General features: G+C 65.3%; 28 protein-coding genes and 2 pseudogenes (1 of these 30 running past the window's edge). 9 read left to right on the top strand and 21 right to left on the bottom strand.

Translation table 11 applies throughout. The annotated features are described in order from the left end of the window. The 4 genes and pseudogenes from IAE38_RS15435 to IAE38_RS15430 form a co-directional block, all read right to left on the bottom strand. Window positions 1–14,742, bottom strand: partial view of an amino acid adenylation domain-containing protein gene (locus tag IAE38_RS15435; RefSeq protein WP_442968300.1) — the 5' portion only. Its footprint begins 2,907 nt before the window's first position; only the first 14,742 of its 17,649 coding nucleotides appear in the window; it begins with the start codon at window positions 14,740–14,742; its stop codon lies off the left edge, out of view. Continuing rightward, window positions 14,725–16,020: pseudogene (locus tag IAE38_RS24355) on the bottom strand (condensation domain-containing protein); the annotation flags it as partial. The pseudogene IAE38_RS24355 and the gene IAE38_RS15435, both read right to left, overlap by 18 nt. A gap of 144 nt (window positions 16,021–16,164) precedes the next feature. Then, window positions 16,165–19,224, bottom strand: a pseudogene (locus tag IAE38_RS24350) (non-ribosomal peptide synthetase); the annotation flags it as partial. A 487-nt stretch (window positions 19,225–19,711) separates the two neighbouring features. Then, window positions 19,712–26,050 (bottom strand): non-ribosomal peptide synthetase, encoded by a 6,339-nt coding sequence (locus IAE38_RS15430; RefSeq protein WP_201218208.1) that lies wholly within the window; start codon window positions 26,048–26,050, stop codon window positions 19,712–19,714. Between the two features lie 414 nt (window positions 26,051–26,464). Between IAE38_RS15430 and IAE38_RS15425 the strand changes: the two genes are divergently transcribed. Both IAE38_RS15425 and IAE38_RS15420 read left to right on the top strand, forming a co-directional pair. Continuing rightward, a complete protein-coding gene (locus tag IAE38_RS15425; protein ID WP_201164150.1) occupies window positions 26,465–27,244 on the top strand; it encodes a helix-turn-helix transcriptional regulator in 780 nt (259 codons plus the stop codon). A gap of 111 nt (window positions 27,245–27,355) precedes the next feature. Next, the gene (locus tag IAE38_RS15420) at window positions 27,356–29,494 is read left to right on the top strand and encodes a TonB-dependent siderophore receptor (protein ID WP_201218207.1); all 2,139 of its coding nucleotides are present in this window, start codon (window positions 27,356–27,358) and stop codon (window positions 29,492–29,494) included. Window positions 29,495–29,542: 48 nt separating this feature from the next. On the opposite strand, the gene IAE38_RS15415 is transcribed toward IAE38_RS15420, so the two are convergent. Both IAE38_RS15415 and ptrR read right to left on the bottom strand, forming a co-directional pair. Next, a complete protein-coding gene (locus IAE38_RS15415; RefSeq protein WP_028634057.1) occupies window positions 29,543–30,064 on the bottom strand; it encodes an acyloxyacyl hydrolase in 522 nt (173 codons plus the stop codon). 225 nt (window positions 30,065–30,289) lie between these two features. Continuing rightward, complete coding sequence (gene ptrR, locus IAE38_RS15410; protein WP_201164152.1) at window positions 30,290–31,159, bottom strand: putrescine utilization regulator PtrR; 870 nt, start codon at window positions 31,157–31,159, stop codon at window positions 30,290–30,292. A 106-nt stretch (window positions 31,160–31,265) separates the two neighbouring features. Between ptrR and IAE38_RS15405 the strand changes: the two genes are divergently transcribed. Further along, window positions 31,266–32,651: an aldehyde dehydrogenase family protein gene (locus IAE38_RS15405; protein WP_201164153.1), complete on the top strand. Its 1,386-nt coding sequence runs from the start codon at window positions 31,266–31,268 to the stop codon at window positions 32,649–32,651. 36 nt (window positions 32,652–32,687) lie between these two features. Here the strand turns inward: IAE38_RS15405 and IAE38_RS15400 are convergent, their stop codons facing one another. Together IAE38_RS15400 and IAE38_RS15395 are read right to left on the bottom strand one after the other, a co-directional pair. Further along, window positions 32,688–34,598 (bottom strand): AAA family ATPase, encoded by a 1,911-nt coding sequence (locus IAE38_RS15400; protein WP_201218206.1) that lies wholly within the window; start codon window positions 34,596–34,598, stop codon window positions 32,688–32,690. Between the two features lie 62 nt (window positions 34,599–34,660). Beyond that, window positions 34,661–35,569, bottom strand: a complete 909-nt coding sequence (locus IAE38_RS15395) for a helix-turn-helix domain-containing protein (RefSeq protein ID WP_201218205.1) — start codon at window positions 35,567–35,569, stop codon at window positions 34,661–34,663. Between the two features lie 152 nt (window positions 35,570–35,721). Between IAE38_RS15395 and IAE38_RS15390 the strand changes: the two genes are divergently transcribed. The 4 genes from IAE38_RS15390 (at window position 35,722) to IAE38_RS15375 (ending at window position 41,558) form a co-directional block, all read left to right on the top strand. Continuing rightward, on the top strand, window positions 35,722–37,080 hold the full coding sequence (locus IAE38_RS15390) for a glutamine synthetase family protein (RefSeq protein WP_201213019.1): 1,359 nt from the start codon (window positions 35,722–35,724) through the stop codon (window positions 37,078–37,080). A gap of 66 nt (window positions 37,081–37,146) precedes the next feature. After that, window positions 37,147–38,235, top strand: a complete 1,089-nt coding sequence (locus IAE38_RS15385; protein ID WP_201218203.1) for a polyamine ABC transporter substrate-binding protein — start codon at window positions 37,147–37,149, stop codon at window positions 38,233–38,235. Window positions 38,236–38,248: 13 nt separating this feature from the next. Further along, window positions 38,249–39,544 carry an NAD(P)/FAD-dependent oxidoreductase gene (locus IAE38_RS15380; protein ID WP_201218202.1) on the top strand — a complete coding sequence of 432 codons (1,296 nt, stop codon included), beginning with the start codon at window positions 38,249–38,251 and terminating at the stop codon, window positions 39,542–39,544. Window positions 39,545–39,662: 118 nt separating this feature from the next. Continuing rightward, a complete protein-coding gene (locus IAE38_RS15375) occupies window positions 39,663–41,558 on the top strand; it encodes an acyltransferase family protein (protein WP_201218201.1) in 1,896 nt (631 codons plus the stop codon). Between the two features lie 14 nt (window positions 41,559–41,572). Here IAE38_RS15375 and IAE38_RS15370 read toward each other — a convergent pair whose 3' ends face one another. Next, window positions 41,573–42,949 (bottom strand): L-serine ammonia-lyase, encoded by a 1,377-nt coding sequence (locus tag IAE38_RS15370; protein ID WP_201218200.1) that lies wholly within the window; start codon window positions 42,947–42,949, stop codon window positions 41,573–41,575. Window positions 42,950–43,095: 146 nt separating this feature from the next. Here IAE38_RS15370 and IAE38_RS15365 point away from each other — a divergent pair, with 146 nt between their 5' ends. Next, window positions 43,096–44,052, top strand: a complete 957-nt coding sequence (locus IAE38_RS15365; RefSeq protein WP_201218199.1) for a LysR substrate-binding domain-containing protein — start codon at window positions 43,096–43,098, stop codon at window positions 44,050–44,052. On the opposite strand, the gene IAE38_RS15360 is transcribed toward IAE38_RS15365, so the two are convergent. The 12 genes from IAE38_RS15360 to IAE38_RS15305 form a co-directional block, all read right to left on the bottom strand. Further along, window positions 44,046–45,467 carry an undecaprenyl-phosphate glucose phosphotransferase gene (locus tag IAE38_RS15360; RefSeq protein ID WP_201164162.1) on the bottom strand — a complete coding sequence of 474 codons (1,422 nt, stop codon included), beginning with the start codon at window positions 45,465–45,467 and terminating at the stop codon, window positions 44,046–44,048. The two genes, IAE38_RS15365 and IAE38_RS15360, sit on opposite strands and share 7 nt — an antisense overlap. A gap of 109 nt (window positions 45,468–45,576) precedes the next feature. Then, window positions 45,577–46,317 (bottom strand): WecB/TagA/CpsF family glycosyltransferase, encoded by a 741-nt coding sequence (locus IAE38_RS15355; RefSeq protein WP_201213009.1) that lies wholly within the window; start codon window positions 46,315–46,317, stop codon window positions 45,577–45,579. Continuing rightward, complete coding sequence (locus tag IAE38_RS15350; protein WP_201218198.1) at window positions 46,317–47,507, bottom strand: glycosyltransferase family 2 protein; 1,191 nt, start codon at window positions 47,505–47,507, stop codon at window positions 46,317–46,319. The genes IAE38_RS15355 and IAE38_RS15350 overlap by 1 nt, the downstream gene beginning before the upstream one ends. Beyond that, window positions 47,504–48,706 (bottom strand): glycosyltransferase family 4 protein, encoded by a 1,203-nt coding sequence (locus tag IAE38_RS15345; protein ID WP_201218197.1) that lies wholly within the window; start codon window positions 48,704–48,706, stop codon window positions 47,504–47,506. The genes IAE38_RS15350 and IAE38_RS15345 overlap by 4 nt, the downstream gene beginning before the upstream one ends. 42 nt (window positions 48,707–48,748) lie before the next feature. Further along, window positions 48,749–49,759 (bottom strand): DUF535 family protein, encoded by a 1,011-nt coding sequence (locus IAE38_RS15340; RefSeq protein ID WP_201218196.1) that lies wholly within the window; start codon window positions 49,757–49,759, stop codon window positions 48,749–48,751. A gap of 10 nt (window positions 49,760–49,769) precedes the next feature. Continuing rightward, a complete protein-coding gene (locus tag IAE38_RS15335; protein ID WP_328822894.1) occupies window positions 49,770–50,753 on the bottom strand; it encodes a glycosyltransferase family 2 protein in 984 nt (327 codons plus the stop codon). Then, window positions 50,750–51,274 (bottom strand): serine O-acetyltransferase, encoded by a 525-nt coding sequence (locus tag IAE38_RS15330; RefSeq protein ID WP_201218195.1) that lies wholly within the window; start codon window positions 51,272–51,274, stop codon window positions 50,750–50,752. The genes IAE38_RS15335 and IAE38_RS15330 overlap by 4 nt, the downstream gene beginning before the upstream one ends. Window positions 51,275–51,282: 8 nt before the next feature. Further along, a complete protein-coding gene (locus IAE38_RS15325; protein ID WP_201218194.1) occupies window positions 51,283–52,236 on the bottom strand; it encodes a glycosyltransferase family 2 protein in 954 nt (317 codons plus the stop codon). Next, complete coding sequence (locus IAE38_RS15320) at window positions 52,229–52,846, bottom strand: acyltransferase (protein ID WP_028634076.1); 618 nt, start codon at window positions 52,844–52,846, stop codon at window positions 52,229–52,231. The genes IAE38_RS15325 and IAE38_RS15320 overlap by 8 nt, the downstream gene beginning before the upstream one ends. A 102-nt stretch (window positions 52,847–52,948) precedes the next feature. Beyond that, window positions 52,949–54,415: an FAD-dependent oxidoreductase gene (locus tag IAE38_RS15315; protein ID WP_201218193.1), complete on the bottom strand. Its 1,467-nt coding sequence runs from the start codon at window positions 54,413–54,415 to the stop codon at window positions 52,949–52,951. Next, complete coding sequence (locus IAE38_RS15310; protein WP_060482023.1) at window positions 54,412–54,606, bottom strand: hypothetical protein; 195 nt, start codon at window positions 54,604–54,606, stop codon at window positions 54,412–54,414. Before IAE38_RS15310 ends, IAE38_RS15315 begins: the two co-directional genes overlap by 4 nt. A gap of 44 nt (window positions 54,607–54,650) precedes the next feature. Continuing rightward, window positions 54,651–56,027 carry an oligosaccharide flippase family protein gene (locus IAE38_RS15305; protein WP_201218192.1) on the bottom strand — a complete coding sequence of 459 codons (1,377 nt, stop codon included), beginning with the start codon at window positions 56,025–56,027 and terminating at the stop codon, window positions 54,651–54,653. A gap of 95 nt (window positions 56,028–56,122) precedes the next feature. On the opposite strand from IAE38_RS15305, the gene IAE38_RS15300 reads away from it, so the two are divergent. Continuing rightward, window positions 56,123–57,671: O-antigen ligase family protein (locus IAE38_RS15300; RefSeq protein WP_201218190.1), on the top strand; the 1,549-nt coding region annotated here is incomplete at its 3' end.

Raw genomic sequence — 57,671 nt, 5'->3', positions numbered from 1 at the left:
CGCGAACCTGTCCAGGTGGCCGCGGCTGTCGAACACGAACCGTGTCTGCAACACATACGGGTCGTGCCCCGCTGCGCTGAGATGGTGGTACAGGATGCCCTCCTGCAGCGGAGCCAGGGGGTAGATGTCCTGCACATTGCCGGCCCCACCTGGCACCTGGGCAACGATGCGTTCGATGGCCGCCTGCTGCAGTGTTATCAGGGGCAGCATCGCCGGGGTGATCTGCTCGCAGCCTGCTGGGATCAGGTTGGGCGGTACCTCCACGGTGCCAGCCTGGCCAAGGGTGCTGGCCAGCGCGGCGATGGTTGGCTGGCCGAACAGCGTGCGCACATCCACCTGCAGGCCGTCGCGGCGCAAACGTGCCGTCAGGTTTACAGCCAGCAGCGAATGGCCACCCAGTTCGAAGAAGTTGTCATGCCGGCCCACCTGCTCGACACCCAGCAGCTCAGCCCAAACCTGTGCCAGCGCAACCTCCACTGGGCCGCGCGGCGCCTCGTAGGTGCGGCTTGCCAGCTGCGCCAGGTCCGGGGCCGGCAGGGCCTTGCGGTCCAGCTTGCCGTGGCTGGTCAGGGGCAGTGCAGCCATCGGGGTGAAGGCCTGCGGCACCAGGTGTGCGGGCAGGCTCGCCTGCAACGCCTGGCGCAGGGTGGCCACGGCCGCAGACCCGGTGTACCAGGCCAGCAGCCGGTCTTCGCGTACCAGCACCACGGCATTGTCCACGTCAGGCTGTGCGGCCAGTGTGGCCTCGATTTCGCCCAACTCCACGCGCACGCCGCGCACCTTCACCTGGTCATCGTTGCGGCCCAGGTAGTCCAGGGTGCCCTCCGGGTTCCAACGCACCAGGTCGCCCGTGCGGTACATGCGTGCCCCGACCACGTCACTGAACGGGTCGGCCAGGAAGCGCTCGGTACTCAAGGCCTCGCGCTGGAAGTAGCCACGGGCCACACCGGCGCCACCGATGTACAGCTCACCCACCGCGCCCACCGGCACCAGTTGCCGGTGGGCATCCAGCACGTAGGCCCGGGTATTGGCGATGGGCTTGCCAATATGCAGCAGGCCACCCGCCATCAAGCGCCCGGCCGTGGCGACCACCGTCGTTTCGGTGGGGCCGTAGTTGTTGACCAGCGCAAAGCCCGGGTCGCGCTCGAACTGGCGCAGGCGGTCGCCACCGACCAGCAAGGTACGCAAGGTCGGGTGCTGACGCTCCCGGCGCAGGGCCTGCTCGGCCACCGGGGTGGGCAGGAAGCTCACCGCCAGCGGTTGTTCCAGCCACCAGTCCAGCAGTTCGTCCACGTGCTCGCCCGCAATACACGCCGGCGGCAGGTGCAACGCGGACCCGGCACACAATGCAGGCCACACTTCCCAGGCCACGGCGTCGAAGCCAAACCCGGCCACCGTGCTGGTGTGGGTGCCTGCACCCACGGCAAACGCCTCGCAGTGCCAGTGCACCAGGTTGGCCAGGGTCGCGTGCTCCACCATCACGCCCTTGGGCTGCCCGGTAGAGCCGGAGGTGTAGATGATATAGGCCAGTTGCCCGGCATCCAGGCCGTTTACCTGCGGGTTGTGGTCGGCCATGCCTTGCCAGCGCTCGCAGTCGAGCACCGTGCAGGCCGCGCCGCCCACCCGATCGCGGGTGGTGGAATCCACCAGCACCCGTGCCGGGGCGCTGTCTGCCAGCAGGTAGGCGATGCGTTCGGCCGGGTACGCCGGGTCGACAGGCACATAGGCCGCACCGGTTTTGAGAACAGCCAGCAAGGCGATCAGCCGCTGCGGGTTGCGTGGCAGGCACAGGGCGACCCGGTCACCCACCCCTACACCGCCGTCGATCAAATGATGGGCAAGGCGGTTGGCGCAGCGGTTGAGTTCGCCGTAGCTCAGCACTTGACCATCCTGCACCAAGGCAGCCGCTTGCGGGCTGCGCGCCGCCCGGGCCTCGACCAGGGCATGCACGGTGTGCCCGGCGGGGTAAGCCCGGGCAGTGGCGTTGAAGCCTTCGAGTACCTGCTGGCGGGCGCCGGCGTCGAGCACCGGCAACTCGGCTGCCACGCTATCGCCCGGACGTTGCAAGGCATCTGCCAGGGCACCGAGTGCCTGGTTCATCAACTTGGCAACCTGCGTGGCTTCGATCCCTCGCTGGGCCAACACGCTCAGGCTCAGGCCTTCGCCATGGTCATCGACGCTGAGGGTCAGCGGGTAGTTGCTGCGCTCCTCGCCGCCCAGCAAGCGCATGCCTTGCAGCGCACCCGCGGCGTCGCTGTGCACCAGGCTGCTGTGACGGTAGTTGAACAGCGCACTGAACAGCGGTAGCGACGGGGATACCCCGCTGCAGCGTTGGGCCAATGCCAGTGAAGCATGTTCGTGCATCAGCAGCGCCGAAAGCCGCTGGTGGGCCATGCTGACTGCCTGGGCTACCGGCACGGCCAGGTCGATGCGCAGGGGCAAGGTGTTGATGAACACCCCCAGCGCCCGGTCAGCCCCTGCGCCGCCCTGCAACCTGCCCATCAGCACCGTACCGAACACCACATCCGTACGGTTGGCCAGGGCGCCCAGTACCCGCGCCCAAGCCAGGTGGGCGAGGCTGGCCAGGCTTACCCCAAGGTGCCGGGCCTGTTCGCGCAGGCGCAGGGCCAGTTGCGTGTCGATACCCAGGTGAGCTTCTTCGATGGCATGCCCTTCACCCTGCACATCGGCCAGGCCGTACGGCAGCGTCGGCTCGTCCAGGTCGCCCAGCATGTCGCGGAAAAACGCCTCGTGCGCAGCCTCATCTGCGGCCAGCCGCGCCTGAGCCACATAGTTGCGATAGGGCACCGGTGCTGCCAGTTGGCCTGCCCGGCCCGTCAACAGCGCCTGCATCTCGCCGGCGATCACCTCCATGGCCGTGTGGTCCAGGGCCAGGTGGTGGAACTGCAAAATGGCCACCACGCGCTGGTTGACAGGGTCGGCTGCGTGCACCAGGCGCATCATCGGTGCCTGGGTCAGGTCCAGCCGCTGCTGACGCGCGTCGAAACGTGCTTGCAAGGCGGCCAGCACGCCCTGCTCACCCAGGCCAGAGATGGCGGTCACGCTCATGCGGGCGGTACGCCACACCACCTGCACCGGCTGGTCTAGCCCTTCGCTGACCACTGCCGTGCGCAGGATGTCATGCCGCTCGATCACAACTTGCAGGGCATCGGCCCAGCGCTGCAGGTGCGCCAGGCTGTCGAACGCCAGGCGGGACTGCAGCAGGTAGGGGTCGCCGTGCTCGGCGCTCAGGTGGTGGAACAGGATGCCCGCCTGCAAGGGTGCCAGGGGGTAGATTTCCTGAACATTCGCCGCCCCGCCCGGCACAGTTGCGATGATGCGGTCGATGCTGGCCTGGTCGAGGTCGATCAGGCTGAGCATGGCCGGGGTAATGCTGCAGGCATCGGCGGGCACTGCGTTGGCCGGCACCTGTACCTCGCGGCCTTCGCCAACCGCCGCGGCCAGTGCCGCCAGGGTCGGTTGGGCGAATAGCACGCGCACATCAGCGCTCAAGCCAACCTGGCGCATGCGCTCGACCAGGGTCACAGCCAGCAGTGAGTGGCCACCCAGCTCGAAGAAGTGGTCGTGGCGCCCCACTTGCTCCACGTTCAGCACCTGGGCCCAGATGCCTGCAAGGGTGGTTTCCACCTCGCCCTGGGGGGCCTCGAACCCACGGCTCACCACGGCATCGCGGCCCGGTAGCGGCAGGCTGCGGCGGTCGAGCTTGCCATTGGCCGTGAGCGGCAGTGCGTCGAGGTGCACGTAGGCAGCCGGCAGCATGTAGTCGGGCAACTGCGCCTGCAAGCGGGTATGCAGTTCGGCAATGTCAGGTACGGTGGCAGCGGCGGTGAAATACGCCACCAGCCGCTTGCCACCCGGCGGGTCTTCACGCAGCACCACGGCGACGTCGCGCACACCGTCGCACAGCGCCAGCCGCGCCTCGATCTCACCCAGTTCGATGCGGAACCCACGCAGCTTGATCTGCTGATCGGCCCGGCCCAGGTAGCGCAAGGTGCCGTCGCCCTGCCAGCTGGCCAGGTCGCCACTGCGGTACATGCGCGCTGCCGGGTTGCTGCTGAAGGGGTCGGCGCTGAAACGCTCGGCGGTGAGCTCGGGTTGGCCCAGGTAGCCCAGGGCCACGCCGTCGCCGCCCAAGTACAACTCGCCCACCGCCCCCACAGGCAGCGGTTGCTGGTGGGCATCGAGCACATAGCAGCGGCTGTTGCCGATGGGTTTGCCGATCGGAATGCTGCCGCTATCGACTGCGGTTATGGCATGGGTGGTGCTGAACGTGGTCGCTTCGGTCGGCCCGTAGCCATTGAGCAGATGCGCCGGGGCGCCGCCTTGCAGCACACGCTGCACCACCTGCGGGTCCAGCACATCACCGCCCACCATCAGGTAACGCAGTTGGGCAAAGGCTGGCAGCAGGGTATCGGCGAACTGATGGAACAGGCCAGCGGTGAGCCACAGCACGCTGACGGCCTGCTCCATCAGCACCTCGCGCAACGCCTCGCGCGACAGCACCTGATGCTGGTCTACCACCACAACGGCACCCCCGTTGAGAAGCGGCGCCCACACTTCCAGGGTGCTGGCATCGAACGCCGGGTTGGAGGCGAAGGCCACCCGGTCCTGGGCGTTGAAGGTGGCGAAGCCGTTGTTGATCACCAGGCGGGCAATGGCCTGGTGCGTCACCAGCACGCCTTTGGCCTCACCCGTGGAGCCGGAGGTATACATGACATAGGCCGGGCCCTGTGCACTGACGGTGATGCCTGGGGCGTTAGCCGCGTAGCCCGCCAGCGGGCAGCGGTCCAGTTCTACACGTACGGTGCATGCTACCTGCGGCTCGCTGGCCAGGGTGAGCAATACCCGGGCGCCGCAGTCGCCGACCATATAGGCCAGGCGCTCGATGGGTGCGTTGTTGTCCAGCGGCACATACACCGCGCCGCAGGTGCTGGCGGCCAGTTGCGCGGCCAGCAGGTCGAACCCGCGTGGCAGCAGCAGGGCCACCGCATCGCCAGGTGCCACACCCAGGCCGAGCAGGTGATGGGCCAGCTGATTGACGTGCTGCTGCAGCTGGCCGTAGGTCCACTGCTGTTGGCCGTGAACCACCGCGCAGGCCTCGGGCGCTCGCGCGGCCTGGGCCGCGAACAGCTGATGCACCGGCTGCGTGGCTGGGTAATCGCGGGTGGTGGCGTTAAAGCGCTCCAGCACCTGCTCACGGTCGCTTGCGCACAACTGCCGCAGCTGCCACAGCGGTGTGCCGGGCGCGTGGTGCAGCGCCTCGGCCAATTGCGCCAGGGCAAGGCTGAGCAGGTGGCAGACCTGTTCGCCGTTGACTTGTGGCACGGCCTGTACGGTAAGGGTGAAGCCGTCGCCGGTGTCGTCCACGTTGACCACCAGCGGGTAATTGCTGCGCTCGATGGCCGCGACCTGCTCGATGCCGCGCCAGGCGTCGCTGAGCGCGGCCTTGGGCGCTGCACTGTGGCGGACGTTCAGCAGGCTGGTGAACAGTGCCTGCCCAGGCGCAACACCGCTGCAGCGCTGGGCCAGTGCCAGCGAGGCCTGCTCGTGGGCCAGCAACCGGGCCAGGCGCTGGTGGGTCAGGCGCACGCCGTCGGCCACTGCTGCCCCGCCTGCGCTGACCCGCAGCGGCAAGGTGTTGATGAACATGCCCAGCGCCCGTTCGGCCCCTGCACCGCCCTGCAGGCGGCCCAACAGCACGGTGCCGAACACCACTTCTTCGCGCCCGCTCAGTTGTGCCAGTACCTGTGCCCAGGCCTGATGCACCAGGCTGGCGACACTGACGCCCAACTGCCGGGCCTGCGCGCGCAGTTGCGCCGACACCTGCGGTTGCAGCGAATGGCGCGTTTCCAGCACCTCGCGGGTACTGGCCAGGGCATCCGTGAGGCCGAACACCACTGTGGGTTCGTCGATGTCTCCCAGCAGTTCGCTGAACAGCGCTTCGTCCGCTGCCGCGTCCGCGCCCAACCGTGCCTGGGCCACGTAGTTGCGGTACGGCACGCTGGCAAATGCCAGCGGTTGGTGTTGCAGCACGGCAGTGATTTCAGCCACCAGCTGCTCGACGGCGGCGTGGTCCAGCAGGATGTGGTGGATCAGCAGGGTTGCCTGCAGCCCCGCGTCGCTTTGCTCGGGCACCAGCCGCAGCAGCGGCGCCTGGTTCAGGTTCAGCCCCTGGTCTGCCTGGGCGCCGCCGTGTGCGGTTTGCAGTGCCGGCACCTCGCGCCATACCACCTGTACCGGCTCTTCCAGCGCGTGCCAGTGAATGCTGGTACGCAACACGTCATGCCGCGCGATGACCTGGTCAAGTGCTGCGGCGAAAGCGTCCAGCTCGGCCTGGGTCGGGAAGCTGAAACGGGCCTGCAGCACGTAGGGGTCCACGCCCTCGCTGGCCAGGTGGTGGTACAGAATGCCCTGTTGCAGGGGCGCCAGGCCATAAATGTCCTGAATGTTCGCGACGCCGCCCGGGATCTGCCTGACCAGGCCGTCGATAGCAGCTTGCGAAAGGCTGGCCAGTGGCAGCAGCGCCGGGGTGATGCGAGTGCAGCCCGGTACGATGCGGTTGGCCGGCACCACCACGGCACACTCGCTGCCCAAGGCAGCTGCCAGGGCCGCCAGCGTTGGCTGGCCGAACAGCACCCGGATGTCGGCCTGCAAGCCCTGCTCGCGCAGGCGTGCAGTAAGGGTTACCGCCAGCAGCGAGTGGCCGCCCAGTTCGAAGAAGTTGTCGTGGCGCCCTACCCGTTCCACGTCCAGCAACTCGCACCAGAGTGCCGCCAGCAGGGTTTCGGTGTCGCCCTCGGGCGCTTCATAGGGGCGATCAGCCACGGCGCCGGGCTCTGGCAGGGCCTTGCGGTCCAGCTTGCCATTGGGGCTCAGCGGCAATGCCGGCAGGTGCATGAACTGCGCCGGCACCATGAATTCCGGCAGGTGCAGCAGCAAGGCACTACGCAGGTCATCGACCGCTTGCGGCTCGCCCGTGTAGTAGGCCACCAGACGCTGATCGCGGGCGATGACCACCGCTTCATTGACGCCCTCGATGCGGGTCAGCCCCGCCTGGATCTCACCCAGTTCGATACGCAGGCCGCGCAGCTTCACCTGGTCGTCGTTGCGGCCCAGGTACTCCAGGTTGCCATCCGGCAAGTGCCGTGCAAGGTCCCCGGTGCGGTACAGGCGTGAACCGGGTTGCGTACTGAACGGGTCATCGATGAAGCGCTCAGCGGTGAGCTCTGGGCGGTTCAGGTAGCCCCGGGCCACCTGGATACCCCCGATGTACAGCTCCCCGGCGACGCCGTGTGGTACCGGTTGCCGTTGTGCGTCCAGCACGTACAGCGTGGTGTTGGCGATGGGTGTGCCGATTGGGGTGTTATCCGGGGCCGTCACACAGTGCCAGGCGCTGACGTCTACCGCTGCTTCGGTCGGGCCGTACAGGTTGTGCAGCTCCACCTGCGGCAGTTGCGCGTGGAACCGCCGTACCAGGCTGCCCGCCAGCGCTTCACCGCTGCACACCACGCGTTTCAACCCAGGGGCCTGCCAGCCTGCGGCAAGCGCAGACAGGAACACTTCCAGCATCGACGGCACGAAGTGCAGCGTGCTGACGCGCTCCTGTTCGAGAGTGTGTTGCAGGTACTGCGGATCACGATGCCCGCCCGGACGCGCCATCACCAGCTTGGCACCCGTTTGCAGTGGCCACAGCAATTCCCACACGGACACGTCGAAGCTGAACGGCGTTTTTTGCAGGACGACGTCCTCGGCACCCAGGCCGTACGCATCCTGCATCCACAGCAGGCGGTTGACCACGGCGCGGTGTTCGTTCATCACGCCTTTGGGCAAGCCGGTCGAGCCTGAGGTGTAGATCACGTAGGCCAGATGCTGCGGCGTGAGCCCTGCAACCTGTGGGTTGGTATCAGGAAGCCCACGGTCCAGGGGGGCGTCAAGGTCAATTCGCACACCCTGTTCAAGCACGTGACGCGTTGCACCCTGTACCAGGATGGCGACGGGCGCACTGTCGCTGACCATATGGCGGATACGTTCTGCTGGATAGTCCGGGTCCACCGGTACATACGCGGCGCCTGCCTTGAGAATGCCCAGCAGGCCTACCACCATCGCCAGCCCGCGTTCCACGCAGATCACCACCCGGTCATCGGGTTTGACACCAAGGCTGATCAAATGGTGAGCAAGGCGGTTGGCCTGGGCGTTGAGCTGGGCGTAGGTCAGCGTGCCCTCCTCGGCCTGTACCGCGATGGCCTCTGGTGTACGTTGTACCTGCGCCTCCATCAAGCCGTGCAGCGTGTGCTCCAGGTCGTAATTCACGGCAGTGTCATTGAAGCCGGTGAGTACCCGGTTGCACTCTTCGGCTTCGAGCACAGGCAGTTGCTGCACCGGCAGGTCCGGCGCCTGCTGCAGTGCGTCAACCAGCGCCTCCAGCACCTGGTGCACCTGGCCACAGATGCGCAGTGCGCCTACCTCGGCAGGCGCCGTGGCCACCAGGCGGAAGGCCTGCCCCAGGTCATCCACATTGAGGCTCAACGGGTAATTGGTCCGTTCCTGCCCGTCCAGTACCTCGATGCCTGCCCAAGCCGCCCCGCGGTCGGCGCCCGGCGGGGTACCATGGCGGTAGTTGAGCATGGCGCTGAACAGCGGCAACGGCGCGGCCACAGCGCTGCACCGTTGCGCCAGGGCCAGCGAGGCGTGTTCGTGGGCCAGCAGCCCGCTCAGGCGCTGATGCACATCACGGGCCGCATCGCGCACGCCGTGGCCGGCCAGTTCCACACGCAGCGGCAGCGTGTTGATGAACATCCCAAGGGCACGCTCGGCCCCTTCACCGCCTTGCAGGCGGCCCAGCAGTACGGTGCCGAACACCACCGGTGCCTTGCCACTGGCAGCCGCCAGAACCCTGGCGAACGCCAGGTGGAACAGGCTGGCAACGCTGATACCCAGCAGGCGCGCCTGTTGCCGCAGCCCGCTGGCGAGCGCCTGCGCAAGTGTGAGGCTGGCCTCGTCCAGGTGGCGACCATCGCCTTGCACGTCGCTCAGGCCAAACGGCAGTGTCGGCTCATCGATATCCGCCAGTTGCCCGGTGAAGAACGCTTCGTGCTCGCCCTGGCTGACACCCAGGCGAGCCTGGGCCACGTAGTTGCGGTATGGCACCGAGGCCTTTACCGGAGCCGGCGCGCCACCCAGGTACGCCGTCAGTTCTTCGCCCACCACTTCCAGGGCCGTATGGTCGAGCACGATATGGTGGAACTGGAGGGTGGCTTGGACCTCGCCATCACGCTCGCCGTACAACAGGCGAATCAACGGCGCCTGGGCGATGCCCAGCAGCGGGGCTTCATTCGCAGCATTCCACGGGTCGCTACAGGCCATGCGCGCCAGGCTGGCCTGGCGCACCACCACCTGCACCGGCTGCGGCAGGCCTTCCCACAAGATGCCGGTACGCAGCACATCATGCCGGGCGATCACCTTGTCCAGGGCGCTGGCAAAGGCATCCAGGCGGTCCAGGTTGGCGAAACGCAGGCGTGAGTAGAGCACGTATGGGTCGTGCTCGGCGGACAGGTGGTGATAAAGAATGCCTTCCTGGAGCGGTGCCAGGGGGTAGATGTCCTGAATGTTTGCCACGCCGCCGGGTACCTGGGCAACGATGCGTGCAATGGCTGCAGCGTCCAGGTTGATCAGGCTCAGCATGTCGGGCGTGATGTGGGCGCAATCAGGCGGGATGCGGTTCTCGGGCACCTGCACCTGCTCACTGCGGCTGAGCGTGGCCGCAAGCGCGGCGACGGTCGGCTGGCCGAACAGGGTGCGCACGTCCACCTGCAGGCCTTCCAGCCGCAGCCGCGCCGTCAGGCTCACTGCCAGCAGCGAGTGGCCGCCCAGTTCGAAGAAGTTGTCATGCCGGCCAACCTGCGCCACTCCCAGCAGCTCGGCCCAGCGTTGTGCCAGCAACGTCTCGGTTGCGCCTACTGGCGCCTCGTAGCGTCGCCCCTGCACTGCAACGTCCGGCGCCGGCAGTGCCTGGCGGTCGAGTTTGCCGTTGGGGGTCAATGGCAGCCGCTCGAGCGGGATGTATACGGCTGGCACCATGTGCTCGGGCAACTGCGCCGCCAACGCCTGGCGCAGGGTGTCTGCGGGCAGTGCCGTGCCGGTGTACCAGGCCACCAGGCGTGTGCCGTCTACAGCCAGTACCACCGCCTCGCGCACGCCCTGCACCTGCAACAGGCACGCCTCGATTTCGCCCGGCTCGATGCGCAGGCCGCGCAGTTTGATCTGCTGGTCCAGGCGGCCGAGGAACACCAGGTTGCCGTCGGCGTCCAGGCGCGCGAGGTCGCCGCTGCGGTACAGCCCCTCACCGGCCACGAACGGGTTGGCGATGAACCGCTCGGCCTGCTGCTCGGGCAGGCCCAGGTAACCGCGGGTGACCCCGGCCCCACCAATGTGCAGGTGCCCGGCCACGCCAGCGGGCACGGGCTGGTCGTAGGCATCGAGCACGTAGAGGCGGGTATTGTCGATGGGTTTGCCGATGGGCAGTGCACCACTGGGTACTGGCGCATCTGGCTTCAGTGTCCACAGGCTGCAATCCACCGTGGTTTCGGTGGGCCCGTACACGTTATGCAGGCGAACCTGGGGCAGGCACTGCCGTACCTGCGCAGCCAGGGCGGCGGTCAACTCCCCGCCGCCGCACAGAATATCGGTGAGCGATGAGCAGTGGCGGCTTTCGGGCTGTTCAACGAATTGCTGGAGCAATGCGGGCACGAACTGCACCGCACTCACCTGCTGGGCCTGGATCAACTGCGCCAGGTAGGCCGGGTCGCGTTCACCTTCAGGGCGCGCCAGTACCAGGCGCAGGCCACTGCACAGCGGCCAGAACAGCTCCCACACCGAGGCATCGAAGCTGATCGGCGTTTTGTGCATGACCGCCCGCTCACCCGACGCCGGCCACAGGCGACGGCTCCAGTGCACCAGGTTGACCACGTTGCGGTGCTCCACCATGACCCCTTTGGGCAGGCCGGTTGAGCCAGAGGTGTAGATCACGTACGCCAAGTGCCGGGCATTCAGGCCGGGTACCTGCGGGGCTGTGGTGGGCAGCTGCGCCAGGGACGGGTGATCCAGGTCGACCACAGGTGCCTGGGCGGCAAGCGGCACCGTCACCGTTGCCCCCTGCACCAGCACGGCCCGCGGTGCACTGTCGCACAGCATGTGGCGCAGGCGCGCAGCTGGATAACCAGGGTCTACCGGCACATAGGCGGCACCTGCCTTGAGAATGCCCAGCAGGCCGACCACCAGGGGCGCGCTACGCTCGACGCAAATGGCCACGCGGTCATCCGGCTGCACACCCAGGGCGATCAGGTGATGGGCCAGGGTATTCGCCCGCCCGTCGAGCTGGCTGTAGGTGAGCTGTTGGTTACCCTCCACCACGGCGATGGCGTTTGGTGTGCTGCGCACCTGGGCCTCGAACAGGCCATGCAGCGTCTGCTCCAGGTCATGTGGGTACGCGGCGTGGTTGCCGAGCAACGGCGCACGCGCCTGCGCATCCAGCAACGGCAGCTGTTGCACGGGCAGCGAAGGCTGCTGTTCGAGCGCGTCGAGCAGGCCTGCCAGCACCTGCAGCAATTGCTCGCAGACCTGCCCGGCCTGCACCGGCTCACACACCTGTGCGGTAATGCGCAGGCCGTCGCCCAGGTCATCGGCGTTGACACTGATGGGGTAGTGGCCGTGCCCGGCGGCAGCGTGCACAGCCACCCCGGCAAGGGCTTGGTCCCATGCCTGGCGCTCTTCGGCGTTGGCGCCATGGCGGTAGTTGAGCAGCGCGCCAAACAGGGGCGTGGGCGCCGCCACGGCGCTGCAGCGCTGGGCCAGGGCCAAGGGGGCGTGCTCGTGCCTCAGCAGGCCGGCAAGGCGCTGATGGGCCAGTTGCACGCCGGCCTGCACACTCACGCCGTCCAGGTTCAGGCGCAACGGCAAGGTGTTGATGAACATGCCCAAGGCGCCGCCGGCACCTTCGCCGCCTTGCAGGCGCCCCAGCAGCACGGTGCCAAGCACTACGTCAGCCTTGCCGCTGGTGGCTGCCACCCAGCGCGCCCAGGCCAGGTGTACCAGGCTCGCGGCGCTCACCCCCAGTTGGCGGGCCAGGTGGCGCAAGCGCTGGTACTGCTCAGGCAGCAGCGCCGCCTGGGCCAGGTGGAACTCGCTGGCGCCGTTGTGCACGCCGGCCAGCCCGTAAGGCAGGGTGGGCTCGTCGATATCGGCCAGCTCGGCGCGGAAGAACGCTTCGTGCTCCGCCTCGCTGATGCCCAGGCGGGCCTGGGCCACGTAGTTGCGGTAGGGCACCGGGGCCTGGGCGGGCACGGTGCCTTGCAGGTGGTCGCGGATCTCCTGCAAGACCACCTTCATCGCGGTGTGATCGAGCACGATATGGTGGAATTGCAGCATCGCCTCAACGGCCCCCTCACCTGCCTGATGCAACAGGCGGATCAAGGGTGCTGCCGCCAGGTCGAACGGCAGGCGGCCTGCGTCATCGAGCGAATCGACCTGCACTACGACGCTGCGCGCCTTGCGCAGCACCACCTGCACAGGCTGCGCCAGGCCATCCCACAGCACCGCGGTGCGCAGCACGTCATGGCGGGCGATCACCTGGTCCAGGGCGCCGGCAAAGGCCTGCAACCTTGGCAGGCTGTCGAAGGTGATGCGCCATTGCAGCAGGTAGGGGTCTTCGTCGGCCGCGCTCAGGTGGTGATAGAGGATGCCTTCCTGCAGCGGCGCCAGGGGGTAGATGTCCTGCACGTTGGAAGCACCACCGGGGATCGCGCCGACGATGCGGTCGATACTTGCCTGGTCCAGCTCCAGCAGCGCCAGCATGTGGCCGGTGATCTGGGTACAGCCTGCAGGGATGCCCGGTTCGGGGATGACCACCTGCCGCGCGCCGCCCAGCTCGGCCGCCAGTGCGGCCACGGTCGGCTGGCCAAACAGCACCCGCACATCGGTGGGCAAACCGGCCTCGCGCAGGCGCTCGATCAGGCTGACGGCCAGCAGCGAGTGGCCGCCCAGCTCGAAGAAGTTGTCGTGCCGCCCTACCCGCTCTACGCCCAGCACCTGCGCCCATACCTGGGCCATGGCTGTTTCTGTTGGCCCAAGCGGCGCCTCATAGCCCTGTTGGGCCAGGTCGCCTGCTTGTGGCTCGGGCAAGGCCGCGCGGTCGAGCTTGCCATGGCTGGTCAGCGGCAGCGTGCCCAGCCGCATCAGTGCCTGCGGCAGCAGATGGCCCGGCAGGCAAGCCTGCAAGGCCAGGCGCAGGTGCTCTACGGCCACGGGTGCGGTTTCCGTGAACCAGCCCAACAGGCGCTCGCCACGCACCAGCACCACGGCATCCTTGATGCCCGGCTGCGCCTTGAGCGCGGCTTCGATCTCGCCCAGCTCCACGCGCATGCCGCGCACTTTCACCTGGTCATCGTTGCGGCCCAGGTAGTCCAGGGTACCGTCGGGGTTCCAGCGCACCAGGTCGCCGGAGCGGTACATGCGCGCCCCTGGCAGGCGACTGAAGGGGTCTGCCAGGAAGCGCTCCTCGGTCAGCTCGGGGCGGTTGAAATAACCACGAGCTACCTGGCTGCCGCCGATGTACAGCTCGCCAGTGACGCCAACCGGTACCGGCTGACGCTGTTCGTCCAGCACGTAGACCCGGGTATTGGCGATGGGCTGGCCGATATGCAGCGCGCCCCCTGGCAGCAGGGTGCCCGAGGTGGCCACCACCGTGGTTTCGGTGGGGCCGTAGTTGTTGACCACGGCAAACCCTGGGTCGCGGTCGAAATGCCGCAGGCGGTCACCGCCCACCAGCAGGGTGCGCAAGGTGGCATGCTGGCGTGGCCGGCGCAGCGCGTGTTCGGCCACCGGGGTGGGCAGGAAGCTGACGGTGAGCGGTTGTTCGAGCCACCAGTCCAGCAAGGCCTCGACGTGCTCGTTGGCCAGGTAGGCAGGCGGCAGGTGCAGCGTGGCACCTGCACACAGGGCTGGCCACACCTCCCAGGCCATGGCGTCGAAACCAAAACCGGCCACGCTGGACGTGCGGGTGCCGGCCTGCACGGCAAACGCCTGGCAGTGCCAGTGCACCAGGTTGGCCAGGGCGTGGTGTTCGATCATCACGCCCTTGGGTTGGCCCGTGGAGCCCGAGGTGTAGACCAGGTAAGCCAGTGAGCGCGGTGTCAAGTCGGGCACCTGCGGGTTATCGGCGCGGCTGAAGCAAGTATCGGGGTTGTCCAGGTCCAGCCGCGGCAACTGGGCAGGCAGGCCGCCGATGCCCGACTGGGTGAGCACCAGCACCGGTGCGCTGTCGGCCAGCAGGTAGGCGATACGCGCTGGCGGGTAGGCCGGGTCGACCGGCACATAGGCGGCGCCGGCCTTGAGCACGGCCAGCAGGGCAACGATGCGCTCCACGGTGCGGTTCAGGCACAAGGCGACGCGGTCGCCACAGCGCACACCGTCCGCAATCAGGCGGTGGGCCAGCTGGTTGGCACGCTGGTTGAGCTCGCCATACGTCAGCACCTCATCACCCTGGCACACCGCGGTGGCCTCCGGGGAGGCCACGGCGCGGGCTTCGACCAGGCCATGCACGGTCTGGCCCTGTGGGTACAGCTGCGCGGTGGCATTGAACGCACCCAGCACCTGGCGACGGGCGTCGTCATCGAGGATCGACAAGCCATCGACGCGCGCCAGCGGCTGCTGTGCGAGCGCACGCACCAACTGTTGCACCGCGGTGACCATCCAGTTGGCCACCCGCTGCGCACCAATGCCAGGCACGGCCAGCACGTTGAAGGTGAACCCGGTGCCAAGGTCGTTGACGCTCAGGGTGAGCGGGTAGTTGCTACGCTCCTCACCGCCCAACAGGCGCACGCCCTCCCACAAACCCTCCGACGCCGCGCCGCCGTCGCTGCTGTGCCGGTAGTTGAGCAGCGCGCTGAACAAAGGCACCCCTGCCGCCACGCCACTGCAGCGCTGGGCCAGCGCCAGGGGCGCATGTTCGTGGGCCAGCAGCGCTGACAGGTTGCGGTGGGTGGCCAGTACCCCGTTGCTTGCACCCAGCGTGGTGTCGATGCGCAGGGGCAAGGTGTTGATGAACATGCCCAATGCCCGGTCGGCGCCCTCGCCGCCCTGCAGGCGCCCCATCAGCACCGTGCCGAACACCACGTCGCTGCGGTTGGCCAGCACGCCCAGCACCCGTGCCCAGGCCAGGTGCATCAGGCTTGCAGCGCTGACACCCAGGCGCCGGGCCTGGCTGCGCACGTCAACGGCCAAGGCAGCGTCCAGTGCCAATGCCGCGTGCTCGATTCCGCCGCCGTCGCCCTGCACGTCGGCATACCCCAGCGGCAGGGTCGGCTCGCTCACATCGTTGAGCATGGCGTCGAAGAAGGTTTCATGGGCCTGTTGGTCGCCCAGGCAGGCCTGGGCCACGTAGTTGCGGTAAGGCACGGGTGGCGGCAAGGTCTGCCCCTGGCCGAACAGCAGCGCCCGCATCTCGTGGGTGACCACGTCCATGGCGGTGTGGTCCAGGGCCAGGTGGTGGAACAGCAGCACCGCGACCACCTGGTGATTGTCTGGGTCCAGGGCGTAATACAAACGGGCCAGTGGCGCCTGGGCCAGGTCCAGGCGGTGGTGGCGCGCGTCGAAGCGGGCATGCAGTTGCTCGATGCGGGCCATGCCGGGCTGGTGGGGCAGGTCCGTCACTTCGCACACACTCAGCTCAGCCTTGCGCCACACCACCTGTACCGGCTGCGGCAGCCCCTGGCTGAGCACGGCGGTGCGTAGGATGTCATGGCGGTCGATGACCTGTTGCAGGGCGCCGGCCCAGGCCAGCAGGCGCTCGATGCTGTCGAATGCCAGGCGGGTTTGCAGCAGGTAGGGGTCGCCCTGCTCGGCGCTCAGGTGGTGGTACAGCACACCCTGCTGCAACGGCGCCAGGGGGTAGATCTCCTGCACGTTGCTGGCTCCACCGGGCACAACCGTGACGATGCGGTCGATGGCCGCCTGGTCCAGCTGGATCAGGCTGAGCATGTCCGGGGTGATGTGGGTGGCGTGCTCGGGTACGCGGTTGGGCGGCACCTGGGCTTCCTGGCTTGCCCCCACCACTGCCGCCAGCGCTGCCACGGTGGGCTGGGCGAACAGCACACGCACGTCTATGGCCATGCCTGCACGGCGCAGCCGTTCGACCAGGGTTACAGCCAGCAGCGAGTGGCCGCCCAGCTCGAAGAAATTGTCATGCCGCCCTACCCGTTCCACGCCCAGCACCTGGGCCCATACCTGAGCCATCGCGACTTCGGTTGGGGTAAGCGGCGCGGTGAAGGCGGCACTGGCCAGGCTTGTTGTGTCGGGGTCCGGCAGCGCCCGGCGGTCGAGTTTGCCATGGCTGGTCAGCGGCAGTTCATCCAGGCCGATGAAGGCCTGCGGCACCATGTGCCCAGGCAGGCAAGCCTGCAAGGCGTCGCGTAGCAGCGCAGGGTCAAGCGGTTGTGCCTGGGTGTACCAGGCCAGCAGGCGCCCGTCGCGCACCAGCACCACGGCCTGGCTCACGCCGGGTTGCGCATTCAAGGTTGCTTCAATTTCGCCCAGCTCGACACGCACGCCACGGACCTTGACCTGGTCGTCATTGCGGCCCACGTAGTCCAGCGTGCCATCCGCGTTCCAGCGTACCAGGTCGCCCGTGCGGTATAGACGGGCATTGGCCTGTTCGCTGAACGGGTCGGCCATGAACCGCTCCTGCGTCAGGGCCTGGCGGTTGAAGTAGCCACGCGCTACCTGGGCACCGCCCAGGTACAGCTCGCCCACCACCCCAACGGGCACCGGTTGCAGGCCAGTGTCCAGCACGTAGGCACGGGTGTTGGCGATGGGCGTACCCATATGCAGCGCGCCGCCTGGTTGCACCTGGCCGGAGGTAGCCACCACGGTGACCTCGGTTGGGCCGTAGTTGTTGACCAGGGCAAAGCCTGGGTCGCGGTCGAACTGGCGCAGCCGGTCACCGCCTACCAGCAGGGTGCGCAAGGTGGCGTGCTGCTGCTCGCGGCCAAGCGCCTGCTCGGCCACGGGAGTGGGCAGAAAGCTGACGGTAAGGGGTTGCTGCAGCCACCAGTCGAGCAGTTCTTCCACGTGCTCGTTGCCGATGTGCGCCGGCGGCAGGTGCAAGGTGGCGCCGGCACACAGGGCCGGCCAGGCTTCCCAGGCAAAGGCATCGAAGCCGAAACCGGCAACGCTCGAGACCTGGGCGCCTGCGCCTACGGCGAATGCCTGGCAATGCCAATGCACCAGGTTGGCCAGGGCCTGATGTTCGATCATTACGCCCTTGGGTTGGCCGGTGGAGCCTGAGGTGTACACCAGGTAAGCCAGTTGCTGGGCGTCCAGCCCGGGCACCTGTGGGTTGGCCACGTTGGCCGCGTAGGTGTCGGCGTGGTCCATGTTCAGGCGCGGCACATCTGCCGGCAGGCCTGCCAGTTTGGACTCCGCCAGCACCCACGCCGGCGCGCTGTCTGCCAGCAGGTAGGCGATGCGGTCGGCAGGGTAGCCGGGGTCTACCGGCACGTAGGCAGCGCCGGCCTTGAGTACACCCAGCACGCCGACCAGCCTGTTGCAATTGCGCGGCAGGCACAGGGCGACACGGTCACCAACGGTTACACCCAACGCCATCAAGCGGTGGGCCAGCTGGTTGGCCTGCTGGTTGAGCTGCGCGTAGGTAAGCGCATGTTCGCCCTGCACCACCGCCAGGGCGGCCGGCACCTGGGCTGCGCGGGCTTCGACCAGCGCGTGCACCGTATTGCCCTGGGGATACACGCTGACCGTGTCGTTGAACCGGCGCAACACCTGCTCACGCTCGCCGTGCGGCAGTACCGGCAGGCACTGCAGTTGTGCATCTGGCGCCTGCTCCAGGGCGTCCACCAGGCTGGTCAGTACCTGCTGGAACTGCCCGCACAGACGGTGCGCGCCCCACTCGGGCAGGCTCTGCACGGTCAGGCGCAGGTCTTCGCCCAGGTCATCCACGCTAACGGTCAGCGGGTAGTCGGTACGTTCCTCGGCGCCGACGATGTCGATGCCTGGCGCTACGGGGATGATCTCGTCAGCATCACCGGCGTCGCTGTGGCGATAGTTGAGCATGCTGTTGAACAGCGGGGCCGGTGCGGGCACGCCGCTGCAACGCTGGGCCAGTGCCAGCGAGGCCTGTTCATGGGCCAGCAGGCCGCACAGACGCTTATGGGTAGCCAGCAGCCCGTCGCGCACGCCCAGTGCCCCCAGGTCGATGCGCAATGGCAGGGTATTGATGAACATGCCCAGCGCTTGCTCGCCGCCCTCGCCGGTGGTCATGCGCCCGAGCAGGACGCTACCGAACACCACGGCCTGGCGGCCAGACAGCTGGCCAACCAGCCGGGCAAAGCCCAGGTGCAGCACGCTGGCAGGGCTGACACCCAACTGCCGGGCCTGGCTGCGCAGGCGTTGCGCCAAGGTGGCTGGCAGGGTCAGGCGCGCCTGCTGCAGAGGTTCATCGGTTCTGGCCTGCACGCCGAATGCAAGGGTGGGCTCGTCGATATCACCCAGCATGGCTTCGAAGAACCCGGCATGAGCCTGCTCATCCAGCGCCTGGCGCGAAGCCGCCAGCACGTTGCGAAACGGCATGGGCGGCGCTAGCTGGGCCTCGGCCCCCGCCAGGTGGGCCTGGATTTCCCGGCGTACGATGTCCAGCGCGGTGTGGTCCATGATCACGTGATGGAACATCAGCAGGCCAACCCATTGCTCACCTTCACCCTGGGCATGGGCCAGTTGCATCAAGGGCGCCTGGCGCAGGTCGAGGCGGTAACGGCGTGGGTTGAAGCGCTCGCACAGGCTTGCCAGGGCATCGGGCCCCTTCAGCGGCAACGCTTCGCGCACCAGCGCGGCTTCGCGCCATACCACCTGGACGGGCGCGTCCAGGTATTCCCAGTGCAGCGCGGTGCGCAGTATGTCGTGGCGCTGGATGACCCACTGCAGGGCGTGGGCGAATGCGTCCAGGTGGGCCTTGCTGGCAAAGCGCAGTTGCACCTGTGACAGGTAGGGGTCGCCATCGGTGGCAGACAGGTAGTGGTACAGCATGCCCTGCTGCAGGGGAGCCAGCGGGTAGATGTCCTGCACATTGGCAGCACCGCCCGGCACACTGTCGACGATGCGGTCGATGGCCGATTGCTCCAGCGTGACCAGCGGCAGCATGTCGGGGGTGATGCGCAAGGCCGGGCTGAGCCAGTCGTCATCCTGTGACGCAAGCATCTCCAGCAACGCGGGCTTGTGCCGCGACAGCGCCTCCCACAGCTGGTCGTCCAGGGTTTCGTCGTCGCCCAGGACGATCAGGTCCTGGTCTTCACGCTGGAGTCGGATCGCACGGGTGGAAAGAGCAGCCATCAGTTCGCTGAAGTGCATCGGTAAGCATCCTGCTTTGCCTGGAATGGGTAGTGGCCGACACGCTAATGGATCGTGACTGGGCGGTCTGACATGGGAAGCGGGGACAAGGGGGATATGCCTGATGGGATGGGCGCTGAGAGGTGTTCGCTGAGAGGTGTGCGTCGTGGCGGGTGCGGCGCTTGTAAGATCGAGCGCCGCCCGCGCGGCGCATCGCGAGCTGCGCTCGCTCCTACGTTTGTTTCGGGCCAGTAACGCCCGTGACCGGTGCGCGTGTACGCCTGGTTTGCCTAAGCAGATGTCACAGGCGCCTGCGCTTGCCCAGGCTGGGGATGGTGGTCGCCGGGATCACGACCTGCTCCTGTTCCGGCCGGGTGCTGGCTGCCAGGCCCGACAAGGTAGGTTGGCTGAACAAGGTCCTGGCATCGACGTGCAGGCCGGCCTGGCGCATGCGTGCGACCAGGCCGACCGCCAGCAGTGAGTGCCCGCCCAACTCGAAGAAGTTGTCATCCCGGCCGACCTGCTCGATTTTCAGCACCTCGGCCCAGATCGCTGCAAGCGCTGCTTCCACCTCCCCCTGCGGCGCGTGGTAGGCGCGGCTGATCACCGCGTGTGCATCCGGTTCTGGCAATGCAGCGCGGTCCAGCTTGCCGTTGGCACTCAGTGGCAGGTGCGCCAACGCCACGAACGCCTGGGGCACCATGTACTCGGGCATGCACCCCAGCAGGTGGCTGCGCAGTACTGCCAGGGCGGGTGCCGACGTACCGGGGCGGCAGGTGAAATACGCCACCAGGCGCTCGTCGCGCATCAGCACCACCGCCTGGTCCACCGCGGGGTGGGCCGCCAGGGAGGCTTCGATTTCACCCAGCTCCACGCGCAAGCCACGCAACTTGACCTGGAAATCATTGCGCCCGATGAAATCCAGCTGGCCATCGGCCCGGTAGCGCACCAGGTCACCCGTGCGGTACAGCCGGTCGCCGTCGACGAACGGGCTGGCGATGAAGCGCTCGGCCTGCAACTGCGCCAGCCCCAGGTAGCCGCGCGCCACGCCAACCCCGCCAATGTGCAGCTGCCCCACCGCCCCCACCGGCACCGGGCGATCATGTTGATCGAGCACGTACAAACGGGTATTGGCAATCGCCCTGCCGATCGGCGGCGCCTGCTCGGGTACGGGTTCGTGGGGCTGCAAGGTCCAAGCGGTGCTGTCCACCGTTGCCTCGGTGGGGCCGTACACGTTGTGCACCCGCACCTTGGGCAGGCGTTGGCGCACGCTGCGCAGCAAGGCCACGGTCAGGTCGCCGCCACCACAGAAAATGTCGGTCAGGCTGGTGCAACGCTCCACGCCGGGCTGTTCCAGAAACGAGTGCAGCAACGCGGGTACGAACTTGACCACCGTCACCTGCCGGGCCTGCACCAGCGCTACCAGGTAAGCCGGGTCACGATGGCCATCCGGGCGGGCCAGTACCAGGCGCAACCCGGCGGTGAGCGGCCAGAACAGTTCCCACACCGAGCCGTCGAAGGTGCACGGCGCCCTTTGCAGCAACGCGTCACCCGGCCGTGGTGGGCGAATGTGCGAGCCCCAGTGCATGAGGTTGCACAGGCCGCGGTGTTCGATCATCACGCCCTTGGGTATGCCGGTCGAGCCTGAGGTGTACATCACATAGGCCAAGTGCCTGGGCCCCAGGCCCCCCACCTGCGGGTTGCCGACTGCGCTGGCTTGCCAGCCATCAGTGTCCAGGTCGAGCACGGGGCACGGCGCATTACCGAACAAGCCACGGGTAGCGCCCTGTACCAGCACGGCCAGCGGTTCACTGTCCTGCAGCATGAAGCGCAGGCGCTCTTCAGGGTATTCCGGGTCCAGCGGCACATAGGCGCCGCCCGCCTTCATCACCCCGAGCAAGGCCACCATCAGGCAGATGCCACGCTCTATACACACCCCCACCCGGCGGTCCGGGCCCACACCCAATGCGATCAGATGATGGGCCAGCCGGTTGGCCTGTTCATTCAGGCATTGGTAGCTCAGGCTGCCTTGCTCGTCCTGTACGGCGATGGCATCGGGGGTACGGTGTACCTGTGCCTCGAACAATGCAGGCAGGGTCTGGCCATAAGGGCTGCTGCGGTCCTCGCTGTCGTTGAAACCGTGCAGCAGCAGTTGCAGTTCGCCCTCCGGGATCGGGCACAGCGTGTGCAGCCCGGCGGTGTTCTGGGACGCCAGGGCGTGGTTGAGCTGGCCCAAGGCCTCGAGCAGAAAGCCCAGTACCCGCTGTGCACCCAGGGCACAGGGCGCCCGCACGGCCAGTTGCAACGCATCACCAAGGTCATCCACGGTCAGCACCAAACCGTGGCTGTGCACTTCGCTGGCCTCCACCAGTTCCACCCCGGGCAGCACCTGGCCAAAGCCCACGCCGCCCTGGCGGTAGTTCACCAGGCTGTCGAACAGCGGCGTGCCCGCGGGCTGGCCACTGCATTGCTGGGCGAGGATCAACGGTGCATCTTCATGGGCAAGCAACGCCGCTAACCCCGCGTGGGTATCGCTCAGCGCCTGCTGGGGCGAGCAGTCGGCCAGCTGGACGCACAGCGGCAGGCTGTTGATGAACATACCCATGGCACGGTCGGCGCCGGGCCCGGCCATGCTGCGCCCCAGCAACACCGTGCCGAGCACCACCTGGTCGCGGCCGCCGAGGCTACCCAGCACCTGGGCCCAGGCCAGGTGCAGCAGGCTGGCGAGGCTGGCACCGTGCCTACGGGATTGCAGGCGCAGCCCAGTGATCAGTTCAGGCTGCAGGTCGAGGGTGCGGCTTTCCACGTCCTGTTCGTCCAGCGTTGCCCCGCCCCACCCTTGCAAAGGTGGCTGCGGCTGGCGCTCGGCAAGCTGATTGCGGAAAAACGCCTCATGGGCGGCCTGGCGCTCGGGGCGTGTGCTGACGGCCACGTAGTCGCGATAGGGTACCGGCACCGGTAACTGCTGCGCCTGCCCGGCCATGCAGGCGCGCAGCTCGCCCAGCAGCACCTGGAGCGAAACCGCGTCGTTGACCAGGTGATGGAAGCGCAGCAGGCCTCGCCAACGGCCTTGCGCAGCGTCCTGGGTATACACCAGGGCCATCATGGGCGCTGCCAGCAACGACAACGGCTGTAGCTGTGGGTCAAAGTGGCTGCGCAACTGCTCGGCCGGGCCGTGCCAGTGCTGTACCGGCAAGCGGGCGTTTCGCCACACGACCTGCTGGGGTGCCTGCAGGCCTTCCCAGACAAGGCTGGTGCGCAGGATGTCGTGGCGATCGATGATCTGCTGCAGCGCCTCGGCGAACGCCTGCAACTGCTCGGCCGTGGTGAAGGCAAACAGCGCCTGCTGCTGGTACGGGTCCCGCGCATCGGTCACATGGTGGTACAGCAGCCCCTGCTGCAAGGGCGCCAGGGGGTAGATTTCCTGCACATTGGCGGCGCCGCCCGGCACGGTGCCCACGATGTGGTCGATGGTGGCCTGGCCCAGGGAGGTGAGCGGCAACATCGGCGGGGTAATGCACTGGCAGCCCGGGGGGACGGCGCGCGCCGGCGTGGCCACGGTGTCGATGGGGCGAGCGCTGGCCGCCAGCGCGGCCAGGGTGGATTGCCCAAACAGCACCTGCACATCGGCTTGCAGGCCTTGCTGACGCATGCGCTCGATCAATTGCACCGCAAGCAGCGAGTGGCCGCCCAGCTCGAAGAAGTGGTCACGCCGGCCCACACGTTCAACCTGCAACAGCTCGGCCCATAACTGTGCCAGGCAGCACTCAACCTCGCCCTGCGGCGGCTCATGCTCACGCCGTACGCTGGCCGCTTCGTCTGCTGCCGGCAAGGCGCGCCGGTCCAGCTTGCCGTTGGCTGTCAACGGCCAGCGAGCAACGCGTACGTAGGCCGCCGGTAGCAACGCGACGGGCAGGCGGTCACGCAGATGATCATGCAGTTCGCGGGGCGCGACCGTCTGGTCTGCCATGAACCAGGCCTGCAACTGCCCTTCACGCAGCATGACCACTGCTTCGCCCACTGCCGCGTGGCTGCACAGCGCCGCCTCGATTTCGGCCAACTCTACCCGTACCCCGCGGATCTTCACCTGGTCGTCGTTGCGCCCCAGGTACTGCAATGCACCATCTGGCTGCCAGCGCACCCAGTCGCCGGTGCGGTACATACGCGCCCCCGGCTGCGGGCTGAACGGGTCGTGCAGAAAGTGCTCGGCGGTCATCTGCGGCTGGTTCAGGTAGCCACGGGCAACGCCTTCGCCACCGATGTACAACTCACCGGCCGCGCCAACCGGCAGCTGGCTGCGCTGCGCATCCAGCACGTACAGCCGGGTGTTGGCCACCGGGCCGCCAATGTGCAACGGGCCGCCGGGTACCACCAGGCCCGACGTCGCCACCACCGTGGTTTCTGTGGGGCCGTAGTTGTTGATCACCTGGTAGCCGCGCTCGCGGCCAAGACGGCGCAAGCGGTCGCCCCCCACCAGCAGGGTGCGCAAGGTCGGGTGCTGGTGGCCTTGGGCAAAGGCGTGCTCGGCCACAGGGGTTGGCAGAAAACTCACGTCCAGTGGCTGGGCACGCCACCAGGCCAGCAATGCATCGATGTCTTCGGCGCCGTCGCGCACAGGCGCCAAGTGCAAGGTCGCCCCGCAGCACAGTGCCGGCCAGGTTTCCCAGGCCATGGCGTCGAAGCCAAAGCCGGCGACGCTGGACTGATGGCGACCTGGGCCGAGGTCGAAGCGGCTGCAATGCCAATCGACCAGGTTGGCCAGCATGCGTTGCTCCACCATCACGCCTTTGGGTTGCCCGGTCGAGCCGGAGGTATAAATGACGTAGGCCAGGTGCTCGGGTGACTGCGGCAGGAACCTGAAGCCGGCGGCGGGCTGGCCCTGCCATGCAAACCGGTCCAACTCGATCTGCGGCCGGCCATGGGCAGGCAGGCGCTCACTGAAGCGCGACAAGGTCAGCACCACCTGCGGCGCGCTGTCGCGCAGCAGGTAGGCAATACGCTCTGTGGGGTGGGTGGCGTCGATCGGTACGTAGGCAGCCCCGCTTTTGAGCACCGCCAGCAGCCCTGCCAAGGTGTCCAGCCCGCGCTGGCCCACCACCGCCACCCGCTGCTCGGGGGTGACGCCCAGGCTTGCCAGGTGCTGGGCCAGCAAGGTCGCCCGGCGGTCCAGTTCGCCATAGCTCAGTTGGTGTTCACCGAAGCGCGCAGCAATGGTATGCGGGCGGGTGTTGGCCTGCCACTCGATGCGCCGCTGGATCAACGCCGCGTCGCCTGCGGCCAGCGTGCGCCCCGTGTCGTTCCAGCGCCGCAGGCTGTGTTGATCTGCCTCGGTCAGCACCACGAACGCAGCCACCGCCAGCTGCGGCTGGGCCAGGCCCTGCTCCAGCACATGCAGCAGACGCGCCGCCAGGGCCTGCACTTCGTCGTCCGCCAGCCATGCGCGATCATGCACCAGGTGCAGGCGCGCGGCGCCGGTGTGGGTGTTGCAGCGCAGGTGAATACTCAGCGGTGCAGGTTCATGGCCGTTGCTGATCATCACGGTATGGCTGGCGGTGTCACCGATGCACAGGGCGTTGGTGTCCTCCTCAAACGACACCAGCACTTCGAACAGCCGTGCTCGCCCGCCAGGTTGAACTGCCAGTTCGCGCTGCAACGCGCTAAGGGCGTAGCGTTGATGGCGAAAGTCCTGTTTCAGCGCCTCGGCAATGCCCTGGACCAACGGCGCAAACGCCAACGCGCGACCGAAGCCCATGCGCAATGCACTCACTTGCGTGAACAGCCCAAGCGTGGCCTTGAACTGTGCATTGCTGCGGTTGCGCACAGGTAAGCCCACCACCCATTCATCGCGTTGCCAAGTGCGGCTCACACACACGTGCAGCGCGGCCAGCAATACGTGGAATGGCGAGGCGTTCAGCGGCGCGGCCAGCCCGCGCATGCGTGCCAGCAGGCTTGGGGCAAACGCCAGTTCCAGCGCGCCACTCGGCGAGGGGGCGTGCTCAGGTTGTTGGCGGGGTTGCAACAGCGGGTCGGGTAGGCTTGCATACCGGGCCAGCCAGTAGGCACGGTCCTTGGCGTGGCGCGCAGAGGCCTGATAGCGGGCATCGTCTTCGATGAAGGTTGTGTAGGACGGTGCGCTGCCCGGCAGGGGCTGGCCCAGTTCAAGCTGCCGGTACAGGTGGGCAAGCTGCTTGAACCATTGATCGACACCCCAGCCGTCCAGCACCAGGTGGTGAGCCTTGAGCGCCAACAGGTGTTGATGCTCGTCGATGCGCACCAGCATCACCCCCCATAGAGGCGCTGTGCTCAGTTCGAAAGGCGTTTGCATCCAGCCCTGTAGCAGGGCGCGTGCTGCCTGTAGCGGGTCTTGACTGGCCTGCACGTCATCCACTGCAAAGCGCACAGGCGTGGCGCCGGCAAAGCACTGGCGCGCGATGCCCTGGTCGGTGACCAGCGCAGCCCGCAGCCCATCGTGCAGCCGCGCCAAGTGCGCAATGGCCTGCTCCAGCCGTGCCTGGTCCACCGGGCCGTGCACATGCAGGTAGGCGCCAATGTTATACAGCGGCGAAGGCCCGTGGCTGAGCTGGTCCAGCCAGATGTCCTGCTGGGCAACGGTCAGGTCGAAAGTGTCGGCGACGGGCATGATTCGGCAGGTCCTTCTGATTGATCATCCGCCGATTCAACCACTGGCCCTGCGCGCTGTATGGCCTGTTAAACCCGGACATCCCGCCAGTTGCAGCCGTTGGCTTAATGTTGTGTAGGACATTGGCTATAAGCCTGCGCGTGTGATGGCGCACGGCATACCGTATGCGTCGCGATCCGGTCGCAACCGTCGCAGTTCTGACGTCAAAATGCTGGCATCCTGCAATCTCACCGGTCGCCGCACGCTCGGCCCGGCCTTTCCACAGCGGCAGACCATGGCATTTTCTGTCCCCGATTCCCATTACAGACGCCCAGGCCCTGGCGGGCTTGAATAGGTGCCAACCACATCCGCCCCAACGTCGAGGAACGCCTGAGCGCGCACCTGCCGCAAACCTTTGGCTACAGGAAAACAGACATGATGCTGAGCAGCCCCCGCGAACACCGCCCCGACCCGCAACTGTACCTGCAGTTGGGCGAACTCATCGCCGGCACCGGTGGCGCAGGCTTTGCCGGGCAGATGCTGCGGCTGGTGCAGGCCCAGGTGTTCGTGCATTGGCTGGAGCTCAGTGAATGGACACTCGACCTGCCCCAGGCCGAGCCCAGCACTATCCAGGTACTGGGCAGCGCCGGGCTGGATCCTGTGCAGCACAGTGGCCGCTGCTTGCGTCAGCCGCTGCTGCAACGCATCCGGCAGATGCACGACCCGCTGCTGATCGAGTTCAAGGCTTCTCACGGCAGTTGCCAGCAGCACAACAGCCACCAGTGCCATGTGGTGTCCTGCAGCGGGAGCAAGCGCTGGGTCATCAGCTTTCACCGGCAGCCCAGCCAGCCGGCCTTCTCCCTCGGCGACCTGTCACAGCTCAAGAACCTGTGCGAAACCTTGCTGCCCTTGGTGGAACACCACGGCCAGTTACTGGACCACAGTATTCGCCCTCCTGGTAGCGCACCGAACGATTCGGAACCCACTGCGCTGCGCCAGGCCTTTGCCGAGCGCTTGAGCAAGGAGGCGGTGAGGCTGTCGGTGCGGGAACAGGAAGTGTGCCTGGGCCTGCTCACCGGGGGCACCGTTCCAGAAATGGCCCAGCGCCTGAATGTGAAGAACAGCTCGGTGGAGACCTACCTCAAGCGCGCCACCGCCAAGCTCGGTGTGAGTGGCCGACATGGCCTGGCCAAGTGGATGGCCGGGGCCTCCTAACCTGAAAGCGGCATCGTGTAACTAAATAATGCATTTGATAATGATTCGTAGTACTTTCGCGGCGCAGTTATAACTTCCACTTCACTGCCCTCTTTCAGGACCGTACTGTCGATGCGTCGCACGTTCGTTTCGCTTTGTGTTCTTCATGCTATTTCCCCCCTGGCTTTTGCCGCACCGGGTGCCCCAGGTGACGCGGCCCAGATCGAACTCCAGGCCTTGAGCATCACCGGTAGCGCCGACAGCGAGCGGGCTGATGGCCCGGTGGACGGCTACAAGGCCAGCCGCTCAGCCAGCGCCACCCGCACCGACACCGCCTTGCACGACACGCCCCAGTCGCTAAGCGTGGTGCCCAAGGATGTGCTGCAGGACACCGGTGCCACCCGCCTGCAGGATGGCCTGGACTACGCCGGCGGCGTCGGCCGGGCCAACAACTTTGGTGGCCAGGGCCTTACCACCTTTACCGTTCGCGGCTTTACCACCGGCGAGTTCTATCGCAACGGGTTCCCGATCAACCGCGGCTACCCCAACGCGCCAGACGCCAACACCGTCGAGCGCCTGGAGGTAATCCGCGGGCCGGCCAGCAGCCTGTACGGCCGTGGCGACCCTGGCGGCACCTTCAATGTGGTCAGCAAGCAGCCGCTGGCAGATCCGAAAGTAACCCTGGGCACCCAGGTGGATGACCAGGGCATGCACCGCGCCACGCTGGACGCCACTGGGCCACTGACTCAGGACGGCGCCCTGGCCTACCGCCTGAACGTGCTGGGTGAAGGGGGTGAAAGCTTTCGCGACGATGTGCAGAGCGAGCGCTACGACGTGGCCCCGGTGCTCAGCTGGCAGGTGAACGACAGCACCAAGATCGTCTTCGAAGGCGACTTCATGCGCAACAACCACCCGCTGGACCGTGGCCTCACCCGATACGCCACGCAGACGCGCAGCGCCTCGCGTGACACCTACATCTGGGAAAAAGGCAGCGACAACCTGCTGCACAACGACAACAACATGGCCCAGGTCCGCTTCGAGCACTTGCTCAACGACAACTGGACCCTGGCCGGTGGTTTCCAGTTTCTGGACGGCAGCCTGAAGGGCAACGCGGTAGAGGCCAACAAGGCGCCCGCCGACGGCCATACCCTGCAGCGCAACTTCAACTACCGCAAGCTGGAGTGGACCGACCGCGACTGGCAATTGAACCTGACCGGGCACTTCGACACCGGCACGTTCAGCCACACGCTGCTGACCGGCGTGGAGTACGAAAATTACGACTACAACTCGATCATTCAGCGCTCGTCGGCGAAAGATGGCACCTACCCGATCGATATCTACCACCCCGTGCTGGGCCAGCCACGCCCCGCGCTCACCCGCACCACCACCTGGGACAAGGAAAACCTGCAGACCTGGGCGTTCTTCATCCAGGACCAGGTTGCCCTCACCGACCGCCTGAAGGCCCTGGCCGGCGTACGCTTCGAGCGCTTCGAGCATGACTACGACGACAAGCTGCCGACCAACCGCGATTTCAGCAAGGGCGAAAATGGCGTCACACCCCGTCTGGGCCTGCTCTACGACCTGACTGACACTGTGGCGGTGTATGCCAACACGGCGCGTTCGTTCAAACCCAACACCGGCACCCCTGCCAGTGGCGGCAGTGGCTTCGACCCGGAAAAAGGCAAGTCCTACGAGCTGGGCGTGAAGTGGGAAGCGCTGGATCGGCAGCTCAGCGTCGACGCTGCGATCTACCATATCGTCAAGGAAAATGTGCTGGCCAACGATCCCAACGACCCGACGGGCACCTTCAAGGTAGCGGCCGGTGAGGTCCGCAGCCGTGGCCTGGATATCAACGTGGCCGGCAACCTGACCCCCGAATGGCGGATAATCGGCGGCTATTCCTATGTGGATGCCGAGGTCACCAAGGACACCACCCTGCCGTCGGGCACGCGACTGGCCAACATTCCGCGCAACACCTTCAGCCTGCTGAACACCTACGAATTCCAGGACGGCGTGGCCAAGGGCCTGGGGCTGGGTGTGGGTGTGAAATATGTGGATGACCGCGCCGGGCAGACTGCCGCAACCACGTACACCATGGAGCGCTACAACGTGGTCGACTTGCTGAGCTTCTACAAGGTCAACGAACACGTACGTGTGAACCTGGACTTGAAGAACGTGTTCAACAAAGGCTACGACGAAGGCTCATTCAACAGCTACGTGTACCCGGGGGCACCGCGTACGTTGCAGGCGGGGGTTTCCTACACGTTCTAAGGTGCGCCAGGCCTGTGGGCAGCGAGCCCACCCACAGGCCTGCTGCTATCAGAAGCCCTTGCTGTAAAACAGCGAGTACGACTCGATGCCGTCGTTGGGCTGCTTGATGCCGGCGTTGGAGTAGTGAATGGCACGGATGCCGACCTTCTGCTCCGACGGCAGTTTCAGGCCCAGGCCGATGCGGTCTTCGAAGTTGAACGACGAACCCAGGTGTTGGTCACCCACGTTGGTCTTGGAGAAGGCCGCGATGCCGATGCCCGCCTCGATGTAAGGGGTGTAGGTGAAGCCGCTGAATTCATAGGTGAATACCGGGGCGAACGACAGGGAGTGCGCGCCGCTGGCGTCACCGCCCTCCCAGTAGGTGTAGCCGGCATCCCAGTAGCCGGTCAGGTGGCCGACACTGCTCTCTAGCCACTTCTTGTCCCAGTCGAAGGACAAGCCGATGCGGTAGGTCATGTCGCCTTGGCTGGTCGCGCCTACAGCGCCGGAAATCTGCGCGGCCTGGGCCAGGTTGGCCCCCGCAAAAGCCAGCAAGGCGGCGGCGAGCGACGCTGCAATACGGGTTTTCATCAACGACATCTCCTGATGGTGTACACGGCAAACGGGGGCTTTGGCCCCTCGAAATATGGGGTGACCCTTAAGCTTTTTTTGGTCACAACAAGTAATACTTTCCTGATTATTGTCCACTTGTTCAGGAAGAAGAAAGGAAAATGCCATCATTGACGCCAAAAAACTTCCCTGAGGAACGAGTGGCCAAGCCACCAGACCTGATGTTTGAAAAATAATTCATTCATATCAGCTGGTTGTACTACTTTCCTCAAGCAATTTCACAAATGCGCTCAGGCTCTGCGACACGGTGCCCCGCCGCCACACCAGCCACGTTTTGAGGTAGCGGAAGTCTTCACACATGGGCCATGCGCTCACGGTGCTGCACCCGGGCATGTTGTCCAGCATGGTGCGCGGCATCATGGCCAACCCTGCGCCTGCACTGACGCACGCCAGCATGCCGTGGTAGGACTCCATCTCGTGGATCTTGCCTGGCACCGCCTGGTCCTGCACAAACCAGTTCTCGAAGTGGTGCCGGTAGGAGCAGTTGGCGCGAAAGGCGTAGATGCTTTCGCCATTCACATCCTGGGCCCGGGTGACCGGTGGGTGGTTGAGTGGCGAGATGATCACCATTTGCTCTTCGAACACCGGCATCCCCTCGAGCGTGGGGTGCAGTATGGGGCCATCGACAAATGCAGCCACCAGCCGCCCCGACAGCACCCCCTCGAGCATGGTGCCCGAGGGCCCGGTGGACAGGTCCAGGTCCACCTTGGGGTAGCGCTGGTTATAAGCGGCCAGCAGCGCTGGGATACGTACCGCTGCAGTGCTTTCCAGCGAACCCAGGGCAAACGTGCCCTGAGGGTCTTCACCCGCTACCGCAGCACGGGCTTCGTGCACCAGGTCGAGAATGCGGCGGGTGTACTCAAGGAAGTTCCAGCCAGCGGGTGACAGCCGCAGGCGGCTTTTTTCCCGAATGAACAAGTCAACGCCCAGGTCTTCTTCCAACTGCTTAATACGTGTGGTGAGGTTGGACGGCACACGGTGAATGTGCTGGGCGGCAGCGCTGATGCTGCCCTGCTCCGCCACAGCCTTGAAAATTTCCAGTTGCACGAGGTCCACTGCATTCTCCAAACGTGAATGTTTCGCTCATTATTATTCAGTTTTCATTAAACCCCTAGCCCGCTAGTCTGGCTCCACTGCCTAATAACAGCGAGAGATCCTTGCCATGAGTGCGATCAGCAGCCAGACCCACGCCATCTCCCTCGACCCGTTCACCGGCGAGCAGATCGGTGCCTACCCGTTCGACAACGACGCCGCACTGGAAGCGGCGCTGCAACGTGCCAAGGTGGGTTATGCGCACTGGCGCCAGGTATCGCTGGCAGAGCGCAGCGAATACCTGTTGGCGCTGGGTGACGCACTGGAACGCCAGGCAGAAACCTTCGCCCAGATGATCAGCCGTGAGATCGGCAAGCCGATCACCCAGGCCCGTGGCGAGGTGGCCAAGTGCGTCGGCCTGTGCCGCTGGTACGCCGAGCACGGCCCGGCCATGTTGGCCCCGGAACCGACCCAAGTTGAGAAGGCCCGTATAGAGTATCGCCCGCTGGGGCCGATCCTGGCTGTGATGCCCTGGAACTTCCCTATCTGGCAGGTGCTGCGCGGCGCCGTGCCAGCCATTCTGGCCGGCAACACCTATGCCCTCAAGCACGCCCCGAACGTGATGGGCAGCGCCTACCTGCTGGGCAAGTTGTTCAAGGATGCTGGCCTGCCCGATGGCGTGTTCGAGGTGCTGAACGTGACCCCGGACGGTGTTACCCGCGCTATCAACGACCCGCGTATCGCCGCGGTCACCCTGACTGGCAGCGTGCGTGCCGGCATGGCCATCGGCGCACAAGCCGGTGCTGCCTTGAAGAAGTGCGTGCTGGAGCTGGGCGGTTCCGACCCGTTTATCGTACTGGCCGATGCCGACCTGGATGCTGCCGTGCAGGCCGCCGTGATCGGCCGCTACCAGAACACCGGCCAGGTGTGCGCGGCTGCAAAGCGCCTGATCGTGGAACAGGGCATCGCCGATGCCTTCACCCGCAAGTTCGTGGAAGCTACCCGCGCACTCAAGGTCGGTAACCCGCTGCAGGACGACACCTACGTCGGGCCGATGGCCCGCTACGACCTGCGTGATGAGCTGGACGGCCAGGTGCAAGCTACCCTGGCGGAGGGCGCCACGCTGTTGCTGGGCGGCAGCAAGGTAGAAGGCGTTGCCAACGTCTATGCGCCCACCGTACTGGGCGACGTCACCCGGGACATGACTGCCTTCAAGCAGGAGCTGTTCGGGCCGGTGGCCGCCATTATCACGGCCCGCGATGCGGAACATGCGGTGGAGCTGGCCAACGACAGCGATTTTGGCCTGGCATCGACCATCTACACCGCCGACTACGCCTTGGCCGAGCGCATGACCACGGCCCTGGATACCGGCGCGGTGTTCATCAACGGCTATTGCGCGTCCGACCCCCGCGTGGCGTTCGGCGGGGTGAAGAAAAGCGGGTTTGGCCGTGAACTGTCACACTTCGGCGTGCGTGAGTTCACCAACGCGCAAACCGTCTGGCTGGACCGCAACTGACCTCTCCATCAGGGGCTGTGGCACAGCCCCTGATGTTCAATCGCGAACTTGGTCCTTGACCCAGTCCAGCATCCCACCTGGCACGATCAACTCGTGCCGGGCGCGCGAGCAGGCGGTGTACAACCCCGCCAGCATGCGTGCCCGCTCATGGCGATTACCCGCCACCTGCGGGGGCACCATCAGCTCCGGCGACACCATCACCCGGGCGAACTCCCTGTTTTTCACATCCCGCACCCGGCCCAGGAACAACGTGGGCGCCTTGTCCCAGCGGTAACGGCTTTTGGCCTTGGCGAAATGCGCTGGGGTGTAGCCTTTGCCCAGCATGTTGTGCACCGCGATGAACGCCTTGTCGTCGCCCTTGTCCTGGGCCAGTGCCTGCCAGCTGGCATAGCGGAACAGCATGGGGTGGCGCGGGCGTGTGCCATGGCGGTACAGCTCGATGCAGTCTTCGACGAACAGTTCGAAATCCTTGCGCGCACTTGGCAGCAGCACAAAGGGTACGCCCTGGTGGGTCAGGCGCTGGAACCAGCCGAACAGCCCCCATTCGTCATCGACGATCAAGGCGGTGGGCTGCTCCGGTACCGTCACGGTGTCAAAGAAGCTGACGCGGGTGTAGTGCTCGGCACTGCCGCTGAACGCGGCCTGGATGGACGCCGGGTGCGCCTGAATGAGCGGGTTGAGCACGTTGTCCATGGCGGGGCCCGCACGCAGCGAATGGTCGATGTAGCGCTGGCGGATGAAACCGCCATGGTGCGGGCTGAGGCCATTGAGGTTCTGCAACTCGTCGCCCAGCGCGATGACCGACTGCGGAGTGCGGTCGAGCACAGCCAGCATGGGCGCGGACAGCTCGTGGGCCTCATCGACGATAACGTGGGTGTAGCGTGAATCAATCATGTAGCCAGTGAGCGACAACAACTTGATCCGGTGGTAGTCGCGCAGGGGCAGCTGGATGTCCCGCGCCGATGGGCGTATCAGCTCTTGCCAGTACAGGCGGGCCTTTTCCAGCAGCACTTCCTGGTCCAGAGGCGTGGTGCCCGCCCCGGCCCAGGGCAGGTGCTGCAGTTGCAGCTGGCTGTCGGCGCTGTAACAGAAGGTGCGTACCGCCCTTATGCACAGCGCAACCACGTCGCGGGCGGCCAGCGGGCCGATGTCGGGAATCCCCAACCAACGCACCACCTGAGCCTCCTGGGGGCGCCAGGACCGTTTGGTGCGGTAGGCGTCACGCAGGCGGAAGCCATTGCTGGTGAGGTCGCGGTTGAGTAGCTCGTCGGCCAGTTGCCCGAAGGTGAGCGCGGTGTACGCAGCGGCATCCTTCACCCGTGCCTGCAATGCGCGCAACTGGCCTTCGGTCAAAGCCAGCAGGAGGGTGCGCTTGGGGTCCAGCAGGCGGGCGAACTGATGGATCAGGAAGGTCTTGCCGGTACCGGCGAAGCCCTGCACGGCGACCGATTCGTCGACGCCACTGAGGAACTCGCGCAGCAGCCGATTCTGTTGGTCACTGAGCATCAGGTCGCTGGCCAGGGCTGGCAGGTACACGGGGTGCAGCGGTGTCACACGCTGGCGATACAGGTCGGCGAACTGGAACCGCCACTCACCCTGCTCATCGAGCAGTTCGTCGGCGCTGCAGGGCACATCATCCGCCAGCAGGGCGATGCCATTCTCGCCCAGCATGCCCAGGCCCATGGCAAACGCCTCGCGGTCGAACTGCTGCTGCACCTGGCCTTGAAAACGCCCAGGTGCGGCGGCCTCGACCTGGCTGGCGATACGCACCACCTCGGCAAACCTGCGCTCTTGTGCGTCTGCTGTGGCAGTAGCCGGCTGGCGCGGCAGGTTCTGCACGAACACGGCAGCCGCAGCCTGAAGCAGCGAGGCCGTGGCCAGGAAGTGGGCAGGGGTGTCGTTGGCGAGGCGGTCAGCCTGTTCGCCGGACAAAGGCAGATAGAACATCGGCACCTCGGGTTGATCAGGGCGGCACCATAGCAATTTTCAGGGGGGAATGCAGGCCAATGTCAGGCCATCCCCACCCTCACCCGCTTCAACGTTTCGCTTGGAAACTCCTTGAACAACTGCCTGTAACTCTCTGAAAACCTTCCTAAATGCCAAAACGACCAGCGCATGGCGACCTCTGCCACCGTGACGCCACTGTCACGCAGCAGGTCACGCCTGGCGCCATTGAGCCGGCGCAAGCGCAACCATTGTGCAGGTGGCATACCGGTAAATGCGCGGAACGCCTGTTGCAACTGGCGCAGCGACACCCCGGCCACGTCTGCCAGCTCCACCAGGTTGAGCGTTTCTTCAGGGCAATCGGCTGCCCATTCACTGACCGAACGCATGATCGCCCGCGCCTCGTCACGCCGGCCCAGGGCCGCGCCCTGCAGGCGCTGGCAGGCGTTGTCCAGAATGAACAGGCAGTCCTCCAGCAATTGCGGCGCCAGGGCCTGGCCCTGGTGCGGGCAGCCCGCTTCGGCCAGTTGCCGCAATGTGGCACTGAGCCAACTGCCGAACAACGCGTTCTGCCTGCTGCCCAGCGGCATCATGTACAGGCCGTCCAGCCGCGATGGGTGCAGCCCCTGCTGCGCCAGGAAGGCCTGGTCGAACACCACTGCTACCTCCTGGTAGTTCTCTGGCGTGATCCAAATGTTGCGGCTGTGCTCGTTCAGCAGGTACAGGCTGTCATCGCTGCGGTCGAAACAGAACGTGAGGGACCCCGGCGGCGCACGGAAAAACTGCTCTACCCGGGTATTGAGGCGCTCCTCGTACACCTGCACGCCATCGAGGCCCAGGCTGCGCAGCTCACCATTGAAATGCCCCGGGGACATCTGCCGGTATTGCTGCTGCCAGCCAGGGGTGGCACGCACTTGCTCAGTGACGTCGGTGGTGTGAAACGCCTGAACCTGCATCGCATTGGCGGTTGTCACGCAATATCCTGACTGCACTCTTTTGGTGCATTGGTAAGTGGTAAAAGTGGATAGATCACCCAGTCATCAGTCGCCAAGATAGCCCTCAGCGCGTCACCTGGGAAGCACCTGCCTGCGTTGCTACCCGCCTGAAACCCAACCAAGAGGTCTGTATGAACGCCCCTTTCGATCAGCTGTCCGCCTGGCTGAAAGAACACCGCATCACCGAAGTCGAATGCGTGATCAGCGACCTGACCGGCATCGCCCGCGGCAAGATCGCCCCGACCGCCAAGTTTCTGCATGAACGTGGCATGCGCCTGCCGGAGAGCGTGCTGCTGCAGACCGTGACCGGCGACTACGTGGATGACGACATCTACTACAGCCTGCTGGACGCGGCCGACATCGACATGGTGTGCCGCCCCGACCCCACCGCGGTCTACCAGATACCCTGGGCCATCGAACCCACCGCGATCGTGATTCACGATACCTTCGACAAACAGGGCAACCCCATTGCGCTGTCGCCGCGCAACGTGCTCAAGAAAGTACTCAAGCTCTACGCCGACAAAGGCTGGCAGCCGATCGTCGCTCCGGAGATGGAGTTCTACCTGACCAAGCGCTGCGAAGACCCAGACTTGCCGTTGCAGGTACCGCTGGGCCGTTCTGGTCGCGCCGAAAGTGGCCGCCAGTCGTTTTCCATCGACGCCGCCAACGAATTCGACCCCCTGTTCGAAGATGTCTACGACTGGTGCGAGCTGCAAGGCCTGGACCTGGACACCTTGATCCATGAAGACGGCCCGGCGCAGATGGAGATCAACTTCCGCCACGGCGACGCCCTGGACCTGGCTGACCAGATCACGGTGTTCAAGCGCACCATGCGCGAAGCTGCGCTCAAGCACAACGTGGCTGCCACCTTCATGGCCAAGCCGATCACCGACGAGCCCGGCAGCGCCATGCACCTGCACCAGAGCGTGGTGGACATCGCCACGGGCAAGCCGATTTTCGCCAACGACGACGGCAGCATGAGCACGTTGTTCCTGCACCATATTGGCGGTTTGCAGAAGTACATCCCCAAGTTGCTGCCGATGTTTGCACCCAACGTCAACTCGTTTCGCCGCTTCCTGCCAGACACCTCGGCACCGGTGAACGTGGAGTGGGGTGAAGAAAACCGCACCGCAGGCCTGCGGGTGCCCACCTCCAGCCCCGAGTCGATGCGCGTGGAAAACCGCCTGCCCGGCGCCGACGCCAACCCCTACCTGGCCATCGCGGCCAGCCTGCTGTGCGGCTACCTGGGCATGGTCGAACAGATCGACCCCAGCGCACCGGTGCAGGGCCGTGCCTACGAGCGGCGCAACCTGCGCCTGCCGATCACCATCGAAGACGCCCTGCAGCACATGGAAGACTGCGAAACCGTGCAGCAGTACCTGGGCAAGCAGTTCGTCCAGGGGTATGTGGCGGTCAAGCGTGCCGAGCATGAAAACTACAAGCGGGTCATCAGCTCGTGGGAGCGCGAGTTCCTGATGCTGAGCGTCTGAGCCACCGGGGCTGCGCCGCAGCCCCGCTACACCGACTTCGAACAACAAGACCAACGAGGTGTTCCCATGCGTCATCTGCACACCCTGACGGCGGCTGCACTCACCCTGCTGTTCGCCACCACCAGCCACGCCGAATCCAGCGTCAGCGTGTACAACTGGACCGACTACATCGGTGACACCACCCTGGCCGACTTCCAGGCCAGCAGCGGCATCAAAGTGGTGTATGACGTGTTCGACTCCAACGAAACCCTGGAGGGCAAGCTGCTGGCCGGGCGCACAGGTTATGACGTGGTGGTGCCCTCGAACCACTTCCTGGCCCGCCAGGCCCAGGCCGGCGCGTTCATGCCGCTGGACCGCAGCAAGCTGCCCAACTGGCAGCATCTGGACCCCAAGTTGCTGAAACTGCTGGAGCAGAACGACCCCGGCAACCGCTATGCCGTGCCCTACCTGTGGGGCACCAACGGCATCGGCTACAACGTCGACAAGGTCAAGGCCGCCCTGGGCATCGACCGTATCGATTCGTGGGCGGTACTGTTCGAGCCCGAGAACCTGAAGAAGCTCAAGCAGTGCGGTGTGGCGTTCATGGACTCCCCGGATGAACTGTTCCCGGCCATGCTCAACTACCTGGGCATGAACCCGCGCAGTGAAAATGCGGCCGACTACCCCAAGGCTGAAGCACGCCTGCTGGCGCTGCGCCCGTACATTACCTACTTCCACTCCTCCAAATACGTGTCAGACCTCGCCAACGGCAACATCTGCATCGCCTTCGGCTACTCCGGCGATGTGTTCCAGGCCGCCCACCGCGCCGCCGAGGCCAAGAACGGTGTGAAAATCGCCTACAGCATCCCCAAGGAGGGCAGCAACCTCTGGTTCGACCTGCTGGCCATCCCCAAGGATGCCAACAACCCGGAACAGGCCCTCGCCTTCATCAACTACCTGATGGACCCCAAGGTGATCGCCAAGGTCAGCGACACGGTCGGGTACGCCAACGGCAACCCGGATGCCAAGGCCTTCATGGATGCAGCCTTGGTAAACAACCCCGAGATCTATCCGCCGCAGGAGGTACTCGACAAGCTGTACATCTCCACCACCCAGAGCCCGAAGATCATGCGCCTGATGACCCGGTCCTGGACCAAGATCAAGTCCAACCGCTGAGCCGAGAATACCCATGCCTGCACAGAGCCAACACACTGCCTCGTACTATGCCGCCAGCGCCCGGCAACCGGCGCCCTACCCCAGCCTTGCGGGTGACCTGAGCGCCGATGTGTGCGTGGTCGGTGGCGGCCTCACCGGGGTCAACACCGCCCTGGAACTGGCTGAGCGCGGGCTGTCGGTGGTGCTGCTGGAAGGCCGGCGCATCGGCTGGGGGGCCAGTGGGCGCAACGGCGGCCAGCTGATCCGTGGCATCGGCCATGACGTCTCGGGCTTTGCTCGGCATGTGGGCCAGGAGGGCGTGCGTTACCTGAAGCAGGCCGGCATCGATTCGGTCACCCTGGTGGCCGACCGCATCGCCCGCTATGGCATCGCGTGCGACTTGCGCTGGGGCTTTTGCGAATTGGCCAACACCCCCGCCCAGTTCGAATCGTTCGTCGCCGAGCAGGATGACCTGACCAGCCTGGGGTATCGCCCCGAAACCCGCCTGGTCAGCGCCGAGCGCCTGCATGAGGTCGTGGCGAGCGATCGCTATGCCGGGGGCATGGTCGACATGGGCTCCGGCCACCTGCACCCGCTGGACCTGGTGCAGGGCGAGGCCCGTGCGGCGGCAGGCCTTGGTGTGCAGATCTTCGAGCAAACCCCGGTGCTGCGCATCGAACACGGCCCACGGGTAACCGTGCACACCGCCCACGGCCGCGTGCAGGCGGAGCACCTGGTACTGGGTTGCAATGCCCACCTGGAGGGCCTGGAGCCAACGCTCAGCGGCAAGGTGTTGCCAGCCGGCAGCTACGTGGTGGCCACCGAGCCGCTGCCCGAAGCGCTGGCGGCCAGCCTGATCCCGCAGAACATGGCCCTGTGCGACCAGAAAGTGGGCCTGGACTACTACCGGCTCACGGCAGACCACAGGCTGCTGTTCGGGGGCGCTTGCCACTACTCCGGGCGCGACCCTCGCGACATCGGCGCCTACATGCGGCCCAAGGTGCTCAACGTGTTCCCGCAACTGGCCAACGTGCGCATCGATTACCAGTGGGGCGGCATGATCGGCATCACGGCCAACCGGTTCCCGCAGGTGGGGCGGCTGCGCCAGCACCCCAACGTCTACTACGCCCAAGGCTATTCGGGCCATGGGCTGAACGTGACCCACTGGACCGCCAAGCTGTTGGCCGAGGCTATAGCCGTGGGCCACAGCCAGGGCCTGGACGTGTTCAGCGCCGTCCCCCACCTCACCTTCCCCGGCGGCAAGGCCCTGCGCTCGCCGTTGTTGGCCATGGGCATGCTCTGGTACCGCCTGCGCGAAGCGCTCGGTTAACCCCCTGTGCAGCAGGCCCTGTGCTAACCTGCCCCGCTAAAAAAGCGCCCCGCTACCCCAGCGGGCGCTCAAAGGGAAGCGGGCATTGCTGCCCCGGTTAGTTCAGGACTCCTCACCCATGCAGTTCCACAAGAACATCAACGCGTTGCGGGCGTTGGCTGTGATCTCCGTCGTGCTCTACCACTTCAAGACAGCCGGCCTGAGCGCCGGCTTCATTGGCGTGGATGTGTTCTTCGTGATCTCGGGTTATCTCATGACCCGGATCATCGCCACCGGCCTGCAAGCCGGGCAGTTCTCGCTCATCGCTTTCTATGCCGCCAGGGCGCGCCGGATCATTCCCGCGCTTGCCGCGCTGTGCGTGGCACTGGCCGTGTTCGGTTACTTCTTCCTGCCCACGGACGACTACCGGGAGTTGTTGCGCACCACCAAGGAAAGCCTACTGTTCACGTCCAACCACTACTTTGCCAAGGACGGCAGCTACTTCGACGCCCCACTGCAGGAAAACTGGCTGCTGCACACCTGGTCGCTGTCGGTGGAATGGCAGTTCTACCTGCTCTACCCGCTGATACTCATGGCCCTGTTCAGGCTGGGCAACCTGCGTAAGGTGAAGCTCATGGTGGCGGCCTTGGGGGCTTGTTCCCTTGCGGCTTCAATGGCCTACAGCGCCAGCCACCCTGTAGGTTCGTTCTTCCTGTTGCCTACCCGGGCGTGGGAAATGATTGCCGGCGGGCTGGTGTATCTGTACCCATTGAAGCTTTCGGGGCGGGCGTTGGCCGCCTCTGAAGGCACAGGCCTGGCACTGATTGGCGCTGCCCTGGTGGTGCTGCCACACGACGCTGCCTGGCCCGGTTACCTGGCCCTGGTGCCCGTTGCCGGTGCCATGCTGGTGATCCAGGCCAACTCCGACAGCGCTTTTGCACGCAACCGGTTGCTGCAGTTTTTAGGTAAGTGCTCGTATTCAATCTACCTGTGGCATTGGCCGCTGGTGGTGTTTCTGTATACCTGCGGGTTGCTGGAAAACAGGCTGGCGACCACGGTCGCTATGTTCTTGTCGGTGGGCCTGGGTGCGCTCTCCTACTATGGCGTCGAGGCCAGAACACGCAAAGTGGCACGGCCAGCCATGGGCCTTGCCCGCTACGTTGGCATGGGCCTGGTGGTGGTTGCCGCTGCCGGCGCGCTGGGTTCTGCGGTCAAGCACAACCCTCAGGTGCGCTGGGTTAAGCAAGACGGAAAACCGGAATACGAAAGCAAGCTGTATACCCAGCAGTGCGCACCGAACGCATTTGGCGCTTCGCAATGCCAGTTGGGCTCTGGCGAAATCAGGGCCATTCTGCTGGGTGACAGCCATGCCCAGTCAACCGCGGCGGCCTTGATGCTGGAAACCGATCAGGCGGCGCTTGGCTGGGCCCGCGCGGGCTGCCCTACCCTGATCGAGTTCCAGATGAACAACAAGGAGGTCGAGCGCAACTGCAAGGCGTTCAATGCCGAGAAGTTCGCGATACTGCAAACAGAGCATCAGGGGGTGCCGCTGTTCCTGTTCAGCCGCGCGGCGCTGTACACCGACCCGCGTCGCCACAGCGGTTACAGCCTGTACTTCGAAGGGGTACAGGGCCAAGGCAGCCGTGCGTTCGAGCAGCGGTTCATCCAGGCTTACACCGACACGGTCTGCATGCTGGCAAGCCACCGGCCCGTTTACATCGTCAAGCCCATCCCGGAAATGCCGTTCAGTGTTTACAAGGGGTTGAGCCTGCAGGCGCGGGTATTGGGCATCAAGGCTGATATCTCAACCCCACTGGCGGATTACCTGGCCCGCAACCGCCTGGCGCTGTCAGCCATGGACACGGCGGCGGCCACGTGCAACGCCAAGGTCATCGACCCGGTGCCGTACTTGTGCCCTGATGGGAAATGCATGGGGTCCAAGGGTGGGGTGCCGCTGTATTTTGACGACAACCACTTGATCGATGCCGGCAACGAGCAATTGCGCGGGTTGTTCAAAGGCACGCTGGCGCGCTAAGCGCCACAGGGGCATCAGCACTCCACAAAGGCGACGGCCAGGCCCCCTCGGGACGTTTCCTTGTAATTGGCGTGCATGTCTGCCCCGGTGTCGCGCATGGTGCGAATCACCCGGTCCAGCGAGATGAAATGCTCACCGTCGCCGCGCAAGGCCATCTGCACGGCGTTGATCGCCTTCACCGCAGCAATGGCGTTACGCTCGATGCAGGGCACTTGCACCAGGCCGCCCACCGGGTCGCACGTCAGGCCCAGGTTATGCTCCAGGGCAATTTCCGCCGCGTTTTCCAGCTGCGGCGGCGTTGCCCCCAGCACCTGCGCCAGGCCGGCGGCAGCCATCGAACAGGCTGAACCCACCTCGCCCTGGCAACCCACTTCCGCACCGGAAATAGAGGCGTTCTTCTTGCACAGGATGCCCACCGCTGCCGCGGCCAGCAGGAAGTCCACCACATCGGCATCAGAGGACGTGGGGTTGAACTTCATGTAGTAGTGCAGCACGGCGGGGATGATACCCGCAGCACCGTTGGTGGGCGCCGTGACCATGCGCCCGCCGGCTGCGTTTTCTTCGTTGACCGCCAGGGCGAACAGGTTGACCCACTCCATGGCGCTGAGGGTAGAGCCGATCACGTTGGGCTTGCCCAGTTCCTGAAGGCTGCGGTGCAACTTTGCCGCACGGCGCTTCACATGCAGCCCGCCCGGCAGGATGCCTTCGTTGCGCAAGCCGTTGTTCACGCACTCACGCATGGCCGCCCAGATCCGCAGCAGGCCTTCGCGCACGTCTGCCTCAGGCCGCCAGGCACGTTCGTTGGCCATCATCAGCTGGGCCACGCTCAGGCCGTGAAGCTTGCACAGGCTCAGCAACTGCTCGGCGCTGTCAAATTCGTACGGCAGGGCCACCGCCTGGCTATCGCCAGCCGGCTGGTCGATTTCTGCCTGCTCGACGATGAAGCCGCCGCCGACCGAGTAGTAGGTCTGGCTGAGCAAGCTGGCGCCGTTGTCGAAGGCTTCGAGGCGCATGGCATTGGGGTGATACGGCAGGTCTTCGTCCAGCAGCAGCATGTCTTGCGCATAGTCGAAGGTCAGCGGCTGGCTGCCATCGAGCATCAGGCAACGCTCCTGCAACACCTGGCCGATGCGCGAGTCGATGGTGGCCGGGTCGATGCGATCAGGCCATTGGCCCATCAAACCGAGCAGGCACGCCCGGTCAGTGGCATGCCCTACCCCGGTTGCCGACAGCGAACCGTACAGACGCACTTCGACACGCTGGGCGCGGGCCAGCAGGCCTTGCTCGCGCAATGCCTGGGCGAAGGTTGCCGCAGCGCGCATCGGGCCCACTGTGTGTGAGCTGGAGGGGCCTATGCCGATTTTGAAGAGGTCGAAAACACTGATAGCCATGCTAAAACCTGACCGGTGGATGCCTTGTGGCATGCAACGGATATGCGAAGAAAGTGGGCGCTAGCGCCTGTTATAGGCAATACTGGCCCTCATCCTCTGGAATGACCAACGATACTTCCTAAGCAAGGCTTTAGCAGGGCTAAACAATGCGGCATCAACTCACTGGCCAATCGTTTGTCTGGCTGCATGTCTTCGCCTGCGCGGCGCGGCACCTGTCGTTCACCCGTTGCGCCGAGGAGCTGCACATCACCCCCGGAGCCGTCAGCCAGCAGATGCGTCAGTTGGAAGACCGCCTGGGCTATCGCCTGTTCGTGCGCCGGGCGCGTGGCGTAGAGCTCAGTGCCGAGGGCCAGCGCCTGGCACAGACCGTGGCTGAGGCCTACGGCAGCATCGAGGCCGAACTGCTGCGCCTGGACGCGGGTGAAATCCGCGGGACCGTGCGGGTGCGCTCGATCCCGTCATTTTTGGCCAAGTGGCTGACCCCCCGCCTGCCGCGCTTTCAGCAACGCTACCCGGACATCGAACTGCGGCTGGTGGCTGAAGACAGTGCCCAGGCCCTGACCCCGGGGGACTTCGACCTGGCCATCGACCTGAACGATGGCAGTTACCCCGGCATGCTTTCTACCCCGCTGCTGGCCGAGCAGATCTTCCCGGTCTGCTCCCCCGGCCTGCTGCGTGGCCGCCCGCCCCTGCACGGGCCGGCCGACCTGGTGCACTACCCGCTGCTGCACGACATCACCGCCTGGCGGGGCAGCTCGGAGTATGCAGAATGGGAGTTCTACCTGGAGGGTATCGGCGCCGCCGCGCAGGATGTGCGCCGCGGGCACACCTTCAACCGCAACCACCTCACCATCGAGGCGGCCATTGCCGGCCTGGGCGTGGCCATTGCCCGGCGGACACTGCTCAATGACGAGCTGGAACGTGGCGCGCTGATCGTGCCGTTTGGCGTGGCCATCGCCAACCACAAGCGCTATGTGGTGCACTACCCGCCTGGCGGCCTGAACCAACCCGGCGCGCGGGCCGTGCATGACTGGCTGGTGGCTGAGGCCCACAGCTTTCGCGAGTTGCACCCGCTGGGCCAGGGCCCGACGCCCACTCAATAGGCGTGCTTGCCGGTAAAGGCGTTGAGGGTGCGCACCAGAATCACGAAATCGAGCCACAGCGACCAGTTGTTGATGTATTCGATGTCCGAATCCACGCGCTGGATCATCTGCTCGATGTCCCGGGTCTCCCCCCGGAAGCCGCGCACCTGGGCCAGGCCAGTCATGCCGGGCTTGATGTTGTGGCGGGCGAAGTAGTCGACGATGTCCGGCGAATACAGGGTGTCGTGCTGCAGGGCGTGGGGCCTGGGGCCCACCAGCGACATCTCGCCGGTCAGCACATTGAACAGCTGAGGCAGCTCGTCGAGGCTGGTGCGGCGGATGAACGCGCCCACCTTGGTCAGCCGGGGGTCGTGCTTCTGCGCCTGCTTGATCTCCCCGCCATCGGGTTGATGCACGTGCATGCTGCGAAATTTCCAGATACGGAACGACTCACCGGTCCAACCCGTGCGCTCCTGGCGAAAGAACACCGGGCCCGGGCTGTCGAGCTTGATCGCCAGGGCCACCGCCAGCAGCACCGGTGAAGCACATAGCAGAATCAGCGCAGCGAGCACTTTGTCTTCCAGGTTTTTCAGGAACAGGCTCATGCCGGTGAGCGGGGTTTCGGAAAGCGTCAGCACTGGGATGCCGGCAATTTCACGCACGCTGTGGTTGATCAGGCGCAGCGAGAAGATATCGGGCACCCAGTTCACGGCGATGCATTTGTCCAGCAGCTTGAAGTACACCTGGTTGATCACCTCTGAACCACCCAGGGGTGTCACCAGGTAGACGGTGCGGATGGCATGGCGGGCAACGATGTCGTCCAGCTCGCCGATATGCCCAAGCACCGGCAGGCGTTGCTTGGCCTCGGCGGCTTCTGGCGCGTCGGCAGGGGCCGGGCCCAGCAGCACGCAGCCCAGCACCCGTTCGCCGAACCACGGGTTGTTGCTGATTTTCTGGTAAAGGAAATTGGCCAGGTCACCCTCACCGATGATCAGGGCGTTTTCCAGGCGGGCGTGGGCCGTGAACCGTTTTTGCAACTCGCGCACGGCAATGTGCATAAAAAGCTGGGCGATGTAGCCAATAATGAACAGCTGTACCACCAACAGCCGGGAATAGGTTTCGCTCTGCTTGGTCAGAAACGCCATCACCACCAGGAAGCAGAAGGTGGCCGACCAGGCCTTGAACAAGCGAAACGCCTTGATCGACAAGCTGACATTGGTGCGGTAGATGGCGTAATGGTCATAGATGACGGCCAGGGCACCGATCAGCAACAGCAGCATGATCACGTAGTCGGAGGTGATGTAGCCAAACTGGTCGTAGATCAGGTACCAGGCGATCCCGGTCACGGCGATGCCGTCCAGGCCCGCCTGAATGGCGTTGCTCACACTGCTTCTGCGCTGAAGCAACGAACGGCTGCTTCGGGGTTCGAAAACCATTTCAGACCTCTTCGGTGGGTGCCTGGCAACTGCCAGCGATCAAACAGCCAACCTGAAAACAGCGTAAGCGAAGCGGGTGAAGCGCCGATGCATTGATCTCACTGTAGCATCATGGCGAGCGGCTGCTGAACAGCAGGGTGCGTAGCAGAAACAGCGGGTTACCGGCCACATAGCGCATGAACAGGCGCTTGGGTTCTCGCACCAGGCGGTACAACCACTCCAGCCCGAAGCGCCGCAGCCAGCCCGGCGCACGGCTGACCTTGCCCCCCAGAAAATCCAGAATCGCCCCGCCACAGATGATCAGGCACGGTTGGCCGCTTTCGGCCAGCGCTGCCGCCACGGCTTCCTGCCGTGGCATGCCCATGCCCAGCACGATCAGGTCGGGCCGGTGCTTGCCGGCCAGCTCCAGATAGGTGTCGATGGCGGCGAACCCATCGTGCACCGACACCGGCTGTACCCCAAAGGTAGCCGCGCCGCGCTGCGCGGCCTGGCCCAGGTAGGGCTGGCGCGTGCCCCAGAACGCCACGCGGCGGCCACGGTACGCCCCCAGCAGCCTGGGGATGAAGTCGGTGCCGTTCATGTTCAGGCCCGGCGCCAGCCCCAGCCTGCGGTACAGAATGGCCATGCCCGAACCGTCACGCAGCAGCACGCCTGCCGACAGCAGCGCCTGGCAGTAGGCGCTGTCGCGCACTACCAGGTTCATGGCATGGGCGTTGACGAAACCCAGTACGGTAGGCGCAGTGGGGGCAGCGAGCTGCGCAAGCAGCCCCTGGGCTGCGTCATTGTTCTGCACAACCTGCAGCTGATCGATGATGCGTTGCCAGCGCTGCCGCCAAAGTCGTCGAGGCATCAGTCGTCATCCCGTTTGGAGCGCACCCACTCGACCTGGCGCTTGATCAGAAAGCCCAGGTACAGCGGGATCTTGCGGGCGGCATAAAAAGGCGCGTACAGCAGCACAGAAAACGGAATGACCTCCCGGCAGAAGCGCAACCACGCCAGGCCAACGGCAAGCGCCAGCAACACTAGCGCCCAGAGGGCTAGCCAGGCCGGCGTTGCCAGGCCCAGCACGGCGTAGGCCAGCCAGGTCAGCAGATTCAGCCCGAGCAAGGCCAGCACCAGCAGCGCTAAAGGTGGCACCAGCAGGTCCAGGGTCAGGGCTGCCAAGTCACCGTTGCGTTGCTGCACCGCGGCCATGGCCCGCCTTGGGGCATCGGCCAGAATCAGGCCCAAGTGGCCATGCTCCCAACGGGTGCGCTGGCTGTTGAGGCCCTGCTGGCTCACCGGAAACTGGCTGGTCACCAACGCCTCGGGGCAGAACAGCGGGGGCTTGCCTTGCTGGCACAGGTCCAGCCCGAGTTTTATGTCTTCGACCAAGTGGCCGTTGGCCAGGTCGACACCCGCCAGGTCCTGCCAACGGAACGCCATGCCTGCCCCCATCAGCTGGCACGGCAACCCCAGGCGGGCCCAGCCCCGTGGGCGCACCAGGTTTTTTACCCGCCAGGCAAATTCGGCGACCTGCACTTTCGCCCCGGCACCTGCCGGTGCGCGCATCAGGTACAGCCCCTGCACCGGCCTGCCCGCCTCAACGCAACGGCGCGCCAGGCGCTCGATGGCGCCCTCGCCCACCACGCAGTCGGCATCCACCACGATCACCACGTCCGGGGCCTGGCTTGCCAGGTGACGCAGGCCGAAGTCCAGCGCATAGCCCTTGCCACGCAACTGTGCGTCCTGGCGCTCGACCACCTCAGCGCCAGCAACGCCAGCCCGCCGCGCGGTGTCATCGGTGCAGTTGTCCGCCACCACCAGCAAGCGGTCGCCGGGCAGCAGTTGGGGGGTGATGCTGGCCAGGGTAGTGGCGATGATCAACGCCTCGTCATGGGCGGGCACCAGTACCGCCACCCGCGGCCTTGCACCACCGGCCATCGGCCGTTGCCGGCGCGCGGGCAGGCAAGCCAGCACCACCTGCAGCAAAAGCACCAGCACCGGCACCAGGGCGATCAACGCCAGCACGCCCAGCAACCCACCCAATACACTAATCATGCGTCTGCCTTGAAATAACCGGCCAGCCGGGCCGCCTCGGTATCGATGTCATGGCGTTGCAGTACACGGTGGTAAGCCGCGTCGCCCATGCGCTGCAGGTTCTGCACCGGTTGCGCCAGGCAGTCAGCCATGGCTTCGGTCAGTTGCTCCACATCGCCAGCCGGCACCAGCCAGCCATTTTCACCAGGGCGTACCAGTTCGGGGATGCCCGCCACATAGGTAGTGAGTACCGGCCGGCGCAAGGCCATGGCCTCCATGATGACCACGGGCAGGCCCTCGGCAAAGCTGGGTAAAACCAGCGCGCGTGCTGCGAGGATTTCTTCACGCACCTGTGCGCTGCTTATCCACCCAGTAACCCGTACATGGCACTGCAGCCCGTAGCGGTCAATCAGCCGCTCGATCTCCCCGCGCATCTCGCCGTCACCTGCCAGCACCAGCTCGAACGCCGTCGCCTCGGCGGCGAGCCTGCGCGCCGCCTCCAGCAACAGCAACTGGCCCTTCTGTTCGCACAAGCGCCCCACGCACACCAGCCTGGGCGCGGCGGGCACCGCTGCAGCCGGTACCGCATGAAAGGCCTGCTCAAGGCCACAATGCACCACTTTTATCCGGGGCCAGTGCTCGTGGGCCACCCAACGGTACAACTGGCTGCGCCCATAGGCGCTGACGGCTGCCACGAACGCGGCGCGTCGGGCCTTTTCACCCAGGTGCAGGAACTGCGGTTTATCGAACTCTTCAGGCCCGTGCACGGTAAAGCTGTACGCAGGGCCACCCAGTGCGTTGGCCAGCATCACCACCTCAGCCGAATTGGTGCCGAAATGGGCATGCACATGGCTGGCCCCACTGGCCTGCAACCACTGCAGCAACTGGCAGGCCTCGGCCAGGTAGATCACATGGTAGGGCCAGGCCCGGTCGGCTCGGCGGCCCATGCCCAGGGCCAGGCGCAGTGCCTGAAGAAACCGCCGGGGTTGATGGCGCAGCACGTGCCAGGTGGGTGCGATCAATGCACGCAAGCCGCCTTGCAGCACGTAACGGGTCTTGAGCTTTTCGCTGGCATCGTCGGCATCCTGCACCTCGGCATCCCACCCCCGCAGCGCCAGACGCTGCACCTGCACACCCAGGCGCTCCAGCGCCAGGATCTCGCGGCGGATGAAACTGTGGCTCACCTTCGGGTACTGATTGATGAAGTAGGCGATACGCATACGAATCCAGATCCAAACCCGCTTGATGGCCTAGCGCCTGTGTCAGCCCTGTTCCTGGCTGTCGATCACCGGCGGTCTGCCCACTGCCGATACACGCTCAACGCATGCATCCCCCTGTCTACCTTGTAGTTCATGGTTGCCACCCGCGCCCGCCAATGCCGCCTGCAAACCTGCGAAAACCTCCAGCAACAGCGCCTGCCGGCGCCGGTACATAGCACGCTTTTTGGCCGGGATGTCCGCCTCGGCGCGCTGTGCGGCCAACAAGGGTATGGCGAAGAAGCCTTCACGGTGCGACGCCATGCCGCCGCTCTCCTGCCAGATAACGTCATAGTCCGCTGCCAGGGGCTTGCCCTCGTCATGGCCGAAATAGGCATGCCGATGGTGGCGGTAGGCGTCGCTCACGGCGTTGATTTCCGCCACGCCCAGGCACCGGGCCAGGCATTTGAGCGCCTCCAGCAGCAGGCTGCGGGGGCGCAGGCCTTCGAAATCCTTGGTCAGGTCGCGGTAGATGGCCAGCGAGGTGTCGCTGTCGATACCCTTGTGGATGCCCTGCACGGCACCGACGAACATCACCAGCGGCCCTTCGCTGCGGCTAAGAGTGAACGCCAGCGAAGCGACCCGCAGATCACCTTGGAACAGGTTCAGCACCAGTTCGCCCTCGCGCTTGAACCAGACTGGGCGGTCCAGTACCAGGCTGCAACCCGCAGAGTGGGCAGAAAGGTCATACAGCACAATGGACTGATCCCGGCCCTCCACAAGCAGGTACGGAAATTGGCCAGCCACCACTTCAAAATGCGCAGCCACCGCCTCCAGCCGGCGCCGCGCCGCCCAGCCCCGGCTGATGTACGGCCATTGCACGACGCCTATGCCGTCCATGCCCAGCCGCTGCCAGCAATCAGGCCCCAACGCCGCCTGCATGCGTTGCATGAACCGGCCAAGGTCATGGCGGTGGATGAGCATCTGCTGCACCAGCCGGCGCTTGCTGTTCAATGCCCGCAACGAGTAACCCGGTTGCAGGCTGGATACGCTTTTGACGAGGGTGCCGAGCATCATCGGTGGGCTCTCACTTGTACTCGATCAACGTCGATTTGCCGGCCAGCAGGCGCTGGCGCCAAAATTTCAGCTGCCCCAGCATTTCCGGGAACTTGCCAATGACCAGAAACACCGCCTGCAGCCAGTTTTCCTTGGGGGTGCGCCGACCACGACGGGCCAGGCGCACGACCTGCAGCGGGTACACAGCCAGCAGCAACCACCCCCAGGCACCCAGCGCCAGGCAGGCCAGCACCACCACCAACGGTACGCCCAGGCCCCACAGCCATGCCCGGCGTGACTCCTGCACCCAATGCCGCTCAGGGGGCGCACCGTGCAGTTGCGCGCCTTCGGCATAGGCAAAGCCGGCCCGCTGGGAGCGCCGCCACCATTGGCTGAAACGGGTCATGGCCGCGTCGTGCAGGGTCATCTCGGCGTCCAGGCGCCAGACCTTCCAGCCTGCAGCCCGCAGGCGTACGCACAACTCAGGCTCCTCGCCCGCAATCAGGCCTGGGCGAAACCCACCGACGGCGTCAAAGGCCTGTACCCGCATCAATGCATCGCCACCGCAGGCCCTCGCCTCGCCCACCGGGGTGTCCCACTCCATGTCGCAAAGCAGGTTAAAAGGCGTCTGCCGGGCAAAGCGCTCGCGGCGGCGCCCGCACACCACGGCTACATCGGCGTGCTGCTGCAAAAAGGCCTGGGCGGTAGCCAGCCAGCGCGGTGCCACCTCGCAATCGCCGTCAACGAATTGCACCCAGTGCAAGCCCGGCACTGACCGCAGCAGGGCTGCAAAGCCTTCATTGCGGGCGCGGGCAGCGGTAAAGGGGATGCGCAGGTCCAGCGCGAGCACCTGAACACCCAGGCTTTGCGCCAGTGCCACGGACCCATCCGTGGACCCGGAGTCCACATACAACACGCTGTCGGTGCCCTTAGCCAGGGACTGAAGGCAGCGCACCAGGCGCTGGCCTTCGTTGCGGCCAATCACCACCACGCCCAGCTCGGGCGTAACGCTCACTCGACAGCCTCCGCACCGGCTGTGCGCCTGGCCTTGACCGTGGCAGGCACCCCCACCGCAATGCAGTTGTCCGGGACGTCCACCAGCACTACGGCATTGGCCCCGATGATCACGTTGTTACCGATGCGGATATCCCCCAGCACCTTGGCCCCGGTGCCGATATCCACGTTGTCGCCGAATACCGGCGCCACCGGCCTGTCCACCCGTTTCAGCCCCACGACCACGCCATTGCGGATCCGGCAATTGTCACCGAAGCGCGCATAGCCACTGACGACGATGCCGCCAAAGTGGTCGATGACGAAATTACGGCCGATCACCGCTTCGCAGGGCAACTCGACGCCGGTGATGATCTGCACGAACTTGAACAGCACTTTGTAGATGAACGAAAACAGCTTGCGCAACAAGGCCGGGCGCACCCCGTAGCGCCAGCGCCCGAAGCGGTACACCAGCAGCACCCAGAACCCCTGGGCGCCCCAATCGCCTCCATGGGCCCGCAGGTCGGCACGGATATTCTCGAACATGGCGCGTACTACCTCGTGGGTTGGGTGGCGTAGCGGGTTTTGAGCAGCAATGACCACGTCGCCTTGCTGTGGCGCCAGCACGCCAACAGCGCAGCCCGCCCCCGGCGCTTGAGCAAGGCCTTGAGCGCCAGCACCAGGTCGCCCAGGCTGACCAGCAGCATGTGCAGGGCCAAGCCGGCAATGCCGTGGTGTTTGCGAAAGTACAGCAGCTCGCTTTCGATCTGGTAAGCAGAGATCTGCCGGCTGGCCGCCTCCAGTTCGGCTACCGACTTGGAGCTTTCGCCACCGATGTGCACCACCGTGGTGTCGGGGTAGAACACCACCTTCCACCCCGCCGCCTTGACCCGCTTGCAGTGGTCCACCTCTTCGTAATAGAGGAAGAACCGTGGGTCGAACAGGCCCACCTGGTCCAGCACTTCACGGCGTACCAGGTAGAAGCAGCCTGGCAGCCAGTCGCATTCGCGTACCGAGGCATGGTCCCAGCCCATCTCGTCGACCATTTTCAGCCCGGGTAAAAACCGCCCCAACCCTGTGCGCCCTGCAAACACATTCAACGGAGTGGGAAAGTACCGGCAGCTTGGCTGCAAGTCGCCATCACGCCCTTCCAGCCTGACGCCGAGCACCCCACATTGGGGGTCGCTTTCCATGTACGCCAAGGTTTTGCGCAAGGTGTCGGCAGCCACGAACGCATCGGTATTGAGCAGCAACGCATAGCGGCCTTGCAGGTGCGCCAACAGCTGATTGTTGGCGCGGCCGAACCCTACGTTCTGTTGGTTGGCCAGCACTACAGCGTCGGGGCAGACTTGGGCCAGGCGTCGTACGGAGTCGTCGGCAGATGCATTGTCGACCACCAGGTAGCGGGCCAGCTCATCGCTGCCGGCGTGCCGCAGGGCGTCGAACATGGGCTGCAGCAAAGCGCCAGTGTTGAAATTGACCACCAGCACATCCACGGGCTTAGCCATTGTCGCTGTCCCCGAAGAAGTACTGGCGCCGCTGCGCCATCAGCAGTGGCTCGACCTCTGGGTCGTAGGCGCCGTTGCGCTGCTTGACGATGTCGATCCAGGGGTAGGCCTCACAGCGGGCTTCCACCCGTTTGATCAGCGCGTCGGTGGTGCAGATGAAGGTGGCCGGGTTACCGCCATACACCGTGCCGGGCGGCACGTCCTTGGTCACGACGGCACCTGCGGCCACGATCGATTCCGGGCCGATGGTCACCCTGGGCATGACGATGGCGCCGTGGCCGACGAAGCAGTTGTCCTTGATGTCGATGAAACCGACCGAATCCAGGTGCTTGCCGAAGCGGTGCTCGATCAGCAGCACCACCCCGTCGTGCCCGATCAGGGTGCAGTCGGACAACCCCACACTGTTGCCGATGCGCACCAACGACGGGTCGGTGATGTTGCAGCCCTGGTTGACATAGAAGTTACTGCCCACCGAATGAAAGCCACCCCAGCGGGCCAGGTAAGCCCCCCACTCCAACCCGGAAGGGTTGCAGAATTTCTTGTAGAACGCGCGTCCTCGCCCTGTGGAGTGCGCATAGTGCGTCACGGCTCTGCGTATCCATCCGATCATGCTGCCTGGCCTCGCGATCAATGCAATCCAAATTGTCCCTGAAGCGCCACGGTCTCGTTCTTGTGGTTGCTGACCGGTGCGCGCTCATGCCCTGTCGCTTCATTACGCCGCTGCGCTGCGGGCTGCGCTGATCCTCCCGTCAAGGTGCTCGGCCAGGCGTACGGCAAATTGCAGCAGCGGCATGGTCGGGTTGGAAGCACCGCCGGTGGCAAAAATGCTGCTACCCGCCGCATAGAGGTTGTCGGTGCCGAATACCTTGCAATCGGTGTCCACCACCCCGTGCTGTGGTGAAGCGGCCATGCGGGTGGTGCCCATGTGGTGGGCGTGGGGCGAGAGTTTCAGCGGTATTGACGTGTCGTAGACGTAGTCGTTGAGCTTGACGAAGCCCAGCTGCATGTCGGCCCACTGGGTGGCCAGCGTGGTACCGATGCACTTGATGGTGTTGCGGTCCTCGGCGGTGAGCACCCAGTTGACGTTGACCTTGGCCACGCCCAGGGCGTCCTTCTGCTCCAGCAACGAGATACGGCTTTGCAGGCTGGGGAACTGCTCGATCATGGTGCTGATCACCCCATCACCCGGGCAGCTGAAGCGGGCCACGAATTCCACCTTGCCGGCCACGCCCATGTCACACGCCAGGTTTTCCAGAAAATGCTTCACCTCGGCCGTGCGGCCGTAGGTTTGCACCTCAGCCAGCAGCGCGGCCCTGACGTTGCCCTTGCCGATCTTGTACTGCTCGACGAAGGCGTCGGTGGTGTAGTACTCGCGGGCTTCCTGGTCCAGCCCGGGCTTGAGGATGAAGGTACCCATGTCGACGTTCAGGTGCTCCATGAAGCACCCGCCTACCAGCCCGCCCTGGCTGATCACACCGGCATCGGCCAGCGACTGGCTGTTGAGCAACTGCCGGGCATTTTCAATGGCGCCCGCGGCCAGGATGAAATAGCGCGCCACCTGGCGCTGGCGGTTGCCCTCGTAATCAGACAGCACTACGGCCGCCAGGCGACCAGCGGCACTGTCGAATTCCAGGTCGACGCAATTGCAGTTGAGGAACACGTCCAGGCCCTCGGTCTGCTCCAGGGCCGTGGCATACTTTTGCGCAAACCGGGTGGGTGGGCTGAGCAGAAAGCGGTCCGGGTCGAATTCACCGCCATCCAGGCCGGTATTGATGGCCTTGAACGGCGCGCCGGCAGGCAGGTCGACGATGTCCATCGCCGCCGGCAAATAACGCTCGATTTCCCCATAGGGGATGGGCCAGCCCGGCAGGTCGCCCGGGGGCGCGATCGTGAAATCCGAGGGGCTGAACGGTCGGCAGCGGCCTGCCCAATGGTTGGACGTACCGCCTAGGTAACGCAGCCGGGCTTCCTCGGCATACAGTTGCAGGCCGCTGGATGAGCAGGCGTACAGCCCTTGGGAGCGGGGCGAATATGCCTGCCCGCCGCCCTCGGCCAGCAATACGCTGTGCCCGGCAGTTGCCAGGCGCAGCGCCAAGGTGATGCCCGCAGGGCCTGCGCCGATGATGCACACGTCATAGCTGCCCCGCAGCGTTTTCTGCTGCTGATAATCGGCAATCATGCCGGCTGGTCCCGAAAGTACCGGGCGGGCAACACCCAGCCGTTGATCACCACGAAGCCGGCCTGCCCGGCAGGCCTGGCCGCCAGCACCGCCCGGGGGCCAAGCACTGCGCCGCCCACGCCCAACAGTACGCAACTCTGCAGAAAGCCCCTACGACCCACTTGCGACGCACACACTGTCAGCTTCCCCATGATCACCCGACCCGTCCCCAAGAAAGTTACACTTGCCTGCCCCACTACAGCTGCTCGAATACCGCCGTGAGCAATGCCCCGCACACGGCGCCGACCAGCAGCATCGGCAACACCACCAGTTCACGTTTCAGGCTGAATATCCCCAGCTTGCAATTCACGTACACGATCAACACCAGCGTGGGGGCGGTATGCAGGGCGACGCCCCAGATCGCCCAGTCCACCCCGCCCAGGGCCAGCAGCAGCGGCAGCAGCCCCCACAGCGATACCAGGCGGATGATGTTGTCCATGGCCTGGTATTTGGTCAGCCCCAGGGCAATCCATACCTGATGCGCCAATGTATAGCGCAATGTAAGGAAAGAGAGTGAAAGAATCGCGAGCATCGGCCCAGCCTCGCTGTAACGCGCGTCGTACATCCAGCCGATCAGCAGTGGGCTGGCGGTCAGGAAGCCGCCGCAGACAAACAGCACCAGCAGGTCTACCAACAGGCGAAAGCGCTGGTACAGGGCGTTCAGGCGCTGCCGGTCATCGGCACGCGCCGCTTCACTGAATGCGGGCAGAGCCACGGCCCCCACCACCTTCATGATTGCCATCTGCACGGCACCGAGGATCAGCACCGCGATGGAGTACACGCCCAGTTGCGCAGCCGTCATGCTGGCGCCAAACCAGATGCGGTCGCCGTACATGGCCAGCACCCCTACCATCGATGACAACAGGATCCAGCGGCCAAACACAACCAGCTCGGTCAGCGCACTGCGGTCCCACTGCAGCCGGTTGCCATGGCCTTCAAGCGCGGTATGCCCCAGCACCGTCCACACCAGCGCCGACACCAGCCCGGCGATCACCAGCGCCCAGATGGAGTGGGTGAGGTAGCCCAGCACCAGCATCACCAGCAAGCCGACCAATTGCGAAGCCAGGTCTACCAGCACCACACGCTTTTGCTGGAAGGTGCGCACCGCCACATCCAGTTTGGTCGACTGAAAACCCCAAATGACCGCAGACAGGCCGGTGGCTGCCAGTACCCAGGGCAGTACCGGTGCCGCATAGGTGGAATCGGCAGGCCACACGTTCTCCACCTGGGCCAGCCAGGCCAGCAGCGACAGCAGCAAGGTCAGGGCGAACAAGGTGAAGCCGCGAATGATCTGCACGGTCCAGGCGGTATTGAGAAACGCAGGGTCATCGCCCCGGTGGCTCTGGATGATGTTCTGCCGAAGGCCCACGTCTGACAGCAAATGCAGCAGCACGGATACCGTGGTGGCGATGACCATCACGCCGAACATTTCCGGGAGCAGAAGGCGCGCCATGATCAGGTTGCCACCCAGGCGCATGAGCTGCGATGCCACCTGCGACACCAGGTTCCACGACCCGGCATGCAGGGCCCGCGAGCGCAGGCTGGCGGCGGCTGGCACATCAATCGACGGCATGCGTTCAATCTCTGACTGAATGGCTAAAAGTCACTATAGTTTCATTTAGCCACGTTGCTAGCCGTTGCCCACCAAGGGAAAGGTGTACATAGCCGATGCCTGAACATTTACGCGCGCTGATCGTCATCCTGTTTCTGGCAACCGTGGTTTTCGTGCTGGCTCGCCGGCCAGCCACCGACCTGATTCCACCCGCCGACTTCAAGCGCCGGCGCAACCTGTGGTTCGTGTTGACGGTACTGGCGTTCGTGTCCCAGAGCTTCTGGCTGTACGTCATTGCGGCGGGCGTGATCCTGTACCTGGCCGGGCGCCGGGAGCACAACCCAACGGCGCTGTTCTACATGCTGCTGTTCCTGATCCCCCCTGCGGCGGTACAGGTGCCAGGGTTTGGCGTGGTCAACTACCTGGTCGATCTCAACCACATTCGGCTATTGACCCTGTGCGTGCTGTTGCCGGCGGCCCTGGCACTGCGCCGTCAACCCGATGGGCTGCGCTTTGGCCGCACCTGGGCCGACCGGCTGCTGGCAGCCGGCCTGCTGCTGATGGGCGGGCTGTACCTGCGCGAAACCACGCTCACCGACACTCTGCGCCAGGCCCTGTACCTGTACATCGATGTGTTCCTACCCTACTACGTTGCCAGCCGTGGGCTGCGCCACCTCAGTGAGTTCAAGGACGCGATGCTGGCCTTCGTGCTGGTGTCATTTGTGCTGGCGATCATTGCGGTGGCCGAATACGTGCGGCACTGGCTGCTCTACAGCGCGCTGATCGACGCCATGGGCGTGCCCTGGACCCTGTCCGGTTACCTCAGCCGAGGCGGGGCATTGCGTGCCAGCGTCACTACCGGGCAGGCCATCGTGCTGGGTTACGTGATGAGCGTAGCCATTGGCTTGTTCCTGTTTGTGCAGGGCTACGTACGCCGCCCGCTTCACCGGCTGATGGGCGCACTGTTGCTGGCTGCCGGGCTGTTTGCGCCGTTGTCCCGGGGGCCGTGGATTGGCGCGGTGGTTATCGTGGCGGTGTTCATTGCCTTAGGTAGGGGGGCGGTAAAGCGACTGACGCTGCTGGCAGCGGCCGGCATGCTCGCCGTGCCCTTGCTCAGCGTGGTACCGGGTGGTGACAAGGTGCTGGACCTGCTGCCATTCATTGGCAACCTGGAAAAAGAAAACATCACCTATCGCGAACGGCTGATGGACAACGCCTGGATCGTCATCCAGCGTAATCCGCTGTTCGGCTCGTTCGATTTCCGCAACACGCCCGAAATGCAGTCGATGATCCAGGGCGAAGGCATCATTGATATCGTCAATACCTACATCAACCTGGCGCTGCGGGTGGGGCTGGTGGGGCTGGGCCTGTTCGTCGCGTTCTTCGCGGTGGTGCTGCATGGCATCTACAAGGCCATGCGCAGTTTCGAAGACAAGGACGACGAGCGAAGGCAGCTGGGCCGGGTGCTGCTGGCCACGCTGGTCGGCATTCTGGTCATCATCTTCACCGTCAGCAGCATTACCTTCATCCCCATCGTGTACTGGTCAATCGCGGGCATTGGTGTGGCCTATGTGCACATGGTGCGCAGGCTTCACCAGCGCCAGGCGTTGCCGCTTGCAGACCCCGCCACCGGCCCCCCGGTGTTTAACTACAACGCCAGGGTGT

The sequence above is a fragment of the Pseudomonas sp. S32 genome, assembly GCF_016648095.1.
Classification (GTDB): domain Bacteria; phylum Pseudomonadota; class Gammaproteobacteria; order Pseudomonadales; family Pseudomonadaceae; genus Aquipseudomonas; species Aquipseudomonas parafulva.
This window is presented reverse-complemented; position numbering and strand designations above follow the sequence as displayed.

Excerpts from the sequence above, each read along its gene's own strand:
- IAE38_RS15430 (WP_201218208.1), bottom strand. The coding sequence starts at position 26,050 with ATGCCCGTCGCCGACACTTTCGACCTGACCGTTGCCCAGCAGGACATC.
- IAE38_RS15425 (WP_201164150.1), top strand. The coding sequence starts at position 26,465 with ATGATGCTGAGCAGCCCCCGCGAACACCGCCCCGACCCGCAACTGTAC.
- IAE38_RS15420 (WP_201218207.1), top strand. The coding sequence starts at position 27,356 with ATGCGTCGCACGTTCGTTTCGCTTTGTGTTCTTCATGCTATTTCCCCC.
- IAE38_RS15415 (WP_028634057.1), bottom strand. The coding sequence starts at position 30,064 with ATGAAAACCCGTATTGCAGCGTCGCTCGCCGCCGCCTTGCTGGCTTTT.
- IAE38_RS15405 (WP_201164153.1), top strand. The coding sequence starts at position 31,266 with ATGAGTGCGATCAGCAGCCAGACCCACGCCATCTCCCTCGACCCGTTC.
- IAE38_RS15400 (WP_201218206.1), bottom strand. The coding sequence starts at position 34,598 with ATGTTCTATCTGCCTTTGTCCGGCGAACAGGCTGACCGCCTCGCCAAC.
- IAE38_RS15390 (WP_201213019.1), top strand. The coding sequence starts at position 35,722 with ATGAACGCCCCTTTCGATCAGCTGTCCGCCTGGCTGAAAGAACACCGC.
- IAE38_RS15385 (WP_201218203.1), top strand. The coding sequence starts at position 37,147 with ATGCGTCATCTGCACACCCTGACGGCGGCTGCACTCACCCTGCTGTTC.
- IAE38_RS15380 (WP_201218202.1), top strand. The coding sequence starts at position 38,249 with ATGCCTGCACAGAGCCAACACACTGCCTCGTACTATGCCGCCAGCGCC.
- IAE38_RS15375 (WP_201218201.1), top strand. The coding sequence starts at position 39,663 with ATGCAGTTCCACAAGAACATCAACGCGTTGCGGGCGTTGGCTGTGATC.
- IAE38_RS15370 (WP_201218200.1), bottom strand. The coding sequence starts at position 42,949 with ATGGCTATCAGTGTTTTCGACCTCTTCAAAATCGGCATAGGCCCCTCC.
- IAE38_RS15365 (WP_201218199.1), top strand. The coding sequence starts at position 43,096 with ATGCGGCATCAACTCACTGGCCAATCGTTTGTCTGGCTGCATGTCTTC.
- IAE38_RS15360 (WP_201164162.1), bottom strand. The coding sequence starts at position 45,467 with ATGGTTTTCGAACCCCGAAGCAGCCGTTCGTTGCTTCAGCGCAGAAGC.
- IAE38_RS15355 (WP_201213009.1), bottom strand. The coding sequence starts at position 46,317 with ATGCCTCGACGACTTTGGCGGCAGCGCTGGCAACGCATCATCGATCAG.
- IAE38_RS15350 (WP_201218198.1), bottom strand. The coding sequence starts at position 47,507 with ATGATTAGTGTATTGGGTGGGTTGCTGGGCGTGCTGGCGTTGATCGCC.
- IAE38_RS15345 (WP_201218197.1), bottom strand. The coding sequence starts at position 48,706 with ATGCGTATCGCCTACTTCATCAATCAGTACCCGAAGGTGAGCCACAGT.
- IAE38_RS15340 (WP_201218196.1), bottom strand. The coding sequence starts at position 49,759 with ATGATGCTCGGCACCCTCGTCAAAAGCGTATCCAGCCTGCAACCGGGT.
- IAE38_RS15330 (WP_201218195.1), bottom strand. The coding sequence starts at position 51,274 with ATGTTCGAGAATATCCGTGCCGACCTGCGGGCCCATGGAGGCGATTGG.
- IAE38_RS15325 (WP_201218194.1), bottom strand. The coding sequence starts at position 52,236 with ATGGCTAAGCCCGTGGATGTGCTGGTGGTCAATTTCAACACTGGCGCT.
- IAE38_RS15320 (WP_028634076.1), bottom strand. The coding sequence starts at position 52,846 with ATGATCGGATGGATACGCAGAGCCGTGACGCACTATGCGCACTCCACA.
- IAE38_RS15315 (WP_201218193.1), bottom strand. The coding sequence starts at position 54,415 with ATGATTGCCGATTATCAGCAGCAGAAAACGCTGCGGGGCAGCTATGAC.
- IAE38_RS15310 (WP_060482023.1), bottom strand. The coding sequence starts at position 54,606 with ATGGGGAAGCTGACAGTGTGTGCGTCGCAAGTGGGTCGTAGGGGCTTT.
- IAE38_RS15305 (WP_201218192.1), bottom strand. The coding sequence starts at position 56,027 with ATGCCGTCGATTGATGTGCCAGCCGCCGCCAGCCTGCGCTCGCGGGCC.